Consider the following 57,317-nt stretch of genomic DNA (forward strand, 5'->3'; position numbering starts at 1 on the left):
GACGGACGCCATCGCCAGCAAGCTGGCTCCTACAGGGGAAATGCATAGGTGTCTGGATGAATACGATCAACTGTAGGAGCCGGCTTGCTGGCGATAGCGGTGGGTCAGTCACCTGTTTATTGACTGGGCGGACGCCATCGCCAGCAAGCCGGCTCCTACAGGTATCGCCGTACGCTTTTGATTTCCACCACTCATCAGGCCGAGCGTTAGCTCGCCTTCAGCTTTTGATCTGAGCGCCCCCTCGAGAGGCCGCGCGCAGGTTCTGCGCAGTGGGCAACCCGGCATGGATGCCGGGTTAGCCGCGCACGGCCAGGGATGGCCGATCGCGGCGGGCCCACGGAGCAGGACCGGAGCGAGGGCATGCCGAGCCACAGCGAGGCACCGAACGAAAGGGGCAAGAGCCCTTGGTTACTTGGGGCTCTTCCAAGTGACTCGCTGTAAAAGCGAAACCATAAGCCGCCATGACCGCAGCAACGGATATGCACACCAATCAAACAAACCAGCAAAAAAAAAGCCCCGATCAAATCAGGGCTTTTTATAGAAAGAAACGAAGCAATTACTTCTCGGCACGCTCTTTCAGGGCTTTCAAGGTATTGAACGGCGCATCAACCACAAACTTGTTGGCAATCATCGAAGGCACGCTACCACCCGGCTCAGTGTGAACCTGATAGGTCACTTCAATCTGGTCCCCCTTGGGCACGAACTTCCAGAACCCATCAACCTTGGCAACCCGCACAAAACCCTTTTCTTCAGGAATGTACTTCGGCACGCCCTCAAGCTTACGGGTCAGACTGCCATCGGCGCCTACGGTAGTCGTGATATGCAGCACCGAATCACGCGCAGTCACCGGCCATGGGGTATTGAACTGGGTGTAGGTCCAGCTCTGATCGCCTTCATGCTTGAGCAGCTTCTGCTGCTTGCATTCGTGAATCCACGAGCAGGCGCCCGCCACGTCTTCCTGGAGTGCGCGCAATTTGGCCATGGTGGTTTTCATCAGGGTAACGCCCTGATAAGCCTTGTAGTCAGAGCCGGCCACTTCACTCAAGGACACCTTGATGCCGTCTTCATTCTTGGCCACCTTCCAGTCTTCGGCCTGTGCGGTGGCAGTCGCCAGCAAAACCGTCAAACCACACAGCACAGCCATACGATGCAGCGAACCCATAGTCTTATTCCTTATTGTTGAAGTTCCGTTCGTTGACACATCACGCCGCCGTCATCTGCTCCCACCAGCCCAGCAATCTGATCGCTTCGTCACTGCTGTTTCCGCAGACTTCGACGTCGGCTTCAAACGCCGAACACACGGCCGGACGTTCCGGTTGGCCGAAAATACTGCACAGGTTTTCGGCAGAGAGTTGTACGCAACGTTCTCCGGCGGCTTTGCCATTGGGCATACCGGGAATCGGAGAACTGATGGAAGGGGCAATGCAACAGGCGCCACAGCCTTCACGGCATTTCATGACGACGAGCTCCTCGCGACGGGTGATGTGTTAAAGGACGGGGCACAGAGTAACCGCTAAAACAGTTGTTTTAAATTACCTGTCGCCGGGTTTTTACGCTCAAACCAGCGTGACTGACCAGTCTCCGACAAAGCGTCTGGCCTGCGGGTCACGCCGAGGAAGGATTTACTGCTTGAACTCCAATTCCAGCGCCGCGCCCTCAACTTCCCGACGCTCTTCGTTACGCAGTTGCAACTTCATTTCGTTGCTGATCAGTCGTCCGTTGAGCTGGAATGGAGAGCTGCCGGCCTTCTCACCGAACATTTGCGGCAACACGGCGTCGTGCCGGGGCAACGGAACTGTACCGACCGGCTTAAACTCTTCGGCCATTTCCTCAGGCAAGCTCAAATCCAGGTCAGCCGAAGGCAGTTTGGTTTTCGCCACTTCACTGGCCGGTTTCGATTTGGAGGCAATGGGCGAACGTTTTTTCTGCGTAGCCGCTTTCTTTTTGACCGGCGTGGCTTTTTTTGCCGGTGCCGGTTTTTTCGATGTCGCGCTGGCGGCCGGTTTTTCCTGAACGGAAGCCGCCAGGACGCCTTCCGAATTGATGGTCATCAACAGGCAGATCGACAACCAGGCGGCAGGAAAAATCGGTTTCATGGATCCAACGGGGAACGGCGCTATCGGCAGAGGGCCATATGCTCGCTTGTTGGACGCGACATGACAAGCTCGGGCAGGAATTACCCGCCCGCCCGTCACATTCCGCCGGCCATCTCCTGGCAAAGCTGGGTAGCCAGCATGCCCAGGGTCATCAACGCACGCTCGGCTTCGCGATTCCAGGGAATGCCGCAGTTGAGCCGAATGCAGTGATTGAACTGCTCGGTGTTACTGAAAATCAGCCCCGGTGCGATGCTGATGCCTTGCTGCAACGCGCGCACATGAAGTTCTTGTGTATTGACCCGCCCCGGCAGACTCACCCACAGAATGAAGCCGCCGGTCGGCCGGGTCATCTGTGTGCCTTCCGGGAAATACTGCTGCACCGCGAGCTGGAAAGCGCTGAGATTTTTGCGGTACTCCTGACGGATGTAGCGCAAATGCCGGTCGTAACCGCCATTTTCCAGATATGCCGCGATCCCCATCTGCGTAACGCTGCAAGCCGAATGCGTGCTGAAGGTCTGCAAGCGCTGGATTTCCTGCTGGTATTTGCCGGCAATCATCCAGCCAATCCGCACACCCGGGGACAGGGTCTTGGAGAAGCTCGAACAGTAGATCACCCGATCCAGCCGGTCGTAGGCCTTGAGTGCCTTGGTGCGGCCCTGCTCGAACATCAGTTCGCCATAGATATCGTCTTCGACCACCTGAATATCGAAATCCGAGGCCAGGCGCAGCAGTTGTTTCTGACGCTCTTCGGGCATGGTGCCGCCCAGCGGATTGCTCAGGCGCGTGGTCAGTACCAGCGCTTTGATCGACCATTGATTCGCTGCCAGTTGCAAGGCTTCCAGGCTCATGCCGGTGGCCGGATCGCTGGGGATCTCGATGACTTTCAGGCCCAGCAGATCGGCCAGTTGCAGCAACCCGTAGTAGGTTGGCGACTCGGCGGCGATCAAGTCGCCCGGCCGGGTCAGCACGCGCAGGGACATCTGCAAGGCATCGACGCAGCCGTGGGTGATGACCACTTCCGACGGATCGACCACCACGCCGGCATCGCGCATGCGAATTGCCACTTGCCGCCGCAACGGTTCAAAACCGGGGCTGAACATGTAACTGAATGCCCGTGGGCTATGGAATCGGGTGACTTTGGCCAACTGCTGGTGCAGCGCCCGCACCGGCAGGTAATCGACGCTCGGCACCGCCGCGCCCAAGGGAAACACGCCCTCACGACGGGATTCGACCAACACTTGTTGAATGATGCTGCTGCGGGTGACCAGGCCGGGACGTTCGACCCGGGCGATGTCCGGTGTCGGCGCAGTCAGGGCCGGCGTCTGGTGCACGTAGTAACCCGACTGCGGCCGGGCACGGATCAGCCCCTGATCTTCGAGATTGGCATACGCCTGCAACACCGTCGCATGGCTGACATTGAGCTGCGAGCTCATCTTGCGCACCGAAGGCACGCGCTCCCCCGGCTGATAGACCCCACGACGGATGTCTTCGGCCAGTTGTTGAGCAATACGTTGGTAGAGCAAGAGATTGGTCATGACGCAGCACTCGATTTCACGGGCATTTTATTCTTGCGTGAAACAATACCGGAACAGTTTAGAAGTGTACGGGGACAGTTGCCACAATAGTCGACGGTACAGTGCAGTGTCAGCAAAATCTGTACTGCTTTTTACTGAAAACGCGGAGCAGTTGGCAGGCGAAAAAAAACCCGGCGCTGACGGGCAGCCCGGGTTTGTAGGAGCCGGCTTGCTGGCGATGGCATCACTGCGGTTCATCTGAGACACCGCGGTGATGCTATCGCCAGCAAGCCGGCTCCTACGGATTGCATGGTTTCACAAGGAAGCGTCCATTACCGGGCGGCGCCGAGCTGGCCTTTTTCGTCGGAGAACACAATTTCCACCCGACGGTTCTGCGCCCGGCCCCGTTCCGAGGCGTTCGCGTCTACCGGGTATTCGTCGCCATAACCTTCGACCTTAATGCGTTTTTCGTCGATGCCCAGGTCCGTCAACACGTCCGCCACCGATTGCGCACGGTCACGGGACAGTTTGAGGTTTTCCTGCTTGCCGCCGGTGCTGTCGGCGTAGCCTTCGATGCGCACGACGCGCTTGGGATTGAGCTGCAGGAATTGCACGATCTTCAACACCACGCGGTTCGCCGAGTTTTTCAGCTCCGCTTCGCCGGTGTCGAACAACACGTCGCCGAGGGTCATCACCAGGCCACGGTCAGTCTGGGTCGTGGCCAGCGCAACAATCTGCTCTTCAAGCCACTTGCCCTGCTGCTGCACGCTCAGCAATTTGGATTCGCGCAGGGCCAGTTGCAGGCGCTGACGCTCCAGTTCGAGCTTCGCGGCGCGCTCTTCGTTGAGTACCTGATTGGTATGCTCCCGAGCGATTTCGCTGTAGCGCCGGCTCAGGTAGGCGTAATGCAGCACGTCGGACCCGCTGCCCCAGTAGCTGGACAGTCGATCGGCACGGGCCAGGGATTCACCGGCACGGATCACGTCTTTCGGCGCGATTCGCAGCACGTTGGAATCTTCTTTCACCTTCTGAAAGTCGGCACCCGCTTCTTGCAACGCGGCTTCACTGTGCTGACCGGCGCAGCCATAGAGGCTGGCGCAACCAGCGAGAATCAAGCCGCCGATAACTTTGGACGTGAGGTTCATTGGGCATCCCCCACTTGCTTGCGCAATCGAGTGATGCGGGTGTTGAGAAGATCCAGCTTCTCTTCACTTTTGAGCGTCAGGACCTTGGCTTCGGCCAGGCGCGCGTCAAGTTCGGCCTGTTCGGCGCGCATGCGTGCATGTTTGTAAGACTGATCGGCCATATCACCTTGGGCACGGGCGAATTTATCTTCGGCCAGTTTCATTTCCGGCACATCGTCTGCGGTGGCGCCCACGGCTTTGGCTTGCACGAGCACCTGTTCGGTCAGGCGTATTTGTTCATTCGGCGCCGGATCGGCTGCACAACCCGCCAGAGCCAGAACGGCCAGGGCAGCGAAAAGAGGTCGAATACTCACTAAAAATCCCTACTGTTTTGGGGTACTGGCGGGTGGTTGCTGTGGCTGCTGTTGCTGCGCTTTCCAGCGCTCGATATTGCGTTGCAGCACGGCTTCCGTCAGTCCGGACGCGGGCAATTCTGTCATCTTTTTGGCCAGCTGTCCGCGCAACCACGGATCGTTGCAGGCAGAGTTATGGGAAACCGCGAGGAACAGGCCGGGTTTGTCGACCGGCTGCGGGCGCGCGACGAGGTCATTGGCCATGCTCAGGGCCTGTGCGGCTGCCATGCCCGAATAGCGTCCGGCGAGGGCAAATTCCACTTCCCCCAACAGCAATTTCTGAAAGGCCTGGGTCAGGTTGGGAGTGCGTACGAGGGTCAATTGCTGCTCGGCGAACGTACCGAATTCCGGAGTCATTCGAGACTTTTCCGACAACGCGCCGGGATGACCGTGAAGGTCCTGCGCCTGGTTGTAGACCAGTGGCGAGTCTTTTCGGGTCCAGACGAGGTAATCGTTTTCCAGCAACGGCGGATGGATGTAATCCAGGGTTTCCAGCTCACTGACCGTCAACGGCGCGTCGGCCAGCATGTCCATGCGCCCACTGCGCACTTCCTCCAGCGCCTGAGCGCGTTTGCCGGCATAGAGCATCTCGACCTTGATGCCCAACTGCCCTGCTACTTGTTGCAACAGATCGGCACTGGCACCGATCAGGTGCTTGGGGTTTTGCGGGTCTTGCCACAGATATGGCGGCGCATCCGGGCTCCCGGTGACCACCAGTCGCTCACACTTGCCCGCTGCGATGGACAGCGTCGGCAACAGCGTCAGACCCAGCAGCAATGACCAACCGAACACTCGATGCAGATCCATACTCAAACCCCGTTATATCCCCCTGTAGGAGCCGGCTGGCTGCGGGCGGCTCCTACAGGAAGAGCAAAAAAAAGCCCGACCAAAAGGTCGGGCTCTTTATAGGTCAAGCGGCTGGATTAGACCAGCTTCTCGAACTCAGGGATGGCTTCGAACAGGTCCGCCACCAGGCCGTAATCGGCCACCTGGAAGATCGGCGCTTCTTCGTCCTTGTTGATCGCGACGATCACTTTGGAGTCTTTCATGCCGGCCAGGTGCTGGATCGCGCCGGAGATACCGACCGCGATGTACAGCTGTGGAGCAACGATCTTGCCGGTCTGACCGACCTGCATGTCGTTGGGTACGAAACCTGCGTCGACCGCGGCGCGGGAAGCACCCACGGCAGCGCCCAGCTTGTCGGCCAGGGCGTACAGGTGTTTGAAGTTGTCGCCGTTCTGCATGCCGCGACCGCCGGAAACGACGATTTTGGCAGCGGTCAGTTCCGGACGATCGGACTTGGCCAGTTCTTCACCGACGAAGCTCGAAGTGCCGGCGTTGTGCGCAGCAGCAACTGCTTCAACGGCAGCCGAACCGCCTTCGGCAGCGACCGGGTCGAAACCGGTGGCACGCACGGTGATCACTTTGACCGCAGCGTTCGACTGAACGGTAGCGATGGCGTTACCGGCGTAGATCGGGCGCTTGAAGGTGTCAGCGCTTTCAACCGAGATGATCTCGGAGATCTGGTCAACGTCCAGCTGAGCGGCAACGCGCGGCAGGATGTTTTTGCCGTTGGAGGTGGCGGCAGCCAGGATGTGGCTGTAGCCCTTGCCCAGCTCGGCAACCAGTGGCGCGACGTTTTCCGGCAGCTGGTGAGCGTAGGCGGCGTTATCGGCCACCAGCACTTTAGCCACGCCAGCCACTTTCGCAGCGGCTTCAGCCACGGCGCCAGCGCCCTGACCTGCAACCAGCACGTGGATGTCGCCGCCGATTTTGGCAGCAGCGGCCACGGTGTTCAGCGTGGCCGGGGCCAGCACTTTGTTGTCGTGTTCAGCAATAACCAAGATAGTCATTTAGATTACCTTCGCTTCGTTTTTCAGTTTCTCGACCAGTTCAGCCACCGACTTGACCTTGATACCCGCGCTGCGTGCAGCAGGCGCTTCGACTTTCACGGTCTTGTTGGTGGAGGCGGTGGAAACGCCCAAAGCATCCGGAGTCAGCACTTCGAGAGGCTTCTTCTTGGCTTTCATGATGTTTGGCAGGGACGCGTAGCGCGGCTCGTTCAAACGCAGGTCGGTGGTGACGATGGCCGGCAGTTTCAGGGAAACTGTCTGCGCGCCGCCGTCGATTTCGCGGGTCACGGCAACGCTGTCGCCGGACACTTCGACTTTGGACGCGAAGGTGCCCTGACCGTAGCCGCTCAATGCAGCGAGCATCTGGCCAGTCTGGTTGTTGTCGCTGTCGATGGCCTGTTTGCCGAGGATCACCAGCTGAGGCTGCTCCTTGTCGACAACGGCTTTGAGCAGCTTGGCAACGGCCAGGGAAGTCAGATCTTCAGCGGATTCGACGAGGATGGCGCGGTCGGCACCCAGAGCCAGCGCGGTGCGCAGTTGCTCTTGAGCGGTGGACGGGCCGATGGAGACGACGACGATTTCAGTCGCAACGCCTTTCTCTTTCAGGCGTACGGCTTCTTCCACTGCGATTTCGCAGAACGGGTTCATCGACATCTTCACGTTGGCGAGGTCGACGCCGGAATTGTCCGCCTTGACGCGAACCTTGACGTTGTAATCCACAACGCGTTTGACAGCTACAAGAACCTTCATGGATTCCTCGTTACTCTCCGGTGAAAAGAAAGTCGCCTAGGCGAACCTGGCGGTTGATGCTCATCGGGCGCAAGGGCACCTCTAAAAACGCCGGCATACGTGTCAAGTGACCATCGCTCATGACGTTGATGACCGTTCGTCAGTGGTGACCAACAAGTCATTAAATATCGTGGCGTGTAAACTGCGCGCCAACACTGCGCTGCGCATCACCTTGTACTGCCATCGCCCTGTCTTTAGAGGTGCTCTTGAAACCAACAGTCAGCCTACGGCGAGCGCAAAACCGACCGTATCTTGACCGGAACGCCTATTCCGGTCAATACGGCAAAATGGCCAGTCATAAGCCGCGTGACTTTGATTTCTCTGGCTTTGAGCCGATTCAAACAAACGTTTGTATTGGACGCTAAGAGTGGTGTAGATATAATGCGCCACCCAAAGAGAAAGGTGGTTCATCGATTGTCCTCTTCCTGCCTCGTGCAGGAATTCATGGATGCGACACCAAACCTCCAATTAGAAAAAAAACTGTTGAGCCTTGAGTAGGAGATAACCTGTGGAACGCGAATACATGGAATTCGACGTGGTCATCGTCGGTGCCGGCCCCGCTGGTCTTTCCGCCGCCTGCCGCTTGAAGCAGAAGGCTGCTGAAGCCGGTAAGGAAATCAGCGTCTGCGTGGTCGAAAAAGGCTCCGAAGTGGGTGCTCACATCCTGTCCGGTGCCGTGTTCGAACCACGCGCCCTGAACGAACTGTTCCCGGACTGGAAAGAACTTGGCGCGCCGCTGAACACGCCGGTCACCCGCGACGACATCTTCGTGCTGAAAAACGCCGACAGCGCGCAGAAGATTCCCGACCTCTTTGTGCCCAAGACCATGCACAACGAAGGCAACTACATCATCTCCCTGGGCAACCTGTGCCGCTGGCTGGCTCAGCAGGCCGAGAACCTGGGCGTGGAAATCTACCCGGGCTTCGCCGCGCAGGAAGCACTGTTCGATGAGAACGGCGTGGTGCGCGGGATCATCACCGGCGATCTGGGCGTTGACCGCGAAGGCAACCCGAAAGAAGGCCTGTACACCCCAGGCATGGAATTGCGCGGCAAGTACACGCTGTTCGCTGAAGGCTGCCGTGGCCACATCGGCAAGCAGTTGATCAAGCGCTTCAACCTCGACAGCGAAGCCGACGCCCAGCACTACGGCATCGGTCTGAAAGAAATCTGGGAAATCGACCCGGCCAAACACCAGCCAGGTCTGGTGGTGCACACCGCCGGCTGGCCGCTGGACATCATGGGCACCGAAAACACCGGCGGCTCGTTCCTCTATCACCTGGAAAACAACCAGGTGGTGGTCGGCCTGATCGTTGATCTGTCCTACAGCAACACCTACCTGTCGCCGTTCGACGAGTTCCAGCGCCTCAAGCATCACCCGGTACTCAAACAATACCTGGAAGGCGGCAAGCGCATCAGCTACGGCGCGCGCGCCATCTGCAAGGGCGGCCTGAACTCGCTGCCGAAAATGGTCTTCAAGGGCGGCGCGCTGATCGGTTGCGACCTCGGCACCCTGAACTTCGCCAAGATCAAAGGCAGCCACACCGCGATGAAGTCCGGCATGCTCGCCGCTGAATCCGTGGCCGAGGCGCTGTTCGCCGAGAAAGACGGCACCGAAGAACTGACCACTTACGTCGACGCGTTCAAGAAGAGCTGGCTCTACGACGAGCTGTTCGCCAGCCGCAACTTCGGCCCGGCGATCCACAAGTTCGGCGCCATCGTCGGCGGTGGTTTCAACTGGCTGGACCAGAACATCTTCGGCGGCAAACTGCCGTTCACCCTGCACGACACCAAGCCGGATTACGCTTGCCTGAAACTCGCGGCCGACTGCAAGAAGATCGACTACCCGAAACCGGATGGCAAAATCAGTTTCGACAAGCTCAGCTCGGTGTTCATCTCCGGTACCAACCACGAAGAAGAACAGCCTTGCCACCTGAAGCTGGCCGACCTGAGCATCCCGATCGCCAAGAACCTGCCGATGTACGATGAACCTGCCCAGCGTTACTGCCCGGCCGGCGTGTATGAGGTGGTCACCAAGGAAGACGGCGAGAAGCGCTTCCAGATCAACGCCCAGAACTGCGTTCACTGCAAGACCTGCGACATCAAGGACCCTGCACAGAACATCACCTGGGTGGCACCGGAAGGTGCTGGCGGCCCGACTTACCCGAACATGTAAGTTGAATCGCTGAACATCAAGGCTCCCGAATGGGGGCCTTTTTGTTGCCCAAAACTCATGCCCCAACACAATCCTTGTAGGAGCCGGCTTGCCGGCGATAACGTCCGCCCAGCCAACAAAACGGTTGGCTGACACACCGCTATCGCCAGCAAGCCGGCTCCTACAGGGGGTTGTCAGGCAGCGCGTTCGTCACCGGGATTACGCTCAAAGTAGCGCTTGTACTCCCGACTGAACTGCGACGTGCTCTGATACCCGACCCGATGCGCCACCTGCGCCACGCCCAAGCCCTCCGCCACCAGCAACGCCTGCGCCTTGAGCAAGCGCAAACGCTTCAAATACTGCACCGGCGACAACAACGTGCTGCGCTTGAAATGCTCATGAAAGGTCGATGCACTCATGTTCGCGCAACTGGCCAGGGTCTCGACGTTCAAGGGCTCGGTGTAATGCGCATGCAGATGACTGAGCGATGCTGCGATCCGGGCAAATTGCCCCTGCTGCTCGACCAACGCCCGAAGTACATCCGCTTGCGGCCCGCGTAATGCGACGAACAACAACTCACGCAACCGCGCCTGCCCCATGATCTGGCATTCCAGCGGATCGTGCAGGCAACGCAACAGTCGCTCGACACAACCACGCATCGCGTCGTCGAGCACCGCCGAAGTCATGGACTCGGGTGTTTGTGCCGCAATATTACGTCCCGGCGCCAGCCCCATGGCCAATACCAACTCACCGAGCACCACCCGGTCGATGGCGATGGAAATCCCCAGCATCGGCCCATTCGGTGCCGCAAACGTTTCGCATTCGAACGGCACCGGCAATGCCTGAATCAAATAATGCCCGGCGCCGTATTCCAGCGTACGCGGGCCCAGGTACGCCAACTTGCTGCCCTGGGCAATGATGACCAGGCTCGGTTCGTAGATCTGCGGGCCGCGAGCCACATCACAACTGGCACGCAAAGCCTGCACACCCGGCAACGCTGTGGGCGCGAAACCATCGCGATGAGTCAAAGGCTCAATCAGCGAAACCAGCGTGGCATTGGCATCGAGATGACGGGTCAACAACATGGGAGCTCTTCACAAAATAATCACGGAAAAAGGGATGAAAGCATCATCGCAGGTCTGATTGCCCATTGGACCCAACGAACGCAGATGCCGGAGGAATAGGCATGACACCCGGAGGAATCGCCATGGCCGCGTAATGGTACGGCGCCCAGAATGCGCCGCCTCACCTGTCATGCTTTTTGCGAGGTCCACCATGTACACCGCCATCGGATACGCCGCCCAGTCGGCCACCACTCCCCTTGCCCCCGTGAAATTCGAACGCCGCAGCCCGCGTGCCGACGACGTGGCGATCGAGATTCTCTACTGCGGCGTCTGCCATTCCGACATCCATCAGGCGCGCAATGAGTGGGGCATTGCCGTTTACCCGCTGATGCCCGGCCACGAGATCGTAGGCAAAGTGACCGCCATCGGTGCGAATGTCACCCAACATAAAGTCGGCGATCTGGTCGGCGTCGGCTGCATGGTCGATTCATGCCGCAGCTGCGAAGCCTGCCAGGCCAACCTCGAACAATATTGCCTCGAAGGTCCGACCATGACCTACGCCACGCCCGACCGGGTCGATGGCAGCAACACCATGGGCGGTTACTCCGACAGCATCGTGGTCAGCGAGCACTTCGTGGTGCGCATCCCGGAAAAACTTGACCTGGCCAGCGCCGCGCCAATCCTCTGCGCCGGCATCACCACCTACTCGCCGCTCAAGCACTACGGCGTGAAAGCGGGCGACAAGGTCGGGATTCTCGGCATGGGCGGCCTCGGCCACATGGGTATCAAGTTTGCCAAGGCAATGGGCGCGGAAGTGACGCTGTTCACCCGTTCGGCAAGCAAGGCTGAAGAAGGTCGTCGTCAGGGCGCGGACCATGTGATCGTGTCCACCGATGCCGAGCAGATGAAGGCTGCGGCCGGCCAATTCGACTTCCTGCTGGACACCATTCCGGTGCAGCACGACCTCAATCCCTACCTCGACACGCTGCGTTTCGACGGCGTGCACATTCTGGTGGGGTTGATTGAACCGATTGATCCACCGGTCCACGCGGCCAAATTGGTGCTGGGCCGCCGTGTACTGGCTGGCTCGCTGATCGGCGGTATCGCCGAAACCCAGGAAGTGCTGGATTTCTGCGCCGAGCACAACATCACCTGCGACATCGAAATGCTCGACATCCGCCAGATCAACGAGGCTTACGCCCGCATGATCGCCGGTGACGTGAAGTACCGCTTCGTCATCGACATGGCAACGCTGAAGGTCTAAACCTTAGCGGTTTATACCTTCAAGCCAAGTTCCGCCGAGAGCCGGGCCGTGACCCCTTTGATCAGGGGAATCAGCTCGGCCATTTTTTCCAGCGGCATGTACGGCACGGTGCTGGCGATGCTGATGCCGGCGACGATGCGCTTGCTCGCGTCACGGATCGGCGCCGCCACGCAGCGGATCGACGGTTCGTTGTCTTCCAGGTCGAAGGCGTAACCGCCCGCCACGTACTCAATCATGCGCTGCTGAAACTGCTCCCAGGATTGCTCCGGGTGCTGCGGCCAGAACTGATTTTTCCCACCCGCCGGCAGACTGACTTCGTACAGCCGTTGCCATTCTTCCTGCGTGTCATCGAGCATCAGCGCCTTGCCGATCCCGGTACGCGCCAACGGCATGCGGTGGCCAACCCGCGAACGCATTTCCGGACCATTGCGCCCCGGATTCTTGTGCAGGTACAGCACTTCATCACCTTCGCGAATCGCCAGGTGAATGGTGTCGCCGGTCAACGCCGACAACTCATCCAGATACGGACCGGCCAACGTGACCAGCGGCAATTCCTCACGCGCCTGAAAGCCCAGCTCGATCAGCTTCGGCCCCAGCAAATAACCGACTTGCGGCACCACGCGCAGATAACGCTCGTCCACCAGGCAACTGGCCAGACGATGGGTGGTGCTGCGCGTCGTGCCGATCAGCCGGGCGATTTCCTTGAGATCGCGGGCGCCACTGGCCACGGCCTGAACCACACCCAGCCCGCGCAGCAGGGTCTGAGTGCCGGTCGGCGCGGCGTCCTTGGCGATTTTTGGGGCGTCTTCCTGCATATCCAGCCTTTACCGTTGAGCGAGGGAACGGGCGGCATTATGGTCGCCCGACGGCTGCGACTACAACTTGATACGCTCGACCTTCCCGACCAGCAGGATGTAGGAAAGCGCACCCAACAACGCCAGAACCGAGATGTAGGTGATCGCTGGAGCGAACGAATCACCGCTGGCGAGGAAACCGATGACAATCGGCGTGGCAATCGCCGACAGGTTGCCGATGAAGTTAAACACGCCGCCGGTCAGCCCCAACAAGCGTGCCGGTGCCAGCGTTGATACCAGCGACCAGGTGATCGAAGCCAGACCGTTGCCGAAGAACGCCAAGGCGAGGAAGGCAATCACCAGTGGCGTCGACTCGACGAAATTGGCGCCGATGATCGAGGTGGAAATCAGCAAGCCGCCAATGATCGGCAACTTGCGGGCGAAACCCACCGTGTAGCCGCGACGGATCAGGAAGTCGGAGAAGAACCCGGAACAGAGTACGCCGACGAAAGCGGCGAGAAACGGCAGCGACGCCAGCAGGCCGGACTTGATGAAATCCATGCCGCGGTACTTCACCAGGTAGGTCGGGAACCACGTCAGGAAAAACCACAACGTCGAGTTGAGGCAGAACTGGCCAAGGTAAATGCCCCACAACTTGCGCTTGGTCAGGACGATGCCGAGGTCGGTCCAGCTGAATTTCGCCTTGACCTTCGCTTGCTCGGCCTGAATATCCACCAGCCCGCCGCCTTCGCGGATCAGGTCGATTTCAGCGTCATTGGCGCCTTTGAAATCCCGTGGCTCGCGATACACCGCGTACCAGATCACCGCCCAGAGAATGCCCACCGCACCGGTGCTGACGAACACCATGTGCCAGCCAAATTCATGCTGCAACCAGGCGAGTACCGGCGTCAGGAACGCCAGGCCGACGAACTGGCCGGAGGTGTAGAAACCAATGGCCGTGGCGCGCTCACGCTCCGGGAACCATGTGGTGACTACGCGGCTGTTGATCGGATAAGCCGGGGCTTCCAGCGCACCGACCGCCATGCGCAAGACGAACAGTGCAATGAAGCTGGCGGCGAAACCGAGCATCACCGTGGCGATCGACCACAGCAACAAGGCGAGGCTATAAAGGATGCGCGGCGGAACGCGATCCACCAGCCAGCCGCCGGGGATCTGCATGGCGGCGTAAGTCCAGCCGAACGCGGAGAAGATCAGTCCGACGTGGATCGGGTCGATGCCCAGGTCACTGGTCAGCGCCGGGGCGGCGATGGACAGGTTGCTGCGGTCCAGGTAGTTGATCACTACGGTGATGAACAGCAGGACCATGATGAAAAAACGCTTGCGGCTGGGCGCCACCAACGACGCCTGCCCGGTGAGGGTTTGCGGTTGCATGGGGAATGCCTCTTCTTATGTTTATTGAGGTCGATGTGGAACTGGAATGATGCCGATCTCCCTGTCCATGGAGATCAACCTGTGGGAGCCAGCCTGCTGGCGATCGCGCTGGGTCAGTCACCATGAATGCTGGATGTGCCGACCAAATCGCCAGCAGGCTGGCTCCCACAGGGATTTGCGGTGGGTCAGCGATCACTCACCACTCGGCAAAACTGCCATCGGCATGGCGCCAGATCGGGTTGCGCCAGCGATGCCCGACCGCCGCGCGTTCGATCACGTATTCCTCGTTGATCTCGATCCCCAGGCCTGGGCCGTTCGGAATCTTCACGAAGCCTTTGTCGTAATCGAACACTCGCGGATCCTTGACGTAATCCAGCAGGTCGTTGCTCTCGTTGTAGTGGATGCCCAGGCTCTGTTCCTGGATGAACGCGTTGTAGCAAACCGCATCCAGTTGCAGACACGCCGCCAGCGCAATCGGCCCCAACGGGCAATGCAGCGCCAGCGCTACGTCGTAGGCTTCGGCCATGTTGGCGATCTTGCGAGTCTCGGTGATGCCACCGGCGTGCGAGGCATCCGGCTGGATGATGTCGACGTAACCTTCGCTGAGAACGCGCTTGAAATCCCAGCGCGAGAACAGACGCTCACCGAGGGCAATCGGTGTGCTGGTCAGCGGCGCCAGCTCCTTCAGTGCTTCGTAGTTTTCGCTGAGCACCGGCTCTTCGATGAACATCAGTTTGTACGGATCGAGTTCCTTCATCAGCACCTTGGCCATGGGCTTGTGCACCCGGCCATGGAAGTCCACACCGATGCCGACGTTCGGGCCGACCGCATCACGCACGGCGGCAACGTTGGCCAGGGCCAGGTCGACTTTCTCGAAGGAATCGAGGAATTGCAGCTCTTCGGTGCCGTTCATTTTCACGGCGGTGAAACCACGGCTGACCGCTTCTTTCGCGGCGCGCGCGGTGTCTGCCGGACGGTCACCGCCAATCCACGAATAGACACGAATCTTGTCGCGCACCTGACCACCGAGCAGGTCGCTGACCGATACACCCAAGGCCTTGCCCTTGATGTCCCACAACGCCTGGTCGATACCGGCCAGCGCACTCATGTGGATCGCACCGCCCCGGTAGAAGCCGCCGCGATACAGCACGGTCCAGATGTCTTCGATGTTGCGTGGGTCTTTGCCGATCAGGTAGTCGGACAATTCTTCAACGGCAGCCGCCACCGTGTGGGCACGGCCTTCGACCACGGGCTCGCCCCAACCGGTCACGCCCTCGTCGGTTTCCACTTTCAGGAAGCACCAGCGCGGCGGAACGATGAAGGTGGTCAGTTTGGTGATTTTCATCTCTTCTCTCTCTTATTAGATGCAGCGCGCTCGGCGCCAAAAAAGTCTTAACGCAGAGCGTTCCATGCAGCGACGTAGGCCTTGGCGTTGGACGCCACTTGCGCCGCAGTCATGCCCGGCTTGAACAACCCGGACCCGAGGCCGAAGCCCTTCACGCCCGCATCGATAAACACCTGCATGTTCTCCGGGGTGATCCCGCCCACCGGCGCCAGAATCGTCCCGGCGGGCAACACCGCCAGCCAGGCTTTTACAACCGCCGGGCCCATTTGCTCGGCGGGGAACATCTTCAGCACGTCCGCGCCTTCCGCCAGTGCAGCGAACGCTTCGGTCGGCGTCGCCACGCCAGGCGACAGGAACAACCCGGCGGCCTTCGCGGCGCGCAGCACTTTGGGATCGCTGTGGGGCATGACGATGACCTGCCCGCCGGCGGCTTTCACTTGCTCGACCTGCTCCGGCGTCAGCACCGTGCCGGCACCGATCAGGCAATCGGCGGGCAAGGTACTGCGCAGGATGCGGATACTTTCGTACGGCTCGGGGGAATTGAGCGGCACTTCGATGACGCGAAATCCGGCTGCGTAAAGGACTTCTCCGATAGCCGCCGCTTCCTGCGGGCGCAGGCCACGCAGGATTGCGATCAGACCGTTTTGCGCCAATGCTTGCTTGAGCATGTCAGACCTCCAGTCAGGTTTAACGGGATGGGTTTGGAGTGATCAGCCCGGCGGCGAGCGCCAGTTGCCACAACCCGCGTTCGGTGGCCTGTTCGGCCAGCGTCACTCGGGCAAAACCGCAGGCGGCGAGCGCCCGGCTGTAACGGGCACAGAGTTGGGAATTGCCGATGAGAATGATCGACGGCAGATGAACGCTGTTGCGCCGACGCCGCTGAACCGTGGCCAGCGCCGACAGCTCATGGCCGATCAACAGGCCGGACAAATAATCCGGTTGCGCACTGCCGCTCAGTTCGCCGGTCAGCCCGAGGCTGCGGGCACTGAACAGCGTCGACAGCGGGCCGATTTCGCCGTCCGCCGACAGCGCCACTTGCACGCCACGGTCAAACGCGTCGCCATCGAAAGACCCACCGCGTTGCTGGGTGCGCCCCAGAATGCTGTGTTCGCTGAGCACGGCGAAGACTTCGCCGGTCATGAAGGTGTCGAAATGCACGATGCAGCCGTCGGCCACTTCCACCCATTTCGAATGGCTGCCCGGCAGGCCGATCAACAGATCGCTGCCCGCCTCGCCCGCCAGGTTTTGCAGCACGCCGAGGACTTGGGTTTCTTCACCGCGCATCACGTTCGGCAGGCGCGAACGCTGAATCACGCCCGGCACGATGTGCACATCGACACCGCGAAGACTGCGAATGGTTTGTAGGGAGGTTCCGAGATTGGCAACGTTTGCCGGCGTGTCGCGGTAGGCCGCTTCGCACCAGCCTTGCGCGCTGCCAACCATGCCGCAGGCAATCACCGGCAAACCGGGTTGCTCATCGAGCCAGTCACCGCAGGCCTCGTCAAAGGCCAGTTCAAAACCGTCGGTGCATGCCAGACCGTTAATGATTCGCGGCGTCCGGGGCAGCTGCATGATTCCCGATGACAGCGAACGCTGTTCGAGCACCTGGCCACCTGCGGCGAGTTTGTAAGCACGTAATGAGGTTGTCCCCCAATCGAGCGCGATCAATTGCGCCAGCATCGCTTCACCTGTTCTGTTTATTGGCAGTGAGTGAGCTGGACTATAAACCCTGACGCGGCGATATCTCAATATATAAATACATCTCCCATATAGTGGGATCTAATTGCTACAGGCAAAAAAAATCGCAGCTTCAATTTCTGCGATGCATCAACCATCGAATTCAACCCTGTAGGAGCCGGCTTGCTGGCGATCCACTCTCAAAGTAATGGGTTGCTCTTGAGTTTGCCATCGCCAGCAAGCCGGCTCCTACAGGTTGGGTTGACAACCATTTTCAGTGTGGAGCCAGCGAAGCTGCGATCTTTTAAGGGGGTCAATTGCCCGCAGCAAAATCCCTTAGCACCGCGCCATCCATCCGATACCGCACCCACTCTTCCTGTGGCTGCGCACCCAAGGATTTATAGAACTCGATAGCCGGCTTGTTCCAGTCCAGCACGCTCCACTCAAAACGCCCGCAATCATTGGCGCAGGCGATTTTCGCCAAGTGGCGCAGCAAGGTTTTACCGGCGCCGCCACCGCGTTGCTCGGGAGTGATGTAGAGGTCTTCGAGGTACAGGCAGTTGCTGCCCAGCCAGGTGGAATAGCTGAAGAAGAACACCGCAAAGCCGATCGGCAAACCGTCGCGCAGGCAGATCAGGCCGTGGGCGGTGGCGCCTTCGCTGAACAGGCTGCGCTCAATGTCGGCGACGCTGGCGATGACTTCGTGGCGGGCACGTTCGTAATCGGCCAATTCAGTGATGAACGCGAGGATTTGCGGTGCATCGCTGGGGGTCGCCGGGCGGATTTCGATCGTCATGGACGTGCCTTCGTCAAAAGTGGAAAACGCCATACTAAGTCGGCGCGCAACGCTCGTCACACTGGAAATTCAAAGCTGATCTATGGAGGATGTGGAGCCGCTGCCCCAACCGTTTTCACTTAACAGGACGTTTATGACGACTGATGCTTTCGCGCCGCTGCCAATCCTCGCCGCCAGGTTGCTGCCCCACGCACTGGAACCCTCGGAAGACGGCGCCCACGATCTGTCGCACTTGCAGCGGGTCTGGCACAACGTGCGCACTCTTCATGCTGAGGAAGGTGGCGATATTGAAGTGCTGCTGGCAGCGGTGCTTTTGCATGATTGCGTGTCGGTGGAGAAGAACTCGCCGTTGCGTTCGCAAGCATCGCGACTGGCAGCCGAGAAGGCTTCTGCAGTGTTGACCGACATGGACTGGCCCAGCGCAAAAATCAGCGCCGTTGTACACGCCATCGAGGCCCACAGCTTTTCTGCCAACATCACTCCAAGTTCCCTCGAAGCGAAAATCATGCAGGACGCCGACCGTCTCGATTCCCTTGGCATGCTCGGCGTTGCGCGCACTTTTTACATCGCCGGCCGCATGGGCAGCGCGCTGTATGACCCACAAGACCCGGAAGCGAATGCGCGGGAATACGATGACAAGCGCTTTTGCCTCGATCATTTCCAGACCAAGCTGCTGCACTTGGCAGACGGCTTCCAGACCCTCACCGGTCAACGCCTGGCCCGCATCCGGCATGAACGTTTGAAAAATTTCATGGAGCTGTTCAAGGAAGAAATCGGCATCGGCCGAGTGCATTACTCCGCCCACCACTAATCCTGGAATCGAGAACCTCAGACCTAACATCGGCGCCTTGCATGATAGATAGATGACACTCTCCGTTATCGGGTCAAGGAAGCGCGTCATGTCTACTGCTCCACCTCAGGTCTCCAGCAAACTGTTCGGCCTGTTTTGCCTCGCCAGTTATTTGCTGTCGCTGTCCTACGGCTCGACGTTTTTGCTGTCGCTGTTGATCGGCTCGCGCGGCGGCAATGAACACGATGCCGGCAGCGTGATTTCGGCGGCGATGCTCAGTACGTTTGCGGCGGTGATCGTTTCCGGGCACTTGTCCGACTGGCTTGGCGCGGCGCGTTCGATTGCGCTGTTCGGCGTGCTGCTGGTGGCGGCCAGCCTGGGTTTTGCACTGACGCCGGGCTTCGGCCATCTGCTGCTGTTTTTCGGCTTGCTGCTGGGTTTGGGCTGGGGCGTTTTCTATACGCTCGGGCCGATCATCGTCGCGAGCCTTGTGACGCCTGCCCAGCGGGCCAGATATTTCGCGCTGCTGTCGGGCAGCATGATGACCGGGATCGGCAGCGGCCCGTTGCTGGGCCGCGCGGCCAGTGCGCTGGGCTATCCCGTAACGGCGGCGTTTTACCTCGCGGCGCTGGCCAGCCTGATTGGCGTGTTGCTGTTCTGGCGCCTGGATGCGCAGCTGAAAAAAGCGCCCTCGCCTACCGCTGCGGTCGCACGCATTTCCTGGCGCGCAACCCGGCAGATTTTGTCGTCCCGCGCAGTGTTCCCGATCCTCATGGTCGGCCTCGGCGGCTGCGTGTTCGGTGGCCTGTCGAGTTTCCAAACCAGCTACGCGGCGTCTCGTTCGCTGGATTACTCGCTGTTCTTTTTCGGTTTCATGGGCGCGGCGATCAGCAGCCGGATGGTGATTGCCGGGTTCGTGGTCAAGCGCGATCCATTCCGCGCGTCTTGCCTGTTGTCCGGGCTGATGATGGTTTCGATTGTGATGTTCGGTTTCGTGGTCGACAGCGGCTTCAGCTACGTGCTCGCGGCGATGATGCTTGGGGTCGGTTACGGGCTGACGTATTCGGTGATCAACGGCCTGGCCGCGAATGAAGCGCCGCACGGCACCACCGCGCAAGCGTTGCTGCTGTTCAGTCTGTCGTACTTCATTGGTGTGTTCGGCTTTCCGTTGCTGGCCGGGAAGATCATCGTCGAACACGGGATGGCGACACTGTTGCTCACCGTTCTCGCCGTGGCGCTGTTGAACTGGCTGATCACCGTGGGCCGCCTGATCTGGCGCCGCTACACGGTCAAAACGTTGCAAGAGGCCTGAACCGTTCGTCGTTCATCAGTATCCATGAACGTCGATGAAAACCGATCAAGCTATGTGCGGCTGGGGTGAGGCGGCGCGCAAGTTGGACGTGTAAACGTTTGAGGGCCCCTTCGCGGGCAAGTCGGGTCGCCGCATCGCTCGCTCCTACAGGGATCGCGTGATTCCTGTAGGAGCGAGCGATGCGGCGACCCGACTTGCCCGCGAAGACGTCAAATCAGGCGCCGAAAGTCTCGCGGATCAACGCATCCACCTCATCCGTCCCAGGCGAAGTCGCCGGCCCCCACCGAGTCACCGCCAGCGCCGCTGCCGCATTCGCCCGCCGCGCCGCTTCACCCGCCGACAACCCGCGCGCCAATCCGGCCACAAACACCCCGGCATGGGCATCCCCGGCGCCGTTGCTGTCCACCGCCTCAACCTTGAAACCCGGCACATGCTGACGCTCGCCATGCTGATGAATCCAGCACCCTTGCGGACCGTCGCGGACCACCATCAACACCTTCGACGGCAGATGATCGGCCAGTCGATCCAGCGCCTCGGCAATGTCCGACGCCCCGGTAAACCGCAGCGCCTCGACGCTGTTGCTGGTCCATACATCGATGCGCGGCAACAACGCCTGCATCAACGGCGCATCGGGTGATTCCACCAGCGGGCCCGGGTCGAACACCACGTTGACCGCACTCGGCAACGCCAACACCCAATCCACCAGCGCCTGAGCCTTGCCGACATGCAGCAGGCTGTAGCCGCTGACGTAGATATAGTCGCCCGTCTGCGCCGCTACGCTGTTCAAATCCTCTGCGGACACTTCACCTTCGGCGCCGATATAGGAGACGAAGCTGCGCTCGGCGGAAGCATCCGTGATCGCCACGCACAACCCCGTGTCTCGTTCAGCACTGTGAGCAATGCCGATGCGAATGCCTTCAGCCTTCATCGCTTCCCGCGCCAAATCGCCGAAACGACCGTTGCCGTGACGGCCCAGGTAAACCACCGGCAAGCCATTACGCTGAGCGGCGGCCATCACATTAAACCCGCCGCCGGCTTCAAAACTGGCGGATTGCGCCAGTACGTCGCCGCCGGGTTGAGGCAGTTTATCCACGGCCATGACCAGGTCGATGATGACCTGGCCGGTGTGCAACATTTTAGGCATGAGCATTCTCGAGCGACGCGGCGCGGCGATCCCTGGCCCCGCCGAGTACAAAATAAATCCCGCCGGCGACCAGGAACGTCACGATCCAGCCGAGGCCGTTATGCCCCAGCCACGAGTCGGAGAGGAACCCACGGAACCAGACGGTTTGTTCGGTGGTGCCAATGGTGGTGAAGCTGAAACCCAGCACGATCGCCAGGGCCCACGCACCGAATGCACGCCACTCGACGCCGCCGCGATACCAGTAGGCGCTGCTCGGGCTGACGTCCAGCAGGTCTTTGGGGCTGTAGTAATGACGATGAATCAGGTCAACGACGAAGATCCCGACCCACGCCGTGATCGGCACGGCCAGCAGCGAAATGAAGGTGATGAACGGGCCGTAGAAACTGTCGGCGATCAGCATGAAGTAAATCGAACCGGCGAAAATCGCGACGATGTCGACCACCACGGCGTAGACGCGCTTGACCTTCAGGCCGAGGGTCAGCGTGGTCAAGCCGGCGGAATACACCGACAGGTTGTTCGACAGCAGCAAGCCGCCGAACGCGGTGATCAGGTACGGCACGGCCATCCAGGTCGGCAGCATGTCGCGGATCGCGATGATCGGGTCAGTGGCCGAGGCCAGGTCGTTGTTGCCCACCGACAGCAGGCCGCCGAGGGTGATCAGCAACACCAGCGGGATCCCGGCACCAAACGCGGCAGAAGCCACCAGACGTGCCGCCTTGACGCTGCGATGTTGATAGCGCGACATGTCCGCACCGGCGTTGGCCCAACCGATCCCGGTGCCGGCGGCCATGGTGCCGACGCCGATGATCATTGCGCTAAGCGGTGCAGGCGTGGCGTTGAACACGGCGCTCCAGTCGATGGTGGCGCAGAGGAAACCGCCGACCAGAATGTTCAGCGCGCCGAACACATAAGTCGCCCACTTCTGAATCACCAGCAACGTCGCGTGACCGAGGCCGGACACCGACAAGGTCAGCAGCACGAAAATTGCGATGAAGATCAGGGTCAGCATCGGTGCGCTTTTGGCTTCCACCGGCGAGCCAAACAGGATCGAACACAGCGACAGCAACACGAACGCGGCAGTGGTGGTGTTGACGGTTTCCCAACCCAGCCGCGACATCAGCGAAACCAGGGTCGGGCCGATGTTGCCGCGTACGCCGAAGATCGCCCGCGACAGCGTCAGGCTCGGTGCGCGGCCACGGCGACCGGCGATGGAAATGATCCCGACCACCGCAAAGGAACCGGCAGCGCCGAGGATCGCGACGATGATCGCCTGCCAGATCGCCAACCCGCGAAACGCCACCAGCGTAGCGCCGAGCGGCAGGCCGAGGATGGAAATGTTAGCGGCGAACCAGACCCAGAACAGCTGTAGCGGATGCCCGTTGCATTCGGCTTCCGGCACCGGCTCGATGCCACGGGTTTCCAGTTGCCCGGCACTTTGCCCGGCGTTCGATGAACTCATGTGAAATGCTCCTGTTGCCTTTGTTGTGGTTATGGGCAATGACGGAAGACGAAAACAACATCCCGGCTGTCCTGGCCAAGTCAGTGCGATCCATTGCTGTGAAAATATTCAAATAGGTGGTGCGGCCATCGCCGGCAAGCCGGTCTCGCTCCCACAGGTATTGGGAACACCGCAGATCACTGTGGGAGCGAGATCGGCTTGCCGACGATGGCGTCAGCACAGTCAACGCAGGGCGAGAAGGCCCTGCACCAATGGCTCTAAATCCAATTCATTAACGATTTTGACCTTGTCGATCATCGCCACCGGCCAACTCTCAAGCCCCAGACAAGCCCCGAGCATGGCCCCCAGAATCGCCGCGATGGTGTCGGTGTCGCCCCCCAGACCTGCGGCCATGCACAGCGCGTCGAAGGCATTTATTTCACCGATGGCCACTTGCTGCGCCAGGGCAAACGAAACCACCACCGACTCCTGCGAAGCCACCGACGTGCCAATCACGTCGTACATCAAGTCCGCCAGCATCGCGTTGTCGCTGTCGACGCTGATCGTCCGCGCCCAACTGATGCGCGAGGCAATGCGTCCGCCCGCGACCCAGTGGCCGTGGCTTTCCGCTTGCTGGGCGATTTGCTGGCCGAGGTTCAACGCCTCGCCGAGGTCCATGCCGTTGATGCCGGCCGAGACCACCGCCGCCACCGCCGCCGCGCTGGAAATGCCCAGCGTGGTGTTGTGGGTGACCTGGCAGGCCTGCACCACGGCGTTGATGAAACGCTCGGGATCGCGGACATCCGCCGAAATGCCGACGGGCGTGATGCGCATCGCCGCACCGTTGGTGGTGCCGTAGCGCCCCGCTTCTTCCGGGGAATGACCGGCGAGGATCATCTCGATCGCCCGTTTGGTCGACGGCCCGAGCAAGTCCTGCGAGCCCTTGGCCTGCATCGCGGCTTCCCATTCGATCAGCCGTTGCGCCAGTACCGACGGTTCAATCCTGCCCTTGCCGTCGATCAACAACTGACCGACCAGAATCGCCTGTTCGGTATCGTCAGTAATCGAGCCTTTAGGCATGTTGGCCGCAATCGGTTGATTGGGGCCGGCGTCTTGCAGATCGGTGATTTCACCGAAACGCGCCTTGATGACGGCGCGGCTCAGCGATTGCGTCGGCATGCCCAGCGCATCGCCCAGGGCCAGTCCGTAAAACGCGCCCAGTGCACGATTGAGCGCGGTCATTGTGGGTGTCCAAATTGCAGGTGCAGGCGAAAGTGCACGGGATCGAGCAGGCTTTCGACCTGTTCCATGAAGCGGTTCTGCCGGTCGTAGGTGGTGCGCAAGGCTTTGAGGAACACCGTGCCGACCGGACGACCGAGCAGCTCGGCGTCTTCGGCGTTCAAGGGTTCGGCGCCGATCCATTGATCGCCGCGCTCGCCGATGTAGCCGTACGCGGCCAGGGTGATGGTCAGGGAATTGTCGATCAGGCCGACACGCGGCAGGCTTTCCAGGCCTCCGGTGGCGGGCATCAATGAGCGTTCGAGGGAAACCAGCTTGCCGTCGGTGGAACGACGGCGGCGGTCGAGGGTGATGAATTGGTCAGTGCCGAAACGCGGCAGCAGGTCGGGGCGAGTCACCGCCTCGAGCCGCAGCACTTCGGTATTGATCAGCGCCCCGCTGTCGGCCAGCGCCTGCGCCCAACCGCTGCGCTGATCGAGCACCACCCCGTCGAACGTGACGATGGAACCGACACCGCTTTGCGTCGCGATGTAGTTGCGCCGTTTCAATTCGGCCAGGGCTTCACGCAGCGTACCTCGGCTGACTTTGAATTCTTGAGCCAACTGATGCTCGCCCGGCAACTGAAAGCCGTCCTCCATGAGGCCGCTTTCAATGCGCCGGATGAGTTCGTCGACCACCCGTTGTTTCTTGTCAAATCGTACCTGTCTAATCATGTACAAATTGATACCCGAAACGACTTGTAACAGGCAAGACATATTTAGGGGGAGTGACGGAAGGAGGCAGTCGCGAGGTGAATCAGGTACATCGCCTTCGCGGGCAAGCCTCGCTCCTATAGGTTAATGTCAGTCGCGTAATCCATGCACGACACATAACCTGTAGGAGCGAGGCTTGCCCGCGAAGGGGCCAGCACAGACAACAAAAATCTCAGCGTTGTTTCAGGCGGTCGATAACCACAGCCAGCAGCAAAATCGAACCACGAATCACGTACTGATAAAACGTATCGATGTTCTTCAGGTTCATCGCATTCTCGATGATCGCCAGAATCAACACCCCGGCGATCACATGCCGGATCATGCCGATCCCGCCACTGAGCGAAACCCCGCCAAGCACACACGCCGAGATCACCGTCAGCTCGAAACCCTGGCCGATCATCGGCTGGCCGGAAGTCATCCGCGACGCCAGAATCACCCCGGCCAACGCCCCGATCACACCGTGCACGGCGAAGATGATGATCTTGGTCCGGTCAACGTTGACCCCGGCCAGCAACGCCGCTTCCTGGTTGCCGCCGATGGCCATGGTGTTGCGCCCGTAGGTGGTGTAATTCAGCAACCAGCCGAAAAACAGGAAGCAGGCAATGGTGATCAGGATCGGCACCGGCACGCCAAACAACTGGCCGTTACCGAAGACGAAGAACGACTCCTGGGACACGCCCACCGCTTTGCCATTGGCAAAAATGTAGGCCAGACCGCGAACGATCTGCATGGTCGCCAACGTAGTGATCAATGCATTGACCCGCAACTTGGCGATCACGATCCCGTTGATCAGCCCGACGATCAAGCCCATGAACAGCGCCGCCACCACACCGAGAAAAACGCTGTCGGTGTCACGCATCACCACCGCCGCGACCACGCCGGCACAGGCAATCACCGAGCCCACCGACAAGTCGAAATGCCCCGACGCCAGGCAATACAACATGGTGCATGCGGCAATCCCGGTGGTGGAAATCGCCAGGCCCAGGCCGCGCATGTTCAGCGGCGAAAGGAAGTTGTCGATCAGCAAGGTGCAGAGCACAAAGATCCCGACGGCCGCGAGCAGCATCACCCAGTCATCGAGAAAGCGCCGCAGGTCCAGAGGTTTGCGCTGGGTGGGCAGAGCGTTGTTTTGGGTTGTCATCATAGTCACCTCTCAGTTCGCCACGCCGTCAGCACGGTGGCGCGGCAAAGCCAGTTGCAGCAGGTTGGATTCGTTGGCCTCGTCGCGGGACAGTTCGCCGCGCATCGCGCCTTCGCAGAGCACCAGGATGCGATCGGAAATACCCATCACTTCCATCAGGTCGCTGGACACCACAATCACCGCGATGCCGCTTTCAGCCAGGTTATGGATGATCTGGTAAATCTCGGCCTTGGCGCCGATGTCGATGCCGCGAGTCGGCTCGTCGAGCAGCAGGACTTTCATCGGCATCGACAGCCAGCGGCCGAGAATCGCCTTCTGCTGATTGCCGCCGGACAGGTACATGATTTTCTGCTCCGCGCTGGGCGTCTTCACTTTCAGCGCCTTGATCTGCTTGTCGGCGTTGCCCTTTTCCCACAGGCCGCGCAACAGGCAACCGAAGGTGGAATGGGCGCCACGCGCGCTGATGTTGATGTTCTCGGCAACGCTGGAGAGCGGCATGATGCCCTCCTTCTTGCGGTCCTCGGGACACAGCAGAATGCCGGCGGCAATCGCATCGCGGGGTGAACGCAGTTTCAGTTCATGCCCGCGCAATTCCAGGCGCCCGGCGGTGTTGCGCTCAAGGCCGCTGAGTATGCGGAACAGCTCGGTTCGCCCTGCCCCCACCAGACCGAACAGCCCGAGGATCTCGCCTTTGTGCGCATCGAAACTCACCGGCTCACGCAAGCCCGGCCCGAGCAGACCGTCGACCCTCAACGCCACCGCGCCACGCTTGCGCGGGCGGTAATCGTAGATGTCTTGAATGTCGCGCCCGACCATGCACGTGACCAATTGATCATGGGTCAGCTCGCTCATGTCCTCGAAGGTGCGCACGTAGCGGCCGTCCTTGAACACCGTCACCGCGTCACAGATGCGGAACACTTCTTCCATGCGATGGGAGACGTAGAGCACCACTTTGCCTTCGTCGCGCAGGCGCCCGATGATCGCCATCAAGCGATCGATCTCCCGCGCCGAGAGGCTGCTGGTCGGTTCGTCGAATGCAATCACATGCGCGCCACGGGACAACGCCTTGGCGATTTCCACCAGTTGCCGTTGCCCGAGGGACAGGCGCCCGACCTTCTCTTGCGGATCGATTTCATCGGCCAGGCCCTTGAGGCAGGCCAGCGCTTGTTGTCGCAGTGCGTTGCGATTGATCAGGCCGAAACTGGCAGGCAAATGACCGAGGAACAGGTTTTCCGCCACGGTCATTTCCGGGACCAGGTGCAGTTCCTGATGGATCACCGCCACCTTGTTGCCGATGCTGTCGGCGGTGGATTTGAAGACCATCGTTCGCTCGCCGATCTGCAGGTCGCCGCTGTTCGGCGTGTAGGCGCCGCCGAGGATTTTCAGCAGGGTCGATTTGCCGGCGCCGTTCTCACCCATCAAGGCATGAACCTGACCCGGATGGGCGACGAAGCTAATGCCGTCCAATGCCTTCACCCCGGGAAAGGTCTTGCCGATCCCGTTGAAGCGCAGGCTGCCGCCGACGCTGTCGTGTTGTGTCTGTACTTGCGCGTGCATAAAACACCTCATCACACAGATCAGGCAGCCCCGTCGCCAGGGCCGCCGATGAAATCAACCGCGCCTCAGTTCCAGAGGCCGATCTTTTCCAGTTCCTGCTTGAAGTTGTCGCGCGTGATCAGGGTCACGTCGTCCATGGCGGTGTACTTCGCCGGCTCTTTGCCAGTGGTGACCCACTCGAACATCATGCTGGCGGTGTTGTAACCCTCGATGTGCGGGCTTGGCAGCATCGAGCCGAAGAAGCCGCTGTTGGGCTTTTTCAGTTCGCCGATGGCGTCGGTGCCGTTGATGCCGATGCCGATCACGTTGGCCGCAGCAAAACCGGCGCTCTCGGTGGCGCGCACGCCGCCCAGCACGGTGTTGTCGTTCATGCCGCCGATGATCAGGTTCTTCGCCGCGCCCGGCAGTTTCACCAGCGCCGAGTTGGTGGCGTCCATGCTGCCCGGCACGTCGAGGGTTTTCAGGGCCGAGAACAGTATGTGGTCTTTTGGCATGCCGGCGTCTTCCAGCGCTTTGACCGAACCGTCGGTGCGCTTCTTGCCGGTGTCGAGTTCGTTGTAGGTGTTGATGACCGCGTAGGTGTCTTTCCAGTCCCAGTTGCGTTTTTTCGCTTCGGCGGCCATCGCCGCGCCCTGCTTCTGGCCGACTTCGAACGCCGCCATGCCGAGGTACGGAACGTCTTCCATGAACTTGCCGCTGGCATCGACGAAGCGGTCATCCACGGCAATCACTTTCAAACCGTTGAGTTTGGCTTTGGCCATGATCGCCGGGCCGAGGGACACGTCCGGCGGGCAAATCACGAAGCCCTTGGCGCCGTTGGCAGCCAGGCTGTCGATGGCGGACAGGGTTTTCTCGCCGTCCGGCACGGCGATCTTGATGACCTTGAAGCCTTTCTCTTTGCCGGCCTTTTCGGCGAAGGCCCATTCGGTCTGGAACCAGGGCTCTTCCGCCTGCTTGACCAGAAAACCGATCTTCACTTCCTCGGCCGCCAGCAAGCTGCTGCTGAGGCTGACCGCGGTGACCGCCAAAGCGGCACAGCACAGGGAACGGATCCCACGACGACGATTCATAAGCTGACTCCTTGTTATTTTTTTTGAGCGTTATTTTTCAAAGCCGATGCAAACGTTGTAGCAAATAGTCATATCGTATGATGATTGGATTTCAGGCGTAGTTCCGCGCCTGAAACCCCGGTTACTCAGTCGTGGTACATCACCGAGCGCCCACCATCGATGGTGATGCACGAGGCGTTGATGAACGGCGCTTCATCGCTGGCCAGGAAGACTGCCGTCATCGCCACTTCAATCGGCCGGCCAATGCGCCGCGGCGGATGCAGATCAAAAGCGCGCTGACGTTCGGCCTGCGGGTCGGCAAAACCGTTCCAGTAATCAACGTTCAATTGGGTTTCGATGTAACCCGGTGCAATGGCGTTGACGCGAATGCCTTTCGGCGCGTATTCGATGCCCAGTGCGCGAGTCAGGCCGAGCAAACCGTGCTTGGCCACCGGGTACGGGAAGCAGCCGGGAATGATGTGCGTGGAATGGGTCGAGGCGATGTTGATGATGCTGCCGATGCCCTGCTCGATCATTTGCGGCAGCACCGCCTTGCAGCCGAACCAGGCGCCATCGAGGTCGATGGCAAAGCAGCGGCGCCAGTCTTCTTCGGTCATTTCCAGCGGATCGCGGAACACGTTGACACCGGCGCAGTTGACCAGCACGTCGATGCGGCCGTGCAACTCGACGGCCCTTTTTGCCATCGCGTGCAGGTCTTGTTGATTGGATACGTCAACCTTGATCGCCTGAACATCGAAGCCTTGGGCGCGCCAATGCGCTGCGACGCTTTCGACTTTCTCGCCCTGGATGTCGCTGATGATCAGCCTGGCTTGCTGGCAGGCGAAGGCCGCAACAATCGCCTCGCCGATGCCCTGAGCGGCGCCGGTCAGCAGCACGACCTTGTTTTTCAGGCGCTCGCCCTTCGGCGGCTCGGGCACTGGAGGCAGGGAGAGCGCTTCAGCCATGGATCAGCACTCCCTTCCGCGGGCACGACAAAAACCGGGCATCTGTCGATGTCCGGCCAAAAAACGTGTTGGAAAATCGCTGCATCACTTCACCTGTTTTGTTTTTTTAAGTGTGAGTGCGTGTAACTGATTGGAGCCGACTATAAACCCGACCGCCAAATAATCTCAATATATAATTTTACATCCCATATTTTGGGATTTAACCGGCAAATCTCGTACAGGGCTTTCCTGGTATATCGACCCGGATCGACAACACCGCGCCGTCCAGCGGATGGTTGAGCGGGCTCGCAGCGCTGGTGATGTAGAGGGTTTTCAGGTCGGCGCCACCGAAGACACAACTGGTCGGGCGACTGACTGGCAATTCGATGATGCGATCAACATACCCATCCGGTGTCAGCCGGATCAGGCCGCTGCCGTCCCAGCGCGCGTTCCAGATATAACCTCTGGCATCCATCGCCGAGCCGTCGGGGCCGCCACGTTGATGCGGGCCGAACCAGACCAGCGCGGGATCGAGGCCGCCGTCGGTGCGGATGAAATGCCGGTAGAGCGTGCCATCCAGGCTGTCGGCGAAATAAAGCGTGGTGGCGTCATCGCTCCACAACAACGTGTTGGGAATGCCCAAACCGCGCAGCAGCGGCGTGACCCGGGCATCGCGGTCGATACGAAACAAGCCGCCGGAACGCCGCACAATGGGCAGGTCTTCGCCATTTTCGCCGATGTTGTTTTGCATGGTGCCGAGCCAGAGTCGCCCCTGGGCATCGCAACGGGCTTCATTGCCGCGATTGCCCGGCTGCGGGTCGGCGACGCAGAACAAGGTCAGCCGTGGCTCAAGGCCTGGTGAATCCAGATCGAGCCGATACACGCCACTGCTCAACGTCACCAGCGCATCGCCGCTTTCGCAGGGAATGAAAGAAGACACGTGCTCCGGCATCTGCCAGATCTGCACGTTGGCACCGATCAGGCGCAGTGCCTGTTTGCCGGCGATATCCACCCAATAGAGGGCCTGCGTCGGCGCATCCCAGAACGGGCCTTCGCCGAGGCGTGCCCGGTGTCCGGTGACTGCGGTCCATTCCATGAAACCTCCTGCGTTGTTCTTGTTTTATGTGGGAGCGAGCCTGCTCGCGATGGACGTCAACGGTAACGCGTGTCCGCTGCATAAACGCGCTGCCTTGAAGTTTTTCGCGAGCAGGCTCGCTCCTACAGGGTTCTATGTTTTTAGCTGGCTTTTTTGTCGGCCATGACTTTTGGGTAGAAGCGTTTGATGGCCAGGTCGGCGTTGTCGATCAGCGTCATGCAGGCCCACACACCGCGTGCCGCGTCGCGGGCGGCAATGGCGTCGGCCATGTCTTTGTGAATCGGCAGCGTGCGGCGCAGTTCGTCCGGATCGGCGGCGGAGACTTCAAAAGACACCGCCAGCAACGCGCCAAGGGCCGGGACCATTTGTTCGATGAATTGATTGTGGCTGGCCGCGAGGATGCACTCGTGGAAGAACTGGTCGGCGCGGTTGTAATCGATGCCGCTGTGCACCGCCCGCTCCAGCGCGTTATAGGCCTGAAGCACTGCCTGCACCTGCTCGACGGTCGCCCGCTCGCAGGCCCAGCGCACGGCCATCGGCTCGATGGTGCGGCGTAAATCGAGGAGGTCGTCGACGAAGTTTTCCGGCAGGCCGCTGCGGGATAGCCAGCCGACGACTTGCGGATCGAAGAGGTTCCAGCGTCGCACCGGCAATACCCGCGTGCCAACCTTCGGCCCTACTTCGAGCATGCCTTTGGCGACCAGGGTTTTGATGGCTTCGCGGATGACGGTACGACTGACGCCGAGCTGCTCGCCCAGGTCGGCCTCAACCTTGAGGGTCTCGCCAGGTTTTACCTGGCCCGCCGCAATCCAGCAACCCAGCCAATCGACCGTCGATGCGTGAAAACTGCTGGACATGGGCACCTCGATGCTGGGACGGCACAAAGCCGTTCGCGATAGTTGCCCACGCTAATCATCATACGATTGGGTGTCAATTTGATTTTCAGGATATTGCAGAGATCAAATGTGGGAGCGAGCCTGCTCGCGATGGCGGCATGACAGTCGACACTGATGTTGAATGTTATGACCCCATCGCGAGCAGGCTCGCTCCCACAGGGATATGTGTTACGGCTCGAGGCCGATGGGGAAGAAGATGCCGCCGCTCCATACACCGAGCCAACGCTGCCCATCGATTTCACGAGTCACCGCCAGCTCCACCAATTGGTAAAACACATTGCGATGAATCAGCGCTTCGAGATTGGTGCGCACATGCACGTAAGGCGCAGGCTCTTGTGTCACCGGGTCAATCACCACGCGGATCGCATGGTCGGCACCGGCCTCGGCGGTTTCATCCACATGGGTGGTGAAGCGCAAGACCTGGGCTTCACCCTCGCCTTCAACATCCACGGCAATCGCCACGAACGGAGCATCGTCAACTTTGATGCCGACTTTCTCGACCGGGGTGATGAGGAAATAATCATCGCCGTCGCGGCGAATGATGGTGGAGAACAGTTTGACCATCGGCTTGCGCCCGATCGGTGTGCCCAGGTAATACCAGGTGCCGTCGCGGGCGATGCGCATGTCGATGTCGCCGCAGAAGTCGGGGTTCCACAAGTGGACCGGTGGCAAGCCTTGGGTCTTGGGGATTTGCCCCAACAGGTCGTTGGCTTTTTGCAGACCACTCATGGCGTTCTCCTTGGAATTACTGGTCGCTGAACCCCAGCAGGCTGCGCGCGTATTGCCGCAGCGGCGGGCCCATCAGGTCTTCTGGCTTTTTGTCGTAGAACGTCAGTAAACCGCCACGACTCTTGATACGTGCAGTATCAATCAAATACTGGGTGCTGGTCTCGATCAACATGATCTGAATCACGCCGGAGTCGATACCGAGACGATCCACGGCTTCCTGATCGAGCCATTCGTCCGCGTTGCCGATACGGTCGTCAGTCTTGGCGAAACGGGTGTAGAGCAGGTAATGCGCACCGACCGCACGGGCTTCGCTCATGGCCTGGTCGAGACCTTCCGGCGTGCGTGCACGGCGGACCATTGGGAAGTATTCGATAAAACCGTCGAAGGCGACTTCGGCAATCACGTTAGGTCGCGGGTAGACCGCACTGCCCGGCGGCACAAAGGCGCCTTGGGCGATATAGACGAACGAATCCGGCTGAATGCGCAGGTTGTGCACGCGGCGGCTGTCGCTGTGGTCAAGCAGCCCCACGTCGCTCATGTGGTAGCGAGCTTCTTCAGCCATATCGCTGACATTCATGCAGCCACCAAGCGCCAAAACGGCCAGCAGCAAAACCAGGCTACGCATCCTACCCTCCAGAGGCCGGTGACGGAAAACCGGCGAATGGCCATGGGATGCAGCTTCCGCGCCAGCTCCAGAACGTCGTTGTCTGTTCCAACGCATTCGCGGGCAAGCCTCGCTCCTACAAGATCGGCGTCAACCTGTAGGAGCGAGGCTTGCCCGCGAAGACGGTCGATCAGCCGCCAATAATCTTCATGACGGTCGCACCACCGGAAAACGCCACTTCCTGCTTGTCACCCAAGGCCTTCACCAAGAGTCGCTGCAAAGCCGGCAATGCCTGATGACGCGGTTTGTCCAGCAGATCGCCGACATAGTGACGATTGCTCGACGACAGGCAGCCATGCAGCCAACCGGTTGAAGACAGGCGCAGCCGTGAACAGGTTCGACAGAACGGAACACTTTCGTTGGCGATGACCCCGAAATAGCCCTGCCCCGGAATTTCATAGCGCACCGCCGTGGCGTCAACCGGCGCATCGGCCTGGAGATACTCATAGCGATCACCGATCAGGCTCAGCAGTTGCTGAAGGCTGACGAATTGTTGCAGGAATGCGTTGTTGTCGCTGGCCAGGTGGCCCATGCGCATCAGCTCGATGAAGCGCAGTTCATAGCCACGCTCCAGGCAGTAATCGAGCAGCGGCATCACCTGATCGAGGTTCTGCCCGCGCAACGGCACCATGTTGACCTTGATTTTCATGCCGGCGGCGCTGGCCTGGTCCATGCCATCGAGCACAGTCGCCAGATCGCCGCCGCGAGCAATGCTGCGGAATGCGCCGGCATCCAGGGTATCGAGGGAAACGTTGATGCGACGAATGCCGGCATCGACCAGCAGGGGCAGTTTTTTCGCCAGTAATTGACCATTGGTGGTCAGGCTGATGTCTTGCAGGCCCATCTGCCCGACGGCGGTCATGAAGGCTTCGAGTTTGGGGCTGACCAACGGCTCACCGCCGGTGATGCGCAGCCGTTCGATCCCTGCCGCCTCGATCAAGTAGGCAACGCCGCGTGCCATGGCTTCGGCCGACAGCTCATCCTGCGCAGCGACCAGCCGCTTGCCGTTAGGCACGCAGTAGGTACAGGCGTAATTGCAGGCGGAGGTCAGGCTGATTCGCAGATTACGAAAACGCCTGCCTTGACGGTCAACGATCATGGTCACTCCGGCACAAGGAATTCGGACGACGTAAAACTTGACTCACAAATCAAGTTTTAGCAAGTCCCATGCCTGAGTATATTACTGAGGTACTGCGCCATATAGCGAAATCATGGCGCAATAAGGCAACTGAATGACTCAGCTACTCGGCGTGTCGGTGTCGCGCTTGCGCTTGTTGCCCATGCGCACGCCGATGTCCATCAGGAACTGGAAGAAGCCTTCCTGATCTTCCAGCACATTGCTCCAGAACGGCGAGTGATACAGCGCCACGGCGCCGTGCACCAGCGCCCAGGATGCGCAGTAATGGAAGTAAGGCGGCACGTCTTCGAGCTTGCCTTCGCTGATCCGGCCCTTGATCAGCAGGGTCAGGCGTTCGAAGTTCGAGGCGCGAATCTTGTGCAGCTCCTCGATCATCTCCGGCACCTGGTTGCCCTTGACCACCTTTTCTTCCAGGCGATCGAACAAGCGGTAACGTTGCGGATCGCGCATGCGGAATTCGAAGTAGGCCCGGGACAGCGCTTCCTTGTCCTTGTCGACATCGGCCGAATGCAACAGCTCGTTCAAATCGCGCTCGTAATCAAGCATCAGGCGCAGGTAGATCTCCGCCTTGGATTTGAAGTGCTTGTAGATTGTGCCTTTGCCGATACCGACGGCATCAGCAATCATCTCGACGGTGACACTGTCTTCACCTTGGTCGAGGAACAGCTTGAGCGCGGTATCGAGAATTTCTTGCTCACGGCGACGAAATTCACGGACCTTACGAGGTTCTTTATGCATAAGAAAAGGTCTGTCGGGGTCAAAATTCGAAGCCGCGTATTATGCCTAACTTGCGGCAAAATGCACGGATCATCCTTCCATATCTGTGTTTCTAGATGAATTCTGTCAGCACCAGCTTTTAATGAGAACTCTTCCGAAGCGCCTGTATTCCAAAATTGTTTAAAAACCTGGGCCGGTAAACTGGACTCAGCGCAATACTGATCAATACTTCAACTGTCGGCGGGGCATCTCCCCCAAGTGCCGCGTCGATATTGGTACCAACGGACCGCGTACCATTGTTTTACTCCTAATGGTCTTAACCCGGATTCACCCCCCAGAACCCGGGTTTTTTTTGCCTGCGATTTAACCTTTCACATGCGCCAGCGGGAACAGTCGCTTGAAGTTCTCGGTCGTCTGCGCGGCAAATCGCTCGTAGGATTCACCGCGCAGCATTGCCAGAAACTCTGCCACTTCCCGCACATATTGCGGCAGGTTCGGCTTGCCGCGATAAGGGATCGGCGCCAGGTACGGCGAGTCGGTTTCCACCAGCAATCGGTCGGCAGGCACTTTACTGGCCACGTCACGCAGCGCATCGGCATTGCGGAAAGTGACAATGCCAGACAGGGAAATGTAATAACCCATGTCCAGCGCCGCTTTGGCCATGTCCCAATCTTCGGTAAAGCAATGCAAAACGCCCGCCTGGGGCAACGCGGCCTCGCGCAGCAGGTTCAGCGTGTCCGCCCGGGCACCGCGCGTGTGAATGATCACCGGTTTGCCGGTCTGCTGCGCGGCTTGCAGGTGCAAGCGAAACGATTCCTGCTGCAACTCTGCCGCTTCGGGCTCGTAGTGATAATCCAGGCCGGTTTCACCAATCGCGACCACACGCGGGTGATTGAGCTCCTGCAGCAGCCAGTCCAGCGCTGGCGCAGCGCCCGGTTGCACGTCCAACGGGTGCACGCCGACCGAACAGTCGACATCGTCATAACGTTCGGCCAGGGCTTTGACGTCGGCGGCGTTGTCGACACTGACGCCGATACACAGAAAGTGCCCTACCCCACGCTGGCGGGCCGCGTCGAGTGCGGCATCCAGCGAGCCGTCATGGGCGGCGAGGTCAAGGCGATCAAGGTGACAATGGGAATCTACGAGCATAAAAAGGGCTGCAACTTACATCGTATGAGTGGGACGGTCGGACTTCAGGGCTCCGGCCAGGTGGGTTTCGATTCGACTGCGCGCGGTGTCGTCACCGTCGTTGAACTGCACGCCGACGCCAGCGGCCCGGTTGCCTTGCGCGCCTTTGGGGGTGATCCAGGCAACCTTGCCGGCGACCGGAATTTTCTCCGGCTCGTCCATCAGGTTCAGCAGCATGAATACCTCATCGCCCAACTTGTAGCTCTTGTTGGTCGGGATAAACAGGCCACCGTTCTTGATGAAGGGCATGTAGGCCGCGTAGAGCACGGAGTTGTCCTTGATGGTCAGGGACAAAATGCCGTTGCGCGGCCCCGGATTGACGGCTTCATTCATGCTGACCTCCGCTGCTGATGTTCAGAGGATAGGCCCAGTCGGTCACTTCTGGGTAGGTAATGACGCCCATTGCACCAGCAGCGCTTCAAGCAACAGCACCCGATTGAGGTTGGCCTTGCTCATGACTTTCTGGCGCTGGGCGAGGATCCAGTCCTGAATGTTCAGGACTTTGTCCTGAGCGCTTTTCTGCGCCAGGTATTGAATCACCTTGCGCATATCGGCCAATCCCAGCCCGTCTTCATCCTGAGTCAGCTGATACCGCAGGATCAGGCTCGACCAGTCGCAGAACCAGTCAAACAGCAATAACAGCGGAATCGCGTTCCAGCCTTCGGCCAGTTGCGTCGGCGATTGCTGCTGCTTGAGCAATTTCTTCACACCGTCGACCACCAGCGCCCGCTGCTCGCGCACGCCCTGGGCCTGCAAATTCACCGCCGCCAGCGGTGATCCGGCGGCGAGGGTCAGCAGCTCGACGCGCTCTTCTTCCGAGCTGTCCGGTAACGCCTTGGCCAGCCACTCAAGGCTCATGGCCTCGCTTGGCAGTGGACAGGCTTGCTGCACGCAGCGGCTTTTGATGGTAGGCAACAGCCGACTGGTCTGGTGACTGACCAGTAACAGCACCGTATCGCCGGACGGCTCTTCAAGGCTTTTGAGCAAGGCGTTGGCGGCGTTGATGTTCATCGACTCGACTGGCTCGATCAACACCACTTTGCGCCCGCCCATCTGCGCGGTCTGGACCACGAAGCTGACCAGCTCACGAACCTGATCGACCTTGATCGCCTTGTCGGCTTCTTCCGGTTCGAGGATGTAGTTGTCAGGGTGGCTGCCGGCTTTGAGCAGCAGGCAGGATTTGCATTCGCCGCAAGCGTCCTGTGCGGTCGGGCGCTGACAAAGCAGGCTGGCCATCAGGCGCTCGGCCAGCGCTCGCTTGCCGATCCCGGCCGGGCCGTGCAGCAGGTAGGCGTGCGCATGTTGTTTGCGACCTGCCAACTGCTGCCAGAGGCTGTCCTGCCACGGATAGGCTTCAGCCACGGGTCAGCTCCAGCAGACGCGGCAACAAGGCGTCCAGCGACTGTTGAACCTGCGCCAGCGGCTGGGCGGCGTCGACCAGCACATATCGCGCCGGGTCGGCTTTAGCGCGTTTGAGGAACGCACTGCGCACCGCATCGAAAAACGTCCGCCCTTCGAGTTCGAAGCGATCCAGGCGACCGCGAGCGCTGGCGCGGGCCAGACCCACTTCCACCGGCAGATCGAAAATCAGCGTCAGGTCCGGGCGCAGCTCGCCCTGAACGAAGCTTTCCAGCGTAGCGATGCGTTCCAGCGACAAACCGCGACCGCCGCCCTGATAGGCGTAAGTCGAATCGGTAAAGCGATCGCACAACACCACCGCGCCACGGGCCAGCGCCGGGCGGATCACGCCGGCCAGATGCTGGGCGCGCGCGGCAAACACCAGCAACAGCTCGGTGTCGGGGTCCATGGCCTCCTCGACTGGCGCCAACAGCACCTCGCGGATCTTCTCGGCCAAAGGCGTGCCGCCCGGCTCGCGGGTCAGCACCACTTCGATACCGGCGGCGCGCAGGCGCTCGGCGAGGTATTCGCGATTGGTACTCTTGCCGGCGCCTTCGGGGCCTTCCAGGGTAATAAACAAGCCAGTCACAGGCAGTCCTTAGTCAGAATCATTGCGGGCTTTGCGGCGCGGTTGCATCCGATTCGGGCGCGGGTGCAGCAGCGGGCTCTTTAGCAGGTTCTTGAGTCGTTTCTTGAGCCGGCTCTGGCGGCGTCACTGGCGCCAACGCCTCCGGGGCCGGGTCAGGCGAAGCCGCCGGGATCGGAGCCTGCTCATTCGTCGCCTCTGGCGCGGTGACCGGCGCCGGGCTGGAGCGGTAATCGGCGCGACGCTTGAGCTGAAACTCACGCACTGCGCTGTTATGAGCATCCAGATCATCGGAGAACACGTGGCTGCCATCGCCGCGCGCGACAAAATACAGACTGTTGCCGGCCACCGGGTTGAGTGCCGCATGGATCGCTTCGCGGCCGACCATCGCGATCGGCGTCGGCGGCAGGCCGGAGATCACGTAGGTGTTGTAAGGGGTCGCTTCCTTGAGATGGGCGCGGGTCAACTTGCCGTTGTAGCGATCACCGAGGCCGTAGATCACGGTCGGATCGGTCTGCAACAGCATGCCCATTTCCATGCGCCGCACGAACACGCCGGCAATCTGCCCGCGCTCTTGCGGTACGCCGGTTTCCTTTTCCACCAGCGAGGCCATGATCAGCGCCTGGTAGGGTTCGGTGTACGGCACGTCAGCCGCGCGCTGCCCCCACTCCTTGGCAAGGACTTCGTCGAGGCGGTCGTAGGCTTTTTTCAGCAGCTCGACATCGGTCATGCCACGCACGAAGCGGTAGGTGTCCGGGAAGAATCGCCCTTCCGGAAAGATCCCGGCGTGACCGAGCTTGTCCATCACTTCGCTATCGCTCAAACCGTTCAGCGTCTGCTCAAGTTTTTCATCCTTGGCCAGCGCGGCACGCACTTGATGGAAATTCCAGCCTTCGACCAGCGTCAGGCTGTACTGCACCATTTCCCCGCGCTTCCACAGGTCGATCAGGTTTTCCACCGTCATGCCGGGCTGCATGCGGTACTCACCTTTGTGCAACGGTTGCCCGGCCAGGTTGAAGCGCCAGTACACACGCAACCAGAAAGCGTCCTTGATGACGCCATCGGCTTCGAGTCGATAGAAAGTGCGGGTGGGTGTCGTGCCTTTGGGCACTTCCAGGAGTTGTTCCTGGGCAATGTTCAGCGGCTGTTCCAGCGCCGAATGGATTTTCCAGGCCGAAGCGCCCAGACACAGCCCCGCCAGAACCAGTCCGGTTTCCAGCAGCAGCAAGAATTTACGTCTCACGTATCAAGCATCCAGTAGCGCGCGGGCAATGGTTTGGAGTTTACGGGTGAGCGGCCCAACCGACCAGCTCAGAGCTGCATAGGCGCGCACCGGCCAAACGCCATACACGCTGTTGCAGATAAAGACCTCATCAGCCCATTGCAGCTGTTCGAGGGTAATGTCGGTGATTTGCGTGGGAATCCCCAGCGACTCGGCTTGAAACAATAATTCGGCGCGCATCACGCCGGCCACACCGCAGCGCTTGAGATCGGCCGTGATCAACACGCCATCGCGGACCAGGAACAGATTGCTGAACACACCTTCGATCACCCGCCCTGCCTGATCGAGCATCAAGCCTTCGGCATGCTCGGTGTCTTGCCATTCGGAACGGGCGATGACTTGCTCAAGACGGTTCAGGTGTTTGAGCCCGGCGAGCAAGGGTTGTCTGGACAGTCGTGTGGAGCAAGGAAACAGGCGAACGCCCTGCTCCGCATGTACGACAGGGTAAGCGGCAGGCGGGTTGCCCTGAAGAATGCGTCGGGCCTGGGCCGCAGGGTCAGGCGCGTAACCGCGCAGGCTGTCGCCGCGGGTGAGGATGAGTTTGAGCACGCCCTCGCCCAGTGCTGCGGCGTAGGCCAGCAGCTCGCTGCGGATCAGCGCGTGATCGGCCGTGATCGCCAGGCGTGAACAGCCTTGCGCCAGGCGCGACAGATGCCGGTCCAGCAACAGCGGCTGCCCGTTCCGCACAGCAATGGTCTCGAACAGACCATCACCGTAAGCCAGGCCGCGATCCTTCAGCGACAGAGCGTCAGCCGGCTGACCGTCGACCCAGCTGTCCATCAGTCAGCGAACCGGCGGAACACCAGCGAGCCGTTGGTACCGCCAAACCCGAAGGAGTTGGACAGCACCACATCAATGTCCATGTTGCGCGCGGTGTGCGGCACGAAGTCCAGGTCGCAGCCTTCGTCCGGCTCATCGAGGTTGATGGTCGGAGGCGCCACCTGGCTATTGATCGCCAGCACACTGAAGATCGCCTCGACTGCGCCCGCCGCACCCAACAGGTGACCGGTCATGGACTTGGTCGAACTGACCGCCAGCTTGTAGGCGTGATCGCCGAACACCGACTTGATCGCGCAGGCTTCGGCAAGGTCGCCGGCCGAAGTCGACGTACCGTGGGCGTTGATGTACTGGACTTGATCGCTATTGATCTTCGCATCGCGCAGGGCGTTGGAAATGCAACGTGCAGCACCCGCACCGTCAGCTGGCGGCGATGTCATGTGGTAGGCATCGCCACTGGTGCCAAAGCCGATCAGCTCGGCGTAGATGGTCGCGCCGCGAGCCTTGGCGTGTTCCAGCTCTTCAAGCACCAGCGCACCGGCACCGTCGGACAGGACGAAGCCGTCACGGCCCTTGTCCCATGGACGGCTGGCGCGGGTAGGCTCGTCGTTGCGGGTCGACAGCGCGCGGGAGGCACCGAAGCCGCCCATGCCCAGACCGCAAGCGGCCATCTCGGCGCCGCCGGCAATCATCACGTCGGCTTCGTCGTACATGATGTTGCGGGCTGCCATGCCGATGCAGTGCGTACCGGTGGTGCACGCGGTGGCGATGGCGTAGTTAGGTCCCTGTGCACCCAGGTGGATCGACAGGAAACCGGAAATCATATTGATGATCGAGCCAGGCACGAAAAACGGAGAGATCCGTCGTGGGCCGGAATCATGCAGCGTGCGGCTGGTTTCTTCGATATTGGTCAGACCGCCAATACCCGAACCCATGGCCACGCCGATGCGCTCACGGTTGGCGTCGGTGACTTCAAGACCGGCGTTACGCACCGCCTGAAAACCTGCGGCCAGACCGTACTGAATGAACAGGTCGAGCTTGCGAGCTTCCTTGACCGACAGATATTCCTCGACATTGAAGCCCTTTACCGAGCCGCCAAAACGGGTGGAATAGGCAGAAAGGTCGGTGTGTTCGATCAGACCAATGCCACTACGGCCAGCCAGAATGCCCTGCCAACTGCTCGGCACATCCGTGCCCAGTGGCGACAACATACCCATACCGGTGACTACGACGCGTCTACGCGACACAGCACTCTCCTTTTTCAAATGACGACTTTGCATCAGGCCTAAAGAAAAAACCGCACGCCATGATGGCAGTGCGGTTTTTCCATGACAGCAAGCAACGATTACAAACTATTACGCCTGGTGGCTAGTAACGTAGTCGATTGCAGCTTGTACAGTAGTGATCTTCTCAGCTTCTTCGTCAGGGATTTCGGTCTCGAATTCCTCTTCCAGAGCCATCACCAGCTCAACGGTGTCAAGGGAGTCGGCACCCAGGTCTTCAACGAAGGAAGCAGTGTTGACCACTTCTTCTTCTTTAACGCCCAGTTGCTCAGCAACGATTTTCTTGACGCGCTCTTCGATGGTGCTCATACCTTGTTTTCACTCCTAATGGACAAATTCAGGCAGCTGGCCAGTGGGTAAGTGTATAGAAAGACTTTTCAGTTTTTCAACTGAAAGCTTCACTCCTCAAACCCCGTGACCCTCTGCCTATAAATAGATTGCAGCTTTATAACGGATTTTAGACAGCTCGTATGACATTTTTTTGAAGCAACCCGTCACATTTAACTCATGTACATCCCGCCGTTCACCGGGATTGTAGCCCCAGTAACGTAAGCCGCACCGTCGGATGCAAGAAAAGCGACCACAGACGCGATCTCTTGAGCTTGCCCCAGACGACCCAGCGGAATTTGCGCCTGCAAGACTTCACGCTGTGCCTCGGGCAGTTCGCGGGTCATATCGGTGTCGATGAACCCTGGGGCCACCGAGTTTACCGTAATCGAACGCGAACCGACTTCACGCGCCAGGGCACGGCTGAAACCTTCCAGACCGGCCTTGGCGGCAGCGTAGTTTACTTGGCCTGCGTTGCCCATGGCACCCACAACCGAGCCAATACTGATAATTCGTCCCCAACGGGCTTTGGTCATACCGCGCAGAACGCCCTTGGACAGGCGGAACAGACTGTTCAGGTTGGTATCGACGACGTCATGCCACTCGTCGTCTTTCATGCGCATCACCAGGTTATCGCGGGTGATGCCGGCATTGTTGACCAGGATCGCCGGCGCACCGAACTGCTCCTGGATGCTCGCCAGCACAGCGGCAACGGATTCGTCGCTGGTGACATTCAGTTCCAGGCCAGTGCCTTGAATACCGTTTTCTTTCAGGGTAGCGGCGATGCGCTCGGCACCCGAGGCGGATGTCGCGGTGCCCACAACAATGGCGCCCTGACGACCCAGTTCCAGGGCGATGGCCTGGCCGATACCGCGGCTCGCACCGGTGACCAGTGCAACTTTACCTTGCAGACTCATGCAAGCTTCTCCTGATTCAGGCCAACGCTGCACGGGCGGCAGCGAAGGCGTCTGGGGTATTGAGGTTGGATGTCGACACGCCTTCGGCGCAGCGTTTGTTCAAGCCGGCCAGCACTTTGCCGGGGCCGCATTCGACCAACTGGGTCGCGCCCTTGGCGGCCAGCGCCTGGACCGATTCAACCCAGCGCACAGGCTTGTAGAGCTGCTCAAGCAGATCGCGCTTGAGGGTTTCGAGATCGGCCGGCACGTTCGCGCTGACGTTTTGTACCACAGGAATCTGTGGCGCCTGCCAGTTGATCGCAGCGATCGACTCGGCGAAACGCTCGGCGGCTGGACGCATCAGCTCGCAATGGGACGGTACGCTGACCGGCAACGGCATGGCGCGTTTGGCACCACGAGCCTTGCAGCCTTCGATGGCGCGCTCGACCGCAGCCTTGGCACCGGCGATCACGACTTGACCCGGAGAGTTGAAATTGACCGCGCTGACCACTTCGCCTTGCGCCGCTTCGGCACAGGCTGCCAGTACGTCAGCATCGTCCAGACCGAGAATGGCAGCCATACCGCCCTGCCCGGCCGGAACGGCTTCTTGCATCAACTGACCGCGACGCTCCACCAGTTTCACCGCGTCGCCCAGACTCAGGCTGCCCGCAGCGACCAGGGCGCTGTACTCGCCCAGGCTGTGACCGGCAACGTAAGCCGGACGCGCACCGCCTTCCGCCAGCCACAGACGCCACAAGGCGATCGAGGCGGTCAGAATGGCCGGCTGGGTTTTATCGGTTTGATTGAGTTGCTCTTCCGGCCCTTGCTGGGTCAGTGCCCACAGGTCGTAACCGAGCGCGTCGGATGCTTCTTTGAATGTTTCGAGGACCACCGGATGTTGCGCGCCCAACTCGGCCAGCATGCCGAGGGACTGCGAACCCTGTCCTGGAAAGACGAATGCGAGGGAAGCAGACATGTAACAAGCCCCTAATGATCTTGTCGTCGGAGAATTGACGTCCCGCTTGGGGGACGCAAGAAACTGACAGTTGGATGGCAAATTGAACTGAGCGGTCACATTTAAGCATTGTCCGACGAAAACGCCTAAAGCAACAAATCCTCCAGACGACCGTGAATGCGCTCCGGCAGGTTTTCCTGGATCTCGATCAAGGCCCGCTGAATCGCACTCTGGAAGCCCTGAACCCCTGCCGAACCGTGGCTTTTCACCACAATCCCCTGCAACCCGAGGAAGCTTGCGCCGTTATGTCGAGCAGGCGCCAGATCAGCCTGAAGACGCCTCATCAGCGGCAGCGCCAGGGCACCCACCATTTTCGATGCGAGGTTTTTCTTGAAAAGCGCTTCAATTCGCCCGGCAATCATGGTCGCCAGACCTTCACTGGACTTGAGCAAAATATTGCCGACAAAACCGTCGCACACCACCACATCCGCCTCGCCACGGTACAAACCGTCACCTTCGACAAAACCGATGTAGTTGATGCCGCGAGCGCTCTGCAACAAGGTCGCCGCCAGCTTGACCTGCTGATTGCCCTTGATGTCTTCGGTGCCGATGTTCAGCAATGCGACCCGTGGACGAACGATGCCCAGGGTTTGCGCCGCGACCGAGCCCATCACCGCAAACTGCAGCAGATGCTCGGCGCTGCAATCGACGTTGGCGCCCAGGTCGAGCAACTGACAGTAACCCTTCTGCGTCGGAATCGCCGCGACCATGGCCGGCCGATCAATGCCCGGCAAGGTCTTGAGCACAAACCGTGACAAGGCCATCAGCGCGCCGGTATTGCCGGCGCTGACGCAGGCCTGCACCTTGCCATCACGCAACAACTCGAGCGCCACGCGCATCGACGAATCCGGCTTGCCACGCAAGGCCTGAGCAGGCTTTTCGTCCATGGTGATCACTTCGGATGCCGGGGTAATCGACAGGCGCGAGCGATCCACAGCCGATTGGCCAGCGATCAATTCTTCAAGAAGGGAGGGTTGACCGACAAGGGTCAGGTGCAGCGAGGGTGTAGCAATCAGACAAGCGAGGCTGGCCTGAACAATGCTGCGGGGACCGAAGTCCCCGCCCATTGCGTCAATCGCGATGACTTGAGCGGACAAGTGATTACTCGTCAGCGCCCTTGTCGATCACTTTACGGCCACGGTATACGCCTTCTGGCGATACGTGGTGACGCAGGTGAACTTCACCGGTGGTTTTTTCTACAGACAGGGTGCTAGCCTCGAGAGCGTCGTGCGAACGACGCATGTCACGGGCGGAGCGGGATTTTTTGTTCTGCTGAACAGCCATAATTGATTAACTCCTAAACGTTTGGGTCACGCTTTAACTGCGCCAATACACTGAACGGGTTGGACCGCGTTACCTCGTCCTCGCTCGGTTCGGGCTCATCGAGACCCGCCGGCTGCTGGCATTCTTCCGGATGATGAGCAGGCACAATGGGCAAGGCGAGCAGAAGCTCCTCCTCGATCAGTGACTGCAGATCCAAAGGATCTTCGCCCAGTTCCAGCACGTCATAACCTTTCGGCAACGACTGGGTATTCGCACCCTCCTTCACCACAGCATAACTGCATTCGCTGTGGATCGGCAGGGTGACCAGCTCAAGACAACGCTGGCAAACCATTTTGACTTCGGTGTCGATAAAGCTGTGGATTACCACAGACTTACGTTCATCTCGTTCAAAAACGAATTTAGCCTGCACCGTACCGACATTGTCGGAAAGCGGGTCGCAGAGTCTCTCCAAATCGGCCAGCAGCAGTTCACCTTGAAGGGTGGTGCCACGGTCAGCCAATTTGCGCGGGTCAACGTGAGGTGGAATCGGGTCATTCAACATAGGCGCAGCATTATAGGGATGCACCCAGCCATGTCAAAGGAAATTCAGCCCTGTCCGTCACCTGGAAGCCTCGCTAGAATTCGCGCCTGTCTTCTGGAGATGCGCATGCTGCCTTTATTACTCGCTTCAAGCTCAGTGTATCGCCGGGAATTGCTGGCCCGCTTGCAGCTGCCGTTCACCTGCAGCTCGCCGGACATCGACGAAAGTCATCGGCCGAATGAGGCCGCCGTCGAACTGGTAAAGCGCCTCGCCGAAGAAAAAGCCCGGGCTCTTGCCGGCAGCCACCCCGCCCATCTGATTATCGGCTCTGACCAGGTTGCAGTGCTCGGCGAGCGCATTATCGGCAAACCCCACACCTTCGAAAAGGCTCGCGAGCAGCTGCTGGCCTCAAGCGGCGCAAGCGTAACCTTTCTGACCGGCCTGGCCCTGCTCAATAGCCAGACGGGACACTGCCAGGTCGACTGCGTGCCGTTCACCGTACACATGCGCACACTCGACACCGCACGCATCGAACGCTACCTGCGCGCCGAACAGCCCTACGATTGCGCTGGCAGCTTCAAGGCGGAAGGATTGGGGGTGAGCCTGTTTCAACGCACCGAAGGCCCTGACGCCACCAGCCTGATCGGCCTGCCGCTGATTCGCTTGATCGACATGCTGCTGGCTGAAGGGGTGCAAATCCCCTGACGGCTGTCGAGTCCTTCGCCGATCTTGAGGACACCATCGCCGGCAAGCCGGCTCCTACGGGATGTGGGCGCCAACAAAAAACCGGCCACTCGGGCCGGTTTTTTTATGTAGCCGGAAGATCAGCGCAGCGACGGACCCTGGAAGCCCATCCACATCGCCAACTGCTCAGCCACGCTGGCGCCCAGTTTCTTCGAGAAGCGATCGAACGGCGATTCCTGAACGGTGAAGTCCACCAGCTCTTTCTCGCCAATCACATCACGTGCTACCGAACTGGCATTACCCAGACCATCGATCAACCCCAACGGCAGCGCCTGCTCACCGGACCAGACCAACCCGGAGAACAACTCCGGATGCTCTTTGTCCTTGAGTCGATCGCCACGACCCGTCTTGACGCTGTTGATGAACTGCTGGTGCGTCGTATCGAGCACGCCCTGCCAGAACCGGGTTTCCTCAGGCTTCTGCGGCTGGAACGGATCGAGGAACGACTTATGCTCGCCCGACGTATAAGTCCGACGCTCGACACCGAGCTTCTCCATGGTGCCGACAAACCCGTAACCGGCCGCCGTCACGCCAATGGAACCCACCAGGCTCGCCTTGTCGGCGTAAATCTGATCCGCCGCACTGGCGATGTAATAAGCACCGGAAGCCCCCAGATCGGAGATTACCGCGTAAACCTTGGTGTCCGGGTTCAAGCCGCGCAACCGGCGAATCTCGTCATACACGTAGCCGGACTGCACCGGACTGCCGCCCGGACTGTTGATGCGCAGGATGACACCTTTGACCTTCTTATCTTCGAAGGCGGCACGCAGGCTACCGACGATGTTGTCAGCGCTGGCGGGCTCCTTGTCGGCGATCATGCCCGTCACTTCGATCAGCGCAGTGTAATTGGCGCTGCGAGTGGCGGCTTTTTCCATGTCCATCAACGGCGTAAACAACACCAGTGCGCCAAACAGGTACACAAAGGTCAGCAACTTGAAGAAAATCCCCCAGCGACGCGACCGACGCTGCTCCTGCACGCTGGCGAGCAGGGTCTTTTCCAACAGCTTCCAGCTTTTCTCGTCACCGCTCTCTGCGCTCGACTTGGCGGGCGCCTTCCATTCGTCGGTCATGGCCATCTACCCCGGCAAAAACGTATTAAGCCCGCTGACTCAGCCAGGCATGCAATTCTGAAAAACGATCAATAGCCAGCGCCGGCTCGAACAATTTCAGCGCTTCAATCGATTGCGCGCCGTAGCTGACCGCCACCGAATCCATGCCGGCGTTGCGCGCCATCTGCAGGTCGAATGACGAATCGCCGACCATCAACGCCTGCTCCGGACGAACTTCGCAATGGGCGAGGATCTGCTCAAGCATCAGTGGATGGGGTTTGCTGGCGGTTTCGTCGGCGGCACGGGTGATGTCGAAATAATCTTCCCAGCCGTGCGACTTCAGCACCCGATCCAGTCCGCGACGCGCCTTGCCGGTGGCAACCGCTAAATGATAACCCTCGGCGCGGAACGCCTCCATCGACTCGACGACCCCTTCGAACAACGGCGAAGGCACCGCTTCAGAGGCGATGTAGTGGTCCGCATAATGCTCGCGAAACGCCACCAGTTCGGTATCGCTGATCTCGGGGTACAGCGTGCGAATCGCTTCCGGCAAACCCAGGCCGATGATGCCTTTGACAGCAAAGTCATCGCGCAACTGAAAACCGGAACGCTCGGACGCTACGTGCATTGCTTCGACAATCCGACCAATGGAATCAGCCAGCGTGCCGTCCCAATCGAAAATCAGCAGTTTGTAATCAGAGGGGTACACTCAGGCGCTCCACAGTCTTGGCCCACATCTCGTCGACAGGCGCCTGCAACTTCAGTTCGCCGCCATCCGGCAGCGGCACGGTCAGCATGTACGCGTGCAGGAACAGGCGTTTGCCGCCCAGATCGCGGATTTCCTTGCTGAAATCGTCATCGCCGTACTTGGTGTCGCCAGCAATGCAATGCCCGGCGTGCAAGGTGTGGACACGGATCTGGTGAGTCCGGCCAGTGATCGGCTTGGCCTCGATCAGGGTGGCAAAGTCGCCGAATCGACGCAGGACCTTGAACACGGTCACCGATTCCTTGCCCTCCTCCTCGTCGACCTCGACCATCCGCTCGCCGGAACGCAGATTGCTCTTGCCCAGCGACGCACGGACTTGCTTGATCGATGCCGCCCAGTTGCCGCGAACCAGCGCCATGTAGCGCTTGTCCACGCCATCACCGCGCAAGGCCGTGTGCAAGTGACGCAGCATGCTGCGTTTCTTGGCGATCATCAGCAGGCCGGAGGTGTCACGGTCAAGGCGGTGAACCAGCTCGAGCTCCTTGCAATCCGGACGCAACTGACGAAAGGCTTCGATCACGCCATAAGTCAGGCCGCTGCCGCCGTGAACCGCAATGCCGCAAGGCTTGTTGATCACGATCAGCGCTTTGTCTTCATAGATAATCGAGGCTTCGAGCCGTTGCAGCAGGCCCTGGGCCAGCGGCACAGGTTCGTCGCGCTCGGGCACGCGAACCGGCGGCACGCGCACGATATCGCCCGCCTGCAGCTTGTATTCGGGCTTGATCCGGCCTTTGTTCACTCGCACTTCGCCTTTACGCAAAATGCGGTAAATCAAGGTCTTGGGCACGCCTTTGAGCCGAGCGAGAAGGAAGTTATCAATACGTTGGCCGGCATATTCCGGCGAGACCTCAAGCAGTTGTACGCCTGGGGTCGAGGGGGCAGTAGTCGTCATGGCGCGGATGATATCAATTTTTTATGGAATTGAAGCACTTAATCATTACTGCTATAGTCGCGAACGCCGCCAAAAGCGGCCTGGACAGCGGACAAACGGTCAAAAACCGGCCCTGACCAATGCAATTCACCAGGACGCGAGGCCGTCCTACGGCGCTTTCGCTACGTAACGGTGGAGTTTGCAGGTGTAACGAGCGCAGGTGACATGAGGCCTGAATCACGCCGCAAAGCAGAGTTTTCACTCGCTACGCGAGCCCATATTCACGGCCAGTTCACAAAGTGCAGTCAGCTGCGAATGACCCCGAGCGAACGCTTCGGAAACAACGCCTAAATTAGCCATGATGCGTGACCTCCCCTTTCGGAGCTCACGGTAAATGCCAACCCGCTGCGGATTCTGCGCGCGGCAGCACCCGAATTATCAGGGATACGTGTAGGGTGGAGATGCACAACCGCTGGACTGTGTAGCAATAGGCTTTATCAAGACGCTTCATCTCGTCCACAGCCGCCGGTTGATTCCTCCTCCTGACTGAGTGCTTAAGTAGCCACAGCAAGCAGGACGCGTACGTCGCGACGAAGGCCCACATTGGCCGGACTTCGCTAGACACGGGAATGGCCAACCACTCCCGACGCACCTGACACCGACCATGAGAAGTCGTGTGTGCCGAACGCCGTTTCCGGCAGCCCGGAAACCGACGGTACTACATGAAAAGAATGCTGATTAACGCAACTCAACCCGAAGAGTTGCGTGTTGCACTGGTAGATGGCCAACGCCTCTACGACCTGGACATCGAATCCGGTGCACGCGAGCAGAAGAAGGCCAACATCTATAAAGGCCGGATTACTCGCATCGAACCAAGCCTTGAGGCTGCCTTTGTCGATTTCGGCTCCGAGCGCCACGGCTTCCTGCCCCTCAAAGAAATCTCCCGCGAATACTTCAAGAAAGCCCCTGAAGGCCGCGTCAACATCAAGGACGTCCTGAGCGAAGGCCAGGAAGTCATCGTTCAGGTCGAAAAAGAAGAACGTGGCAACAAGGGCGCAGCCCTGACCACCTTCATCAGCCTGGCCGGTCGTTACCTGGTTCTGATGCCGAACAACCCGCGTGCCGGCGGTATCTCCCGTCGCATCGAAGGTGAAGAGCGCAACGAACTGCGTGAAGCCCTGAACGGCCTGGTTGCACCGGCCGACATGGGTCTGATCGTGCGCACTGCCGGCCTGGGCCGCAGCAGCGAAGAAATGCAGTGGGACCTCGATTACCTGCTGCAACTCTGGACCGCCATCAAAGAAGCCTCGCTGGATCGCTCCGCGCCATTCCTGATCTACCAGGAAAGCAACGTGATCATCCGCGCCATCCGCGATTACCTGCGCCAGGACATCGGCGAAGTGCTGATCGACAGCGTTGAAGCCCAGGACGAAGCCCTGACCTTCATCCGCCAGGTGATGCCGCAGTACGCCAGCAAGATCAAGCTGTACGAAGACAGCGTTCCGCTGTTCAACCGTTTCCAGATCGAAAGCCAGATCGAGACCGCTTTCCAGCGCGTCGTCGAGCTGCCTTCCGGTGGTTCCATCGTTATCGATCCGACCGAAGCCCTGGTGTCCATCGACATCAACTCGGCGCGCGCCACCAAAGGCAGCGACATCGAAGAAACCGCCCTGCAGACCAACCTTGAAGCCGCCGAAGAAATCGCCCGTCAGTTGCGCCTGCGCGACATCGGCGGCCTGATCGTCATCGACTTCATCGACATGACCCCTGCCAAGAACCAGCGCGCCGTGGAAGAGAAAGTCCGCGAATGCCTGGAAGCCGACCGCGCTCGCGTGCAAGTCGGTCGCATCTCGCGCTTCGGCCTGCTGGAAATGTCCCGTCAGCGCCTGCGTCCATCGCTCGGCGAAAGCAGCGGCATCGTTTGCCCGCGTTGCAACGGCACCGGCATCATCCGTGATGTTGAATCGTTGTCGCTGGCGATCCTGCGCCTGATCGAAGAAGAAGCCCTGAAAGACCGCACCGCCGAAGTTCGCGCACAAGTGCCGATTCCGGTCGCAGCCTTCCTGCTCAACGAAAAACGCAACTCGATCACCAAGATCGAACTGCGCACCCGTGCCCGCATCGTCATTCTGCCGAACGATCACCTCGAAACGCCGCACTTCGAAGTTCAGCGCCTGCGTGATGACAGCCCGGAAGCCAGCATCAACCAGTCCAGCTACGAAATCGCTGCAGCCGCTGCCGAAGTCGAAGAAGTCCAGCCAGCCGCTGCGACCCGCACCCTGGTTCGCCAGGAAGCCGCGGTCAAGACTGCGCCGGCCCGCGCCAACGCTCCGGTTCCGACCGAAGTCGTCGCCGCACCGGTTGCTGCACCAGCCGCCGCGCCAGAGCCAAGCCTGTTCAAAGGCCTGGTGAAGTCGCTGGTCAGCCTGTTCGCTACCAAGGAAGAGCCTGCTGCTCCGGTTGTGGTTGAAAAACCAGCAACCACCGAGCGTCCGGCCCGTAACGAAGAGCGTCGCAACGGTCGTCAGCAGAGCCGCAACCGTAACGGTCGCCGCGATGAAGAACGCAAGCCTCGCGAGGAACGTGCACCGCGTGAAGAACGCGCACCACGTGAGCCACGCGAAGCCCGTGAAGATACCCCGGCAGTCGCTCGCGAAGAACGCGCTCCACGTGAAGAGCGCGCACCACGCGCCCCTCGCGAAGAACGTGCACCGCGCGCGCCTCGTGAAGATCGCAAGCCACGTGGCGAGCGTGAAGAACGCGTTCGTGAACTGCGTGAACCGCTGGACGCCTCCGCTCCGGCTGCTGCCGCTACTACCGCTGCTGCTGAAGAGCGTCCAGCTCGTCAGCCACGTGAAGAGCGTGCGCCACGTCCACCGCGTGAAGAGCGTCAACCACGCGCCGAGCAAGCCGCTGCCGCCGTTGCTGAAGAAGAGCTGACTGGCAACGAAGAGCAACTGCAGGAAGACGGTCAGGAAGGCGCCGAAGGCGATCGTCCACGCCGCCGCTCCCGTGGCCAGCGTCGTCGCAGCAACCGTCGCGAGCGTCAACGCGATGCCAACGGCAACGTGATCGAAGGTTCGGAAGAATCCGAGTCCGCCGAAGGTAACGAAGGCGCCGAAGCACCAAGCGCTGCCGATCTGGCCGCTGGCCTGGCTGTTACCGCAGCCGTTGCCAGCACCGTGATCAGCGCTCCGGCCGAAGCACAGGCCAACGAGCAAGCCGAACGCGCCACTGCCGCCACACTGGAAACTGCTCCAGTCGAAGCGCCAGTCGTTGAAGCGACCACGCCTGTAGAAGTAACTGCCGCTCCAGAAGTCGAAGTGGCTCCGGTTCGTGAAGCACAGCCTGAAGTCGAAGCTGCCGCCGAGCCTGCCGTCGTTGCTGAAACGCCTGCCGTGGTTGCAGAGCCGGTAGTTGAAACCGTCGCTGAAACCGTGACCGAAACCGTTCGTGAAGTTCGCGAAGAGCAAACCGCTTTCAACTGGGTTGCCGAGCCAGCTGTTGCCGAAACGCCAGCTCCAGCGCCAGTCGCTGAGAGCGAAACGACTGAAGCCATGGTTTCCGAGCCAGTAGTGGCTGCTGCCGAGCCTGCTCCAGTGGTTGAAGCGCCGGTTGTCGCTGAAGTGGCTGCACCCGCCGTTGAAGCCGCTCCTGTCAGTGCCCTGACACCAAGTGGCCGCGCACCTAACGACCCGCGTGAAGTGCGTCGTCGCAAGCGTGAAGAAGAGCGCCTGCAGAAGGAAGCCGAACTGGCTGCCGCTGCTGCTCCGGCCGCTGTCGAAGTGGCGCCGGTTGTTGCTGAAGTCGTCGAGGCTGCTCCTACCCCGGCTGCTGAAGTGGCTGCCGAACCAGCTGACTCCGTGATCGACGAAGCTCCACGCTCCGTTCAGGAAGCGGTAGAGCAACACGAGCAAGCCCAGGAAAAAGAGCACGAGCCTAAACCTCTCGTCTGATTCCTTCGGCCACTAAAAAGCCCCGCCTGGTAACCCAGGCGGGGCTTTTTTTATGTCTCCGAATACACCGTCCCCCCTGTAGGAGCGAGCCTGCTCGCGATGGCGCAAGCTGATCCACCGCCATCGCGAGCAGGCTCGCTCCTACAGGGGACTTATGCAGGTTTGAAAATCAGTGATTCAGGCACATCCACATCCCACAACACCCCGGCGTCCTCCACGGCCACCTCAACCACCCGCGCCGACGCAAACAACGGCTTGGCCCCACGATCACCCGACAACGCCATCAATCCCGGTCCAAACACTCTCCCGAAACCAACCGGATGCCCGTACTCGCCATTGATCACCGGAACACTGATCCCGTCATCAGAAATCCCCGCCAACACCTGTTCAACCGTCGACGGCAGAATGAATGGCATGTCCCCCAACACAATCAACCAGCCACCGAGCAGCGGGCACGCTGCCACCCCCGCCGCAATGCTGTCGCCCAAGCCAGTCGATTCGATCAGCACAATCTCGAAACCATACGCCTGAGCCATACGAGCCACTTGCGGGCGATCTTCGGTCGTCACCAGCACGCGTTTCGCCAGCGTGGCCGGCAAACTCACCAGCACCTGCTCGATCACCGAACGAACGGCGCCATCGCGCCCCGTACAGTCCGCCAACAACTTGTCCCGGTCGGCACCCGCCACCTGTCGAAACCGAGTGCCCTGCCCCGCCGCCAACACGATGACGCCGATTCGCCCGCTCATGCCTCCTCCTGCAACGGCTTCTTCTGTTTCAGCTCGACGCCGTTCTTGATCGCAACAATTTCCGCCAGCAGCGACAAGGCGATTTCCGCCGGGGAATGGCTGCCGATGTGCAGACCGATCGGGCCGTGCAAGCGCTCGATGGCCTCTTGGGACAAGCCTAGCTGAGCGAGGTTTTCCCGGCGCTTCAGGCTGTTGACCCGCGAACCCAGCGCGCCGACGTAAAACGCCCTGGAATCGAGCGCCGTCAGCAACGCCATGTCATCCAGGCGCGGATCGTGGGTCAGCGCGACGATGGCCGTGCGTTCGTCGGTCTGGATGTTCAGCACCGCTTCGTCCGGCATACCGGATACGAAGCGCCCGTGCTGTTCTTCCCAGCCGTAGACGAACTCGGTGCGTGGATCGCAGATCAGCACTTCGAAATCCAGCAGCCGCGCCATCTCGGCAACATACCGGGACAATTGCCCCGCGCCGATCAACAACAACCGCCAACGCGGACCGTAAATCGCGCGTAGCGTGGTGCCGTCAAAACTCAGCGCATCGCTCTTGGTCGCCGGCTGCAACGTCACTTCACCGCTCGCGATATCCAGCGAGCGCGCCGTGATTTCATGGGCCTCGCAACTCGCCAGCAACCCGGCAACCCAAGCCGGGTCGCCGACTCGCTCCTCGGTCAGGCGCAACGTGCCGCCGCACGGCAAGCCAAACCGTGCGGCTTCCTCGCGAGTGACGCCGTAAGTGATCAATTGCACCGGCGGCCCGTCAGCCGGAATCCGGCCATCGTGCAGCCGGGCGATCAAGTTATCCTCGACACAACCACCAGACACCGAACCGATCACCACCCCGTCTTCGCGCAAGGCCAACATCGCGCCAGGCGCCCGGGGCGCGGTGCCCCAGGTCTGGACCACGCTGTACAACACCACTCGCTGACCGGCGCGGCGCCACTCCAGCACGCTGCGCAGGACATTCAGATCAACGCTGTCCATCAAGCCTCGGCCTTCTGCCAACCTTGCAGTTGATAACGAACCGGCAAGTCACGGATGCGTTTGCCGGTGGCGGCAAAGATCGCATTGCACAGCGCCGGCGCAATCGGCGGCACGCCAGGTTCACCGACACCACCCAACGGCACGTTGCCCGGTGGTGTGACCAGATGCACGGCGACTTCCTTCGGCGCCAGGGACATGCGCGCCACTTCGTACATATGGAAGTTGTCTTGCTGGACCTTGCCGTCCTTGAAACTGATCTCGCCCAGCACCGCGTTGCCCAGCCCCATCACGCAAGCACCTTCAAACTGCGAACGAATTCGCTCGGGGTTGATCTGCGGGCCGCAATCCACCGCTATATCGGCCTTGTGCACGATCAACGTGCCGTCGTCTTTGACTTCGACCTCGATCACCGCCGCCACGTAAGTGACAAAGCTGTAATGCACCGCCAGTCCCAGGCCTCGGCCCTTCGGCAACTCTCGACCCCAACCCGCAGCTTTCGCGGCGGTTTCAAGGACGGTGCGCATGCGCCCGGTATCGATCGGATAGCGCTCGGGCGACTCGCCGTAGTTCCACTCTTCACTCAACGTACGCGGATCGATCTGACGGTCCGGGCCGAGCAATTTGATCTGGTACTTGAGCGGATCCTGTTTGGCCTTGTGCGCCAACTCATCGACAAAGCACTGGATCGCGAAGCCGTGAGGAATGTTCGACACCGAGCGATACCAGCCGACCCGCGTATGGATCGCCGCTTCCGGGTTCTCCAGGCGCACGTTGGGGATCGCGTAAGCCATGTTGGTGAAGCCCATGCCCAGCTCGAAAGCGGCCTCATGGTTCATGCCCGGCGCGAACAGCGCGGTGATACTCGGCGCTACCGTGCGGTGCAACCAACCCGACGGCAGGCCGTCCTTGTTCAGGCTGGCCTTCAGGTATTCAGCCGAGACGGTATGGAAATACGAACAGTGGATGTCGTCTTCACGGGTCCATTGCACCCGCACCGCCTTACCGGGGAATTCCTTGGCGAGGATCGCCGCTTCGATGATGAAGTCCGGCTTGGACTTGCGGCCGAAACCGCCGCCGAGCAGGGTGACGTGGAAGGTGACGTTATCGAACGGAATGCCCAGGCGTTCGCCGATTCGTTCACGGGTGACCTGCGGCGCCTGGCTTGGCGCCCAGGCTTCGCACACGCCCTCCTTGAAACGGGCGATGGCGACCATCGGTTCCATCGGCGCTTGCGTCAGGTGCGGCAGATAGTAAGAGGCTTCGAGGATGCTGTCGGCGCCGCTCATGGCCTGGTCGATGTTGCCGGTATTGCGCACCACTTTGCCGGGTTTGAGCGACGCCGCTTCAATTTCCTTGCGGTAGGCGATCGAGTCGTAACTGGCGTTGGGGCCGTCGTCCCATTCGATTTTCAGTGCATCGCGGCCCTTGATCGCCGCCCAGGTATTGCTGGCCACCACCGCCACGCCGCCCAATGGCTGAAACTCCGAGGGCAGCGGACGGCCTTCGATCTGGATGACTTTGACCACCCCGGGGACTTTCAGCGCAGCGCTGTCATCCACGGATTTGACCTTGCCGCCGTACACCGCCGGACGTGCAATTGCGGCGTAAAGCATGCCGTCGATATGCACGTCGGCACCGTAGATCGCGCGACCGTTGACGATGTCTGCACCGTCGATGGCCTTGGTGCCTTCCTTGCCGATGTAGCGGAATTCTGACGGTTCCTTGAGCCGCAGGCTGTCACGTGCCGGCACTGCCAGCGCACCGGCAGCGACGGCGAGCGCGCCGTAACCCAGTTCACGACCGCTCGGTTTATGGATGACTTTGTGCAATTGCGCGTGGCACTCGCCGACCGGGACTTTCCACTGTTCGGCGGCCGCCTGTTCGAGCATGGTCCGCGCGGCGGCACCGCAGCGGCGCATCGGCTCGTACCAGTGGCGCATGCTGCGCGAACCGTCGGTGTCCTGGTTGCCGAAGCGCACTTCATCGCCCGGCGCCTGCTGCACTTTCACCAGCGCCCAGTCGGCTTCAAGTTCATCGGCCACGACCATGGTCAGGCTGGTGCGTACGCCCTGGCCCATTTCCGAACGGTTGCAAACCACGGTCACCGTGCCATCCGCAGCGATGCTGACGTACACCTTCGGATCATCGATCCAGCCGTTGGGCATGCCGTCGGCGCCGAATTTCTTTTCCTTCTCGGCTGCGAACGCGTCCTGCCAGCCCCAACTCGCGGCGACCACCAGCGCACTGGTGGCACCGACGCCTTTGAGGAAGCCGCGACGGCTGAGGTTACTCAGGGCGAAATCATTCGGGAACTGGCTCATGCCTTGGCTTCCTTCAGGTGAGTGGATGCCTGGCGGATGGCGGTCTTGATGCGGTTGTAGGTGCCGCAACGGCAAATATTGCCGACCATCGCCTCTTCGATCTGTTCGTCGCTCGGGTTCGGGTTGGTCTTGAGCAGTGCGGTGGCGGACATGATCTGCCCGCCCTGGCAGTAACCGCACTGGGCGACGGCGGTGTCGAGCCAGGCTTGCTGCACGATTTGCCCGACCGGGTCGGCGTGCAGGTTGTCGATGGTGCTGACGTTCTGACCGACTACCGAGCCGATCGGCGTGATGCAGCTGCGTGCCGGGGCGCCTTCGATGTGAATGGTGCAGGCGCCGCACAGGCCCATGCCGCAGCCGAACTTGGTGCCGTTGTAACCGGCCACGTCGCGGATGGCCCAGAGCAGCGGCATGTCCTCGGTGACATCGAGTTGATGGTCTTGACC

General features: G+C 60.2%; 56 protein-coding genes (1 of these 56 running past the window's edge). 6 read left to right on the forward strand and 50 right to left on the reverse strand.

All coding sequences use genetic code 11. From position 1 onward, the window contains the following. Nucleotides 1-556: 556 nt before the first annotated feature. The 9 genes from IB254_RS25780 to IB254_RS25820 form a co-directional block, all read right to left on the reverse strand. A complete protein-coding gene (locus tag IB254_RS25780; protein ID WP_008040859.1) occupies nt 557-1,162 on the reverse strand; it encodes an START domain-containing protein in 606 nt (201 codons plus the stop codon). Between the two features lie 40 nt (nt 1,163-1,202). After that, complete coding sequence (locus IB254_RS25785) at nt 1,203-1,457, reverse strand: YkgJ family cysteine cluster protein (RefSeq protein ID WP_008032889.1); 255 nt, start codon at nt 1,455-1,457, stop codon at nt 1,203-1,205. Nucleotides 1,458-1,622: 165 nt separating this feature from the next. Then, on the reverse strand, nt 1,623-2,096 hold the full coding sequence (locus IB254_RS25790; RefSeq protein WP_192420202.1) for a translation initiation factor 2: 474 nt from the start codon (nt 2,094-2,096) through the stop codon (nt 1,623-1,625). Between the two features lie 95 nt (nt 2,097-2,191). Continuing rightward, nucleotides 2,192-3,631, reverse strand: coding sequence for a PLP-dependent aminotransferase family protein (locus tag IB254_RS25795; protein WP_008040862.1), 1,440 nt, complete (start codon nt 3,629-3,631; stop codon nt 2,192-2,194). A gap of 311 nt (nt 3,632-3,942) precedes the next feature. Beyond that, nucleotides 3,943-4,755 carry an OmpA family protein gene (locus tag IB254_RS25800; protein WP_192420204.1) on the reverse strand — a complete coding sequence of 271 codons (813 nt, stop codon included), beginning with the start codon at nt 4,753-4,755 and terminating at the stop codon, nt 3,943-3,945. Continuing rightward, nucleotides 4,752-5,108: a DUF4398 domain-containing protein gene (locus tag IB254_RS25805; RefSeq protein ID WP_008040864.1), complete on the reverse strand. Its 357-nt coding sequence runs from the start codon at nt 5,106-5,108 to the stop codon at nt 4,752-4,754. The genes IB254_RS25800 and IB254_RS25805 overlap by 4 nt, the downstream gene beginning before the upstream one ends. Before the next feature lie 9 nt (nt 5,109-5,117). After that, on the reverse strand, nt 5,118-5,954 hold the full coding sequence (locus IB254_RS25810; RefSeq protein WP_192420206.1) for a substrate-binding periplasmic protein: 837 nt from the start codon (nt 5,952-5,954) through the stop codon (nt 5,118-5,120). 116 nt (nt 5,955-6,070) lie between these two features. Further along, nucleotides 6,071-7,000: an electron transfer flavoprotein subunit alpha/FixB family protein gene (locus tag IB254_RS25815; RefSeq protein WP_008040866.1), complete on the reverse strand. Its 930-nt coding sequence runs from the start codon at nt 6,998-7,000 to the stop codon at nt 6,071-6,073. Next, the gene (locus tag IB254_RS25820) at nt 7,001-7,750 is read right to left on the reverse strand and encodes an electron transfer flavoprotein subunit beta/FixA family protein (RefSeq protein ID WP_007942046.1); all 750 of its coding nucleotides are present in this window, start codon (nt 7,748-7,750) and stop codon (nt 7,001-7,003) included. A gap of 547 nt (nt 7,751-8,297) precedes the next feature. Here IB254_RS25820 and IB254_RS25825 point away from each other — a divergent pair. After that, nucleotides 8,298-9,962, forward strand: coding sequence for an electron transfer flavoprotein-ubiquinone oxidoreductase (locus IB254_RS25825; RefSeq protein ID WP_032829072.1), 1,665 nt, complete (start codon nt 8,298-8,300; stop codon nt 9,960-9,962). 173 nt (nt 9,963-10,135) lie between these two features. Here the strand turns inward: IB254_RS25825 and IB254_RS25830 are convergent, their stop codons facing one another. Continuing rightward, nucleotides 10,136-11,026: an AraC family transcriptional regulator gene (locus IB254_RS25830; protein WP_192420208.1), complete on the reverse strand. Its 891-nt coding sequence runs from the start codon at nt 11,024-11,026 to the stop codon at nt 10,136-10,138. A 190-nt stretch (nt 11,027-11,216) separates the two neighbouring features. Between IB254_RS25830 and IB254_RS25835 the strand changes: the two genes are divergently transcribed. Next, nucleotides 11,217-12,269: an NAD(P)-dependent alcohol dehydrogenase gene (locus IB254_RS25835; RefSeq protein WP_192420210.1), complete on the forward strand. Its 1,053-nt coding sequence runs from the start codon at nt 11,217-11,219 to the stop codon at nt 12,267-12,269. An 11-nt stretch (nt 12,270-12,280) separates the two neighbouring features. Here the strand turns inward: IB254_RS25835 and IB254_RS25840 are convergent, their stop codons facing one another. From IB254_RS25840 to IB254_RS25865, 6 genes are all read right to left on the reverse strand, one after another. Then, the gene (locus IB254_RS25840) at nt 12,281-13,084 is read right to left on the reverse strand and encodes an IclR family transcriptional regulator (protein ID WP_008032872.1); all 804 of its coding nucleotides are present in this window, start codon (nt 13,082-13,084) and stop codon (nt 12,281-12,283) included. A 60-nt stretch (nt 13,085-13,144) separates the two neighbouring features. Further along, complete coding sequence (locus IB254_RS25845) at nt 13,145-14,455, reverse strand: MFS transporter (RefSeq protein ID WP_008032871.1); 1,311 nt, start codon at nt 14,453-14,455, stop codon at nt 13,145-13,147. 196 nt (nt 14,456-14,651) lie between these two features. Next, complete coding sequence (gene dgoD, locus IB254_RS25850) at nt 14,652-15,800, reverse strand: galactonate dehydratase (protein WP_007903915.1); 1,149 nt, start codon at nt 15,798-15,800, stop codon at nt 14,652-14,654. A gap of 47 nt (nt 15,801-15,847) precedes the next feature. Then, on the reverse strand, nt 15,848-16,468 hold the full coding sequence (locus IB254_RS25855; protein ID WP_008032870.1) for a 2-dehydro-3-deoxy-6-phosphogalactonate aldolase: 621 nt from the start codon (nt 16,466-16,468) through the stop codon (nt 15,848-15,850). Between the two features lie 19 nt (nt 16,469-16,487). Beyond that, on the reverse strand, nt 16,488-17,480 hold the full coding sequence (locus IB254_RS25860) for a 2-dehydro-3-deoxygalactonokinase (protein ID WP_192420212.1): 993 nt from the start codon (nt 17,478-17,480) through the stop codon (nt 16,488-16,490). 310 nt (nt 17,481-17,790) lie between these two features. Then, nucleotides 17,791-18,273 (reverse strand): GNAT family N-acetyltransferase, encoded by a 483-nt coding sequence (locus tag IB254_RS25865; protein ID WP_008034765.1) that lies wholly within the window; start codon nt 18,271-18,273, stop codon nt 17,791-17,793. Nucleotides 18,274-18,406: 133 nt separating this feature from the next. Here IB254_RS25865 and IB254_RS25870 point away from each other — a divergent pair, with 133 nt between their 5' ends. Both IB254_RS25870 and IB254_RS25875 read left to right on the forward strand, forming a co-directional pair. Next, nucleotides 18,407-19,084, forward strand: coding sequence for an HD domain-containing protein (locus IB254_RS25870; RefSeq protein WP_192420214.1), 678 nt, complete (start codon nt 18,407-18,409; stop codon nt 19,082-19,084). An 88-nt stretch (nt 19,085-19,172) separates the two neighbouring features. Further along, a complete protein-coding gene (locus tag IB254_RS25875; RefSeq protein WP_192420216.1) occupies nt 19,173-20,375 on the forward strand; it encodes an MFS transporter in 1,203 nt (400 codons plus the stop codon). 214 nt (nt 20,376-20,589) lie between these two features. Here the strand turns inward: IB254_RS25875 and IB254_RS25880 are convergent, their stop codons facing one another. From IB254_RS25880 to IB254_RS26010, 27 genes are all read right to left on the reverse strand, one after another. After that, entirely contained in the window at nt 20,590-21,519 is a 930-nt protein-coding gene (locus tag IB254_RS25880) for a PfkB family carbohydrate kinase (protein ID WP_192420218.1), read from the reverse strand. Next, nucleotides 21,512-22,978 (reverse strand): purine-cytosine permease family protein, encoded by a 1,467-nt coding sequence (locus IB254_RS25885; RefSeq protein WP_192420220.1) that lies wholly within the window; start codon nt 22,976-22,978, stop codon nt 21,512-21,514. The genes IB254_RS25880 and IB254_RS25885 overlap by 8 nt, the downstream gene beginning before the upstream one ends. Before the next feature lie 222 nt (nt 22,979-23,200). Then, the gene (locus tag IB254_RS25890) at nt 23,201-24,199 is read right to left on the reverse strand and encodes an ADP-ribosylglycohydrolase family protein (RefSeq protein WP_192420221.1); all 999 of its coding nucleotides are present in this window, start codon (nt 24,197-24,199) and stop codon (nt 23,201-23,203) included. Beyond that, nucleotides 24,196-24,909, reverse strand: coding sequence for a GntR family transcriptional regulator (locus tag IB254_RS25895; protein ID WP_192420222.1), 714 nt, complete (start codon nt 24,907-24,909; stop codon nt 24,196-24,198). Before IB254_RS25895 ends, IB254_RS25890 begins: the two co-directional genes overlap by 4 nt. Nucleotides 24,910-25,120: 211 nt before the next feature. Beyond that, nucleotides 25,121-26,089 (reverse strand): L-arabinose ABC transporter permease AraH, encoded by a 969-nt coding sequence (araH, locus tag IB254_RS25900; RefSeq protein WP_032828927.1) that lies wholly within the window; start codon nt 26,087-26,089, stop codon nt 25,121-25,123. 12 nt (nt 26,090-26,101) lie between these two features. After that, nucleotides 26,102-27,646 carry an L-arabinose ABC transporter ATP-binding protein AraG gene (araG, locus tag IB254_RS25905; protein WP_192420223.1) on the reverse strand — a complete coding sequence of 515 codons (1,545 nt, stop codon included), beginning with the start codon at nt 27,644-27,646 and terminating at the stop codon, nt 26,102-26,104. Between the two features lie 65 nt (nt 27,647-27,711). Beyond that, nucleotides 27,712-28,716 carry a substrate-binding domain-containing protein gene (locus tag IB254_RS25910; RefSeq protein ID WP_008031628.1) on the reverse strand — a complete coding sequence of 335 codons (1,005 nt, stop codon included), beginning with the start codon at nt 28,714-28,716 and terminating at the stop codon, nt 27,712-27,714. A 125-nt stretch (nt 28,717-28,841) separates the two neighbouring features. Beyond that, the gene (locus IB254_RS25915) at nt 28,842-29,660 is read right to left on the reverse strand and encodes an SDR family oxidoreductase (protein ID WP_192420224.1); all 819 of its coding nucleotides are present in this window, start codon (nt 29,658-29,660) and stop codon (nt 28,842-28,844) included. Between the two features lie 199 nt (nt 29,661-29,859). Further along, nucleotides 29,860-30,735 carry an SMP-30/gluconolactonase/LRE family protein gene (locus IB254_RS25920; RefSeq protein ID WP_192420226.1) on the reverse strand — a complete coding sequence of 292 codons (876 nt, stop codon included), beginning with the start codon at nt 30,733-30,735 and terminating at the stop codon, nt 29,860-29,862. Between the two features lie 140 nt (nt 30,736-30,875). Beyond that, complete coding sequence (locus tag IB254_RS25925; protein ID WP_192420228.1) at nt 30,876-31,592, reverse strand: FadR/GntR family transcriptional regulator; 717 nt, start codon at nt 31,590-31,592, stop codon at nt 30,876-30,878. Between the two features lie 207 nt (nt 31,593-31,799). After that, complete coding sequence (locus IB254_RS25930) at nt 31,800-32,360, reverse strand: DUF1285 domain-containing protein (protein ID WP_192420230.1); 561 nt, start codon at nt 32,358-32,360, stop codon at nt 31,800-31,802. Nucleotides 32,361-32,376: 16 nt separating this feature from the next. Next, nucleotides 32,377-32,985 (reverse strand): DUF4823 domain-containing protein, encoded by a 609-nt coding sequence (locus IB254_RS25935; RefSeq protein ID WP_192420232.1) that lies wholly within the window; start codon nt 32,983-32,985, stop codon nt 32,377-32,379. Between the two features lie 169 nt (nt 32,986-33,154). Beyond that, a complete protein-coding gene (locus IB254_RS25940; protein WP_150631722.1) occupies nt 33,155-34,123 on the reverse strand; it encodes a GTP 3',8-cyclase MoaA in 969 nt (322 codons plus the stop codon). A gap of 138 nt (nt 34,124-34,261) precedes the next feature. Beyond that, nucleotides 34,262-34,900, reverse strand: coding sequence for a TetR/AcrR family transcriptional regulator (locus tag IB254_RS25945; protein ID WP_008031613.1), 639 nt, complete (start codon nt 34,898-34,900; stop codon nt 34,262-34,264). 342 nt (nt 34,901-35,242) lie between these two features. After that, nucleotides 35,243-36,028, reverse strand: a complete 786-nt coding sequence (locus IB254_RS25950) for a TatD family hydrolase (RefSeq protein WP_008040884.1) — start codon at nt 36,026-36,028, stop codon at nt 35,243-35,245. A 15-nt stretch (nt 36,029-36,043) separates the two neighbouring features. Continuing rightward, a complete protein-coding gene (locus IB254_RS25955; protein WP_008031608.1) occupies nt 36,044-36,400 on the reverse strand; it encodes a PilZ domain-containing protein in 357 nt (118 codons plus the stop codon). 42 nt (nt 36,401-36,442) lie between these two features. After that, a complete protein-coding gene (locus tag IB254_RS25960) occupies nt 36,443-37,429 on the reverse strand; it encodes a DNA polymerase III subunit delta' (protein WP_192420234.1) in 987 nt (328 codons plus the stop codon). Beyond that, on the reverse strand, nt 37,422-38,054 hold the full coding sequence (gene tmk / locus IB254_RS25965; protein WP_008040886.1) for a dTMP kinase: 633 nt from the start codon (nt 38,052-38,054) through the stop codon (nt 37,422-37,424). The genes IB254_RS25960 and tmk overlap by 8 nt, the downstream gene beginning before the upstream one ends. Nucleotides 38,055-38,073: 19 nt before the next feature. Then, the gene (gene mltG, locus IB254_RS25970; RefSeq protein WP_192420236.1) at nt 38,074-39,294 is read right to left on the reverse strand and encodes an endolytic transglycosylase MltG; all 1,221 of its coding nucleotides are present in this window, start codon (nt 39,292-39,294) and stop codon (nt 38,074-38,076) included. Between the two features lie 3 nt (nt 39,295-39,297). Continuing rightward, nucleotides 39,298-40,113 (reverse strand): aminodeoxychorismate lyase, encoded by an 816-nt coding sequence (gene pabC, locus IB254_RS25975; RefSeq protein WP_192420238.1) that lies wholly within the window; start codon nt 40,111-40,113, stop codon nt 39,298-39,300. Further along, a complete protein-coding gene (fabF, locus tag IB254_RS25980; protein WP_008031595.1) occupies nt 40,113-41,357 on the reverse strand; it encodes a beta-ketoacyl-ACP synthase II in 1,245 nt (414 codons plus the stop codon). Before fabF ends, pabC begins: the two co-directional genes overlap by 1 nt. Before the next feature lie 108 nt (nt 41,358-41,465). Continuing rightward, nucleotides 41,466-41,702 carry an acyl carrier protein gene (gene acpP / locus IB254_RS25985; RefSeq protein WP_003175607.1) on the reverse strand — a complete coding sequence of 79 codons (237 nt, stop codon included), beginning with the start codon at nt 41,700-41,702 and terminating at the stop codon, nt 41,466-41,468. A gap of 191 nt (nt 41,703-41,893) precedes the next feature. Next, nucleotides 41,894-42,637: a 3-oxoacyl-ACP reductase FabG gene (fabG, locus tag IB254_RS25990; RefSeq protein WP_008040890.1), complete on the reverse strand. Its 744-nt coding sequence runs from the start codon at nt 42,635-42,637 to the stop codon at nt 41,894-41,896. Nucleotides 42,638-42,653: 16 nt separating this feature from the next. After that, a complete protein-coding gene (gene fabD, locus IB254_RS25995) occupies nt 42,654-43,592 on the reverse strand; it encodes an ACP S-malonyltransferase (RefSeq protein WP_192227907.1) in 939 nt (312 codons plus the stop codon). Between the two features lie 125 nt (nt 43,593-43,717). Continuing rightward, complete coding sequence (gene plsX, locus IB254_RS26000) at nt 43,718-44,728, reverse strand: phosphate acyltransferase PlsX (protein ID WP_192420240.1); 1,011 nt, start codon at nt 44,726-44,728, stop codon at nt 43,718-43,720. A 4-nt stretch (nt 44,729-44,732) separates the two neighbouring features. Continuing rightward, nucleotides 44,733-44,915 carry a 50S ribosomal protein L32 gene (gene rpmF / locus IB254_RS26005; RefSeq protein ID WP_003179396.1) on the reverse strand — a complete coding sequence of 61 codons (183 nt, stop codon included), beginning with the start codon at nt 44,913-44,915 and terminating at the stop codon, nt 44,733-44,735. 13 nt (nt 44,916-44,928) lie between these two features. Then, the gene (locus IB254_RS26010; RefSeq protein ID WP_008031588.1) at nt 44,929-45,456 is read right to left on the reverse strand and encodes a YceD family protein; all 528 of its coding nucleotides are present in this window, start codon (nt 45,454-45,456) and stop codon (nt 44,929-44,931) included. Nucleotides 45,457-45,561: 105 nt separating this feature from the next. On the opposite strand from IB254_RS26010, the gene IB254_RS26015 reads away from it, so the two are divergent. Beyond that, on the forward strand, nt 45,562-46,140 hold the full coding sequence (locus tag IB254_RS26015; protein WP_008040893.1) for a Maf family protein: 579 nt from the start codon (nt 45,562-45,564) through the stop codon (nt 46,138-46,140). Between the two features lie 119 nt (nt 46,141-46,259). On the opposite strand, the gene sppA is transcribed toward IB254_RS26015, so the two are convergent. From sppA to rluC, 3 genes are read right to left on the reverse strand one after another with little or no spacing between them, the layout of a single operon-like run. Beyond that, complete coding sequence (sppA, locus tag IB254_RS26020; protein WP_192420242.1) at nt 46,260-47,249, reverse strand: signal peptide peptidase SppA; 990 nt, start codon at nt 47,247-47,249, stop codon at nt 46,260-46,262. A 25-nt stretch (nt 47,250-47,274) separates the two neighbouring features. Beyond that, entirely contained in the window at nt 47,275-47,937 is a 663-nt protein-coding gene (locus IB254_RS26025) for an HAD-IA family hydrolase (RefSeq protein WP_192420244.1), read from the reverse strand. Further along, a complete protein-coding gene (rluC, locus tag IB254_RS26030) occupies nt 47,924-48,886 on the reverse strand; it encodes a 23S rRNA pseudouridine(955/2504/2580) synthase RluC (protein ID WP_192420246.1) in 963 nt (320 codons plus the stop codon). The genes IB254_RS26025 and rluC overlap by 14 nt, the downstream gene beginning before the upstream one ends. Nucleotides 48,887-49,587: 701 nt before the next feature. Here rluC and rne point away from each other — a divergent pair. Then, entirely contained in the window at nt 49,588-52,821 is a 3,234-nt protein-coding gene (gene rne / locus IB254_RS26035; RefSeq protein WP_192420248.1) for a ribonuclease E, read from the forward strand. Between the two features lie 152 nt (nt 52,822-52,973). On the opposite strand, the gene IB254_RS26040 is transcribed toward rne, so the two are convergent. The 4 genes in view from IB254_RS26040 to IB254_RS26055 are tightly spaced (each overlapping or abutting the next) and all read right to left on the reverse strand, a layout consistent with a single transcriptional unit that may run on beyond the window. Next, nucleotides 52,974-53,570 (reverse strand): NTP transferase domain-containing protein, encoded by a 597-nt coding sequence (locus tag IB254_RS26040; RefSeq protein WP_192420250.1) that lies wholly within the window; start codon nt 53,568-53,570, stop codon nt 52,974-52,976. Next, a complete protein-coding gene (locus IB254_RS26045; protein ID WP_192420252.1) occupies nt 53,567-54,550 on the reverse strand; it encodes an XdhC family protein in 984 nt (327 codons plus the stop codon). The genes IB254_RS26040 and IB254_RS26045 overlap by 4 nt, the downstream gene beginning before the upstream one ends. Then, nucleotides 54,550-56,871, reverse strand: a complete 2,322-nt coding sequence (locus IB254_RS26050) for a xanthine dehydrogenase family protein molybdopterin-binding subunit (protein WP_192420254.1) — start codon at nt 56,869-56,871, stop codon at nt 54,550-54,552. Before IB254_RS26050 ends, IB254_RS26045 begins: the two co-directional genes overlap by 1 nt. Continuing rightward, nucleotides 56,868-57,317 carry the 3' portion of a (2Fe-2S)-binding protein gene (locus tag IB254_RS26055; RefSeq protein WP_008031566.1) on the reverse strand. The gene runs 21 nt beyond the window's last position, so the window shows 450 of its 471 coding nt (coding positions 22-471); its start codon lies beyond the right edge, outside the window; the stop codon is at nt 56,868-56,870. Before IB254_RS26055 ends, IB254_RS26050 begins: the two co-directional genes overlap by 4 nt.

The organism is Pseudomonas sp. PDM03, from assembly GCF_014852385.1.
In the GTDB taxonomy this organism is placed as follows: Bacteria; Pseudomonadota; Gammaproteobacteria; order Pseudomonadales; family Pseudomonadaceae; genus Aquipseudomonas; species Aquipseudomonas migulae.

Excerpts from the sequence above, each read along its gene's own strand:
- IB254_RS25780 (WP_008040859.1), bottom strand. The coding sequence starts at position 1,162 with ATGGGTTCGCTGCATCGTATGGCTGTGCTGTGTGGTTTGACGGTTTTG.
- IB254_RS25785 (WP_008032889.1), bottom strand. The coding sequence starts at position 1,457 with ATGAAATGCCGTGAAGGCTGTGGCGCCTGTTGCATTGCCCCTTCCATC.
- IB254_RS25790 (WP_192420202.1), bottom strand. The coding sequence starts at position 2,096 with ATGAAACCGATTTTTCCTGCCGCCTGGTTGTCGATCTGCCTGTTGATG.
- IB254_RS25795 (WP_008040862.1), bottom strand. The coding sequence starts at position 3,631 with ATGACCAATCTCTTGCTCTACCAACGTATTGCTCAACAACTGGCCGAA.
- IB254_RS25800 (WP_192420204.1), bottom strand. The coding sequence starts at position 4,755 with ATGAACCTCACGTCCAAAGTTATCGGCGGCTTGATTCTCGCTGGTTGC.
- IB254_RS25810 (WP_192420206.1), bottom strand. The coding sequence starts at position 5,954 with ATGGATCTGCATCGAGTGTTCGGTTGGTCATTGCTGCTGGGTCTGACG.
- IB254_RS25815 (WP_008040866.1), bottom strand. The coding sequence starts at position 7,000 with ATGACTATCTTGGTTATTGCTGAACACGACAACAAAGTGCTGGCCCCG.
- IB254_RS25820 (WP_007942046.1), bottom strand. The coding sequence starts at position 7,750 with ATGAAGGTTCTTGTAGCTGTCAAACGCGTTGTGGATTACAACGTCAAG.
- IB254_RS25830 (WP_192420208.1), bottom strand. The coding sequence starts at position 11,026 with ATGTTGTTGACCCGTCATCTCGATGCCAATGCCACGCTGGTTTCGCTG.
- IB254_RS25835 (WP_192420210.1), top strand. The coding sequence starts at position 11,217 with ATGTACACCGCCATCGGATACGCCGCCCAGTCGGCCACCACTCCCCTT.
- IB254_RS25840 (WP_008032872.1), bottom strand. The coding sequence starts at position 13,084 with ATGCAGGAAGACGCCCCAAAAATCGCCAAGGACGCCGCGCCGACCGGC.
- IB254_RS25845 (WP_008032871.1), bottom strand. The coding sequence starts at position 14,455 with ATGCAACCGCAAACCCTCACCGGGCAGGCGTCGTTGGTGGCGCCCAGC.
- dgoD (WP_007903915.1), bottom strand. The coding sequence starts at position 15,800 with ATGAAAATCACCAAACTGACCACCTTCATCGTTCCGCCGCGCTGGTGC.
- IB254_RS25855 (WP_008032870.1), bottom strand. The coding sequence starts at position 16,468 with ATGCTCAAGCAAGCATTGGCGCAAAACGGTCTGATCGCAATCCTGCGT.
- IB254_RS25860 (WP_192420212.1), bottom strand. The coding sequence starts at position 17,480 with ATGCTGGCGCAATTGATCGCGCTCGATTGGGGGACAACCTCATTACGT.
- IB254_RS25865 (WP_008034765.1), bottom strand. The coding sequence starts at position 18,273 with ATGACGATCGAAATCCGCCCGGCGACCCCCAGCGATGCACCGCAAATC.
- IB254_RS25870 (WP_192420214.1), top strand. The coding sequence starts at position 18,407 with ATGACGACTGATGCTTTCGCGCCGCTGCCAATCCTCGCCGCCAGGTTG.
- IB254_RS25875 (WP_192420216.1), top strand. The coding sequence starts at position 19,173 with ATGTCTACTGCTCCACCTCAGGTCTCCAGCAAACTGTTCGGCCTGTTT.
- IB254_RS25880 (WP_192420218.1), bottom strand. The coding sequence starts at position 21,519 with ATGCCTAAAATGTTGCACACCGGCCAGGTCATCATCGACCTGGTCATG.
- IB254_RS25885 (WP_192420220.1), bottom strand. The coding sequence starts at position 22,978 with ATGAGTTCATCGAACGCCGGGCAAAGTGCCGGGCAACTGGAAACCCGT.
- IB254_RS25890 (WP_192420221.1), bottom strand. The coding sequence starts at position 24,199 with ATGACCGCGCTCAATCGTGCACTGGGCGCGTTTTACGGACTGGCCCTG.
- IB254_RS25895 (WP_192420222.1), bottom strand. The coding sequence starts at position 24,909 with ATGATTAGACAGGTACGATTTGACAAGAAACAACGGGTGGTCGACGAA.
- araH (WP_032828927.1), bottom strand. The coding sequence starts at position 26,089 with ATGACAACCCAAAACAACGCTCTGCCCACCCAGCGCAAACCTCTGGAC.
- araG (WP_192420223.1), bottom strand. The coding sequence starts at position 27,646 with ATGCACGCGCAAGTACAGACACAACACGACAGCGTCGGCGGCAGCCTG.
- IB254_RS25910 (WP_008031628.1), bottom strand. The coding sequence starts at position 28,716 with ATGAATCGTCGTCGTGGGATCCGTTCCCTGTGCTGTGCCGCTTTGGCG.
- IB254_RS25915 (WP_192420224.1), bottom strand. The coding sequence starts at position 29,660 with ATGGCTGAAGCGCTCTCCCTGCCTCCAGTGCCCGAGCCGCCGAAGGGC.
- IB254_RS25920 (WP_192420226.1), bottom strand. The coding sequence starts at position 30,735 with ATGGAATGGACCGCAGTCACCGGACACCGGGCACGCCTCGGCGAAGGC.
- IB254_RS25925 (WP_192420228.1), bottom strand. The coding sequence starts at position 31,592 with ATGTCCAGCAGTTTTCACGCATCGACGGTCGATTGGCTGGGTTGCTGG.
- IB254_RS25930 (WP_192420230.1), bottom strand. The coding sequence starts at position 32,360 with ATGAGTGGTCTGCAAAAAGCCAACGACCTGTTGGGGCAAATCCCCAAG.
- IB254_RS25935 (WP_192420232.1), bottom strand. The coding sequence starts at position 32,985 with ATGCGTAGCCTGGTTTTGCTGCTGGCCGTTTTGGCGCTTGGTGGCTGC.
- IB254_RS25940 (WP_150631722.1), bottom strand. The coding sequence starts at position 34,123 with ATGATCGTTGACCGTCAAGGCAGGCGTTTTCGTAATCTGCGAATCAGC.
- IB254_RS25945 (WP_008031613.1), bottom strand. The coding sequence starts at position 34,900 with ATGCATAAAGAACCTCGTAAGGTCCGTGAATTTCGTCGCCGTGAGCAA.
- IB254_RS25950 (WP_008040884.1), bottom strand. The coding sequence starts at position 36,028 with ATGCTCGTAGATTCCCATTGTCACCTTGATCGCCTTGACCTCGCCGCC.
- IB254_RS25955 (WP_008031608.1), bottom strand. The coding sequence starts at position 36,400 with ATGAATGAAGCCGTCAATCCGGGGCCGCGCAACGGCATTTTGTCCCTG.
- pabC (WP_192420238.1), bottom strand. The coding sequence starts at position 40,113 with ATGGACAGCTGGGTCGACGGTCAGCCGGCTGACGCTCTGTCGCTGAAG.
- acpP (WP_003175607.1), bottom strand. The coding sequence starts at position 41,702 with ATGAGCACCATCGAAGAGCGCGTCAAGAAAATCGTTGCTGAGCAACTG.
- fabG (WP_008040890.1), bottom strand. The coding sequence starts at position 42,637 with ATGAGTCTGCAAGGTAAAGTTGCACTGGTCACCGGTGCGAGCCGCGGT.
- fabD (WP_192227907.1), bottom strand. The coding sequence starts at position 43,592 with ATGTCTGCTTCCCTCGCATTCGTCTTTCCAGGACAGGGTTCGCAGTCC.
- rpmF (WP_003179396.1), bottom strand. The coding sequence starts at position 44,915 with ATGGCTGTTCAGCAGAACAAAAAATCCCGCTCCGCCCGTGACATGCGT.
- IB254_RS26010 (WP_008031588.1), bottom strand. The coding sequence starts at position 45,456 with ATGTTGAATGACCCGATTCCACCTCACGTTGACCCGCGCAAATTGGCT.
- IB254_RS26015 (WP_008040893.1), top strand. The coding sequence starts at position 45,562 with ATGCTGCCTTTATTACTCGCTTCAAGCTCAGTGTATCGCCGGGAATTG.
- sppA (WP_192420242.1), bottom strand. The coding sequence starts at position 47,249 with ATGACCGACGAATGGAAGGCGCCCGCCAAGTCGAGCGCAGAGAGCGGT.
- rluC (WP_192420246.1), bottom strand. The coding sequence starts at position 48,886 with ATGACGACTACTGCCCCCTCGACCCCAGGCGTACAACTGCTTGAGGTC.
- rne (WP_192420248.1), top strand. The coding sequence starts at position 49,588 with ATGAAAAGAATGCTGATTAACGCAACTCAACCCGAAGAGTTGCGTGTT.
- IB254_RS26040 (WP_192420250.1), bottom strand. The coding sequence starts at position 53,570 with ATGAGCGGGCGAATCGGCGTCATCGTGTTGGCGGCGGGGCAGGGCACT.
- IB254_RS26045 (WP_192420252.1), bottom strand. The coding sequence starts at position 54,550 with ATGGACAGCGTTGATCTGAATGTCCTGCGCAGCGTGCTGGAGTGGCGC.
- IB254_RS26050 (WP_192420254.1), bottom strand. The coding sequence starts at position 56,871 with ATGAGCCAGTTCCCGAATGATTTCGCCCTGAGTAACCTCAGCCGTCGC.